We start from the raw sequence: 55,121 nt of genomic DNA on the forward strand, positions 1-55,121 counted from the left end.
CCACCGTCGCCGCCGGCAACGGCTACGGCGACTGGAACCTGACCTGGAAGCAGTGGCTCGAGCACAGCACCACCGGACAGACCACGACCGCATGATCCCGCCGCACCGGCGGTACCTCACAGGCCCCGCGCCGTGAGAGGGAGCACGAGAAGGTGACCGAGGACGAGTTCGACCTCTTCTGCACGGGCCGCCGAGACCAGTGCGGCCGTCGGCACCGCCAAGGCCCGCCCGGCACGCGGCTGTTGGGCACTCGCAGCTCACCCGGTGAGCGAGGAACCCCACCCGACGGAGGAAGTCTGTGTCTGATCAGCCGCCACCGCGTCCGCTGACCGAGACGGAGCTGTCCGCCCGGCTTCGTGGCCTGGCCGCGCGCTGCGCGGCGCCGGCCCCGGCCACGGGGGCACAGGTGAGGAGCCGGGCGGCGCGCCGCCGCGGCGGCCGACGCGTTCTGCTCTGCACCGGCGCGCTGGCGGCGGCGGCCCTCACCGCCGTCACCTCCGGCGCCCTCGGCTCCTCCCCCGACGAGCCGGCCCCGATCAGGCCGGCCGTGGCCCCACCGGCCCGGTCCCCCTCGCCCGTCCAGCGGGTGACGGTCGACCTGGACGCCCACACACTGACCATCGGGGGCGAGCGGTTCCCCATCGCCGGGCCGGCGGACTTCTGCCCGCTCGGCGAGACGACGGTCGAGGTCACCGCCAAGTACCCCGTGGTGAAGGTCCACCCCGGCAAGATCGGCACCCACGCGGACTCCAGGCGGTGGGCGGTCACCTTCACCGACCGCGGTCACCACGAGCGGCTCCTGATGTTCGAGCTGGAACCGGCCGACCGCACCTCTCTCGGCAAGGACCAGATCCTGGGCTCGGTCGCCCTCGCCCCCAAAGCCGGGAAGCGGGTGTACGACGTCATCGAGCCCGGCGCACGTGTGGAGATCAGGGGCCGGCAGACCGCGAGCTCGGCCTCCGACTCGATATGCGTCGACCACCGGCCGGTCGTCGGCGACCGCTGACACCGGACCGGCGCCCGGACTCCCCGGCAGGGACGCGATCCCGCTCCTGAAGCGGGTGTCGGTCACGATCGCGGAAAGGACTCCACGACGGCCCCGGCACGACTGCGTCGGCGTTCACTGCACGCGTACCTCGGCCGGTGACGGCAGGGCTGCCGGCCTGGTGACCGGGGACGCGACGAGTGCGAAGGCCGCCTCCTCCCTCTCCTCGGGCAGCTGGATCCACGCCTGGTACGACTTGAAGAGCGCCGCGCTCCCCATCTCGTACAAGGGCGCGGCGGAGGTGCTGTTCCCGCCCTCCGGCAACCTCGCCGCCCGGGACGTGGTCAGGTTCGGGGACTTCCCCGGCACCGGGCCGCGCTCCGGATCACCCGGAGGCCGTCAACTCCCGTTCCAGAGCGCGCTCGTACGCGGTCAGGGGGACGTCGGGGCGCAGGCGTTCGGGATGGCGGGGCGGGGGGTCGGAGCGGCCGGGGTGCGGGTCCGCCGCCGGCACCCAGACGTACATGCGGCCGGCCGCCGTCAGGGTGCCGTAGATCGCCCTCAGGACGCGCAGCGCCCCCGTCGCCGTCATTCTCCCCATGAGGTCGCCGCGGCGAGTTGCGGGGCGGCGGTGGCGGTCTCGGCGCCGGTGCGCGGGTCGGCGCTCCACGTCCACAGGGCGGACAGCGCGACCGGGGAGGGGACGTGGCCCTCGGTCCACAGCCTGGCCGCCGCGGTGAGGACCGACTGGCGGTCGGCCTCCGCCGTACCGGGGCGGCCCGGGAGCAGCGGTACGGCGGCGCTGGCGCCCAGCCGTACCGCGCGGTGGCGGCGGGCGAAGGCGGTGAGGGTCTGCCGGGGGCCCGCCTCGACCAGCAGCATGTCGTCGGCGGCTAGCAGGGACTCCAGGGCCTGTTTGAAGTACACGGTGTCGGTGATCTGGCGGGCCCAGAAGCGGGGGCTCAGTGCCTCCTCGGGGCGCAGCAGCTCGCCCGTGTACCCGGAGTACAGCGGCAGCGTCGGCGGGCGCAGGGGGATGTCCCGGTAGGCGGCCTCCACGGCCTGTGACGCGGGGGCCATCGCCGGGGAGTGGAAGGGGCTGGTCGCCGGTACGGTGACCACGGTGAGGCCGTCCGCCCGCAGCGCCTGGGCGATCTCGGCCAGGGGTTCGGCGGAACCCGCCAGCATGGTCTGCTGGTTGGCGTTGACCGCGGCGATCGCCACGTCGTCGCGGAGGTAGGGGCGCAGGCGGTGTTCTTCCGCGGCGACCGCGAGCATGCCGCCCGCCGGGATCTTCACCGCCTCGCGGACGCGTTCCATGACCATGGCGACGGCGTCGGGGAGGGCGACGGCACCGGCGATGGTCGCGGCGACGAGTTCACCCGCGCTGTGGCCCAGCACCGCGGTGGGGCGCACCCCCCAGCCGATCACCATGCGGCCGAGCGCGTAGTCGACCGCGAACAGCAGCGGCTGGGCGCGGCGTACGTCGTCGACGGGGATCAGCGGGCGGCCGTCGGTGAGCCAGTCCGCGCGGACCCGCGGGCCCTCGTCGCCCATGTGGGACAGGGCCGCGTCGAAGGCGGCGGTGAACACCGGCTCCCGCCCGTACAGGCCGGCCGCCATGGCGGTGTGCTGGGAGCCCTGGCCCGGGAAGAGCAGGGCGACGGGCCGGGGCCTGCCCGCGGTGACCGCCTTCGCCTTGTGCACCGCGGCGGCGGACAGCGCGGCGACGGTGACGGCGGCGGCGCGCACCGGTCCGGGCTCGGTGCCGCACGGCACCACGGTGGGCAGCGCGGGGAACGCCTCGTGGTGCAGGCCCGAGAGCAGGGGCAGCAGTTCGCCGCGCACCCGCTGCTCGTCCCGCTCGTCCCGGCCCGACCACAGCAGCAGCCGGTGCCGACCGGGGTCGGTGGCCCGGTGCCCGTGGGTGAGGGTCGTCAGCTCCGGCGCGGAGTCGGGATCGGCGGTGTCGGTCGGGTCGAGGATGCCGAGGACGGTGTCGCCGTCCGCGACCGCCTCCGCGGCGCGCTTGACCGCGTAGACCGTGATGGTCCCGGCCTCGGGCTCGTCGAACCCGGCGACGAGCGCGAAGTCCGCGGTGCCGTCGTGGAGTTCCTGATGGGCGAGGCGCAGGGCCCGGCCGGGCGCCGAGGCGGTCCGGACCGCGAAGCCCTCGTGTTCGGGGGTGAGGGCGGGGTCCGGTGCGTGCGCACCGACGTAGACGACGGTGCGTACGGGCAGGTCGCGCGGGGAGCGTCCGAAGGCCCGCAGCACCGCGGAGACCGCGGCGGCCGACGCCGGCACGGGCGCCCTGTCCTCTGCCGCGGGGCCCGGACGGACCGTGAGCCTCCGGATCACCGCGCTGTCAGCCGTCAGCGGCATGGGGTACCTCCTCGTGGGCCGCGCACCGCGGCCGGTGGGGCAAGGATCGACAGGAACCAGGGGCGTGGGGGGCGGAGTCGGGCCGGGGGGAAGTCGGGTGGGGAAAGCAGTGCGGGCCGCCCCTTGCGGCGGGGGATCCGGAATCGGGACGGCCCGCACCGTCCGGCTCAGGCCTCGCTGCCCTGGCCGGAGTTGATGAGCTCGAGCAGAGCACGGGGCGTCTCGGCGTCGACGACCGCGTCGTCGGGAACGCTGATGCCGTAGGTGCGCTGGACCTCGCCTATGACCTGCAGCAGGGCGAGCGAGTCGTAGCCGAGTTCCAGGAAGGGGGTGTCGAGGACGTCGCCGTCCAGGTCGATGCCCTCCTCCTCGCCGGCGCTCTCGCGCAGCATCCGGGTCAGGTCGGCCAGGGTGACGGTGGTGCTCGTGGTGGTGGTCACGGTGGGTCCTCCGTTGGGTGATGGTTGTGGTGCCTGACTCAGGGTGGTGCGAGGGTTGGTCACGCCGCGCGGCGCACGACGAGGGCCGCGTTGAAGCCGCCGTGGCCGCGGGCGAGCACCAGTGCGTTGCGCAGGTCCGCCTCCCGGGGCGCCCCGGTGACGAGGTCGATCGGGTAGCCGGCGGCGGGGGCGTCGACGCCCGCGGTGTGCGGGATGACCCCGTCGCGCAGGGCGAGCAGGGCGGTGGCCGCGTCGAGGGCCGCGCCGCCGGCGAGCAGCCGCCCGGTCAGCGACTTGGGCGCGGTCACGGGTACGGCGTTCGGGCCGAACACCTGCGCCAGGGCATCGGCCTCGGCGCGGTCCAGCTCCGGTACACCGGCGGCGTCGGCGAAGACGACGTCGATGTCGGCGGGGGTGAGTCCGGCGTCGGTGAGGGCGGTGCGGGCGGCCCTGGCCAGGCCCGGCGGGCGCCCGGAGCCGGGGGCGGGGTCGAGCGTGGCGGCGTACCCGGCGATCTCGCCGTAGACGTGGGACGCGCCGCGCTCGCGGGCCGCCGCGAAGTCCTCGGCCACCAGGATGGCACCGCCCTCCCCCACCACGTATCCGCTCGCCTCGGCGGAGAAGGGCAGGAACGCGCGGGCCGGGTCCTGCTCGGTGCTCATCAGGCCGGTGGCCAGCTGCGGGACCCAGCCCCAGGGGCAGATGCCCGCGTCGACGCCGCCGGAGACGACCGCCTGGAATCCCTTGCGGACGTGGCGGCGGGCCTGGCCGATCGCGTCGATGCCGCCGGCCTGTTCGGTCAGCAGGACCCCGCTGGGGCCGCGCAGCTTGTGCCGGATGGAGATCTGGCCGGTGTTGACGGCGTAGAACCAGGCGAAGGACTGGTAGGCGCTGACGTGCTCCTTGCCCTTGCTCCACAGGTTCTGCAGCTCGCGCTGGCCGAACTCGACGGCGCCGCCGGACGCCGAGGTGACCGTGCCCATGCCGTACTCGGGCACCTCCCCGGTGTCGATACCGGCGTCCTCGAGGGCCCATTCCGCGGCGGCCAGGGCGAGGCGGGTCATGTGGTCGGTCTGCGGCATGAGCCGGCTCGGGATGTGCTCCTCGGCGACGAACCCCGGCACCTCGCCGGCCAGCCGGGACGGGTAGCGCGTGGCGTCGAACCGGGTGACCGGGCCGATGCCGGACTCGCCCGCCAGTGTCGCCTTCCAGTAGTCCTCGGTGCCCAGACCGTTGGGCGCGGCGATGCCGAGGCCGGTCACCACGGTCGTCGTGGTCATGCGATGCTCCTTTCCGGTCGCGCGAGGACCATCGCGCTCTGGAAGCCGCCGAAGCCGCTGCCCACGCTGAGAACGACGTCCGTCTGCTTCTCGCGGGCGGTCAACGGGATGTAGTCCAGGTCCAGTTCGGGGTCCGGCTCGTGCAGGTTCGCGGTGGGCGGCAGCACCCCGTGCTCCATGGCGAGGGCACAGGCGGCGATCTCCAGGGAGCCAATCGCGCCGAGCGAGTGCCCGATCATCGACTTGATGGAGCTGACCGGGGTCCGGTAGGCGTGGTCGCCCAGGCTGCGCTTGAACGCGCCCGTCTCGTGGCGGTCGTTCATCTTGGTGCCGGAGCCGTGCGCGTTGATGTAGTCGATCGCGGTCGGGTCGAGCCGGGCCTCGGTGAGGGCGGCGTCGATGGCCTCGGACATCTCGCGGCCGTCCGGCTTGAGACCGGTCATGTGGTACGCGTTGCAGCGCTGGGCGAAGCCCGCGATCTCGGCGTAGACGTGCGCACCGCGGGCGCGGGCGCTCTCCAGCTCCTCCAGGACCAGCACGGCCGCGCCCTCCCCGAGGACCAGGCCGCTGCGGGTCCGGTCGAAGGGGCGGCAGGCGCTCTCGGGGGTGTCGTTGCGCGGGGTGGTGGCGAGGATGGCGTCGAAGCACGCGGAGGTGATCGGGGAGATCGGGGCCTCGGTCGCGCCGGCGATCATGATGTCGCAGGTGCCCTCGCGGATCAGCTCCACCGCGTGGCCGAGCGAGTCCAGGCCCGAGGTGCAGCCGGTGGAGACCACGGCCGCCGGTCCCTCGGCGCCGGCCTCCCGGCCCACCTCGGCGGCCATCGAGCTGGGCACGAAGTGCCGGTAGAGCTGGGGAATCGCGTACTCGTGGTCGACGACCCACTCACGCCCGCCGTCACTGACCACCGCGTACTCGCGTTCCAGGCTGGTGGTGCAGCCGACCGCGCTGCCGAGCGAGGTGCCGATCCGGCCCGGGTCGAGGGCGGAGATGTCCAGGCCGCTGTCGGCGAGCGCCTCACGGGTGGAGACGACCGCGAACTGCGCGGCGCGGTCCAGCCGGCGGGCCTCCTGCTGGGAGAGGCCGGCGGCCAGCGGGTCGAAGTCGCACTCGGCGGCGACCCGGGAGCGGAACGGGGAGGGGTCGTAGAAGGAGATGGTGCGGGTGGCGGTACGGCCTGCGGTGAGCAGGTCCCAGTACTCCTTGACGCCGATCCCGCCAGGGGCCACGACGCCCAGTCCGGTGATGGCAACTCGACGCATCATCTACCTCGCCTTCGACGGGGCGGGGTGCTTCGCGCACTCCCTGCCGGATGGAACTGTGCGGGCCACTGTCGATCCCTTTCGTCCGGAGCACTGGCGGTGTCTCGGTGGCCGGGGCGCGCCATGGGTGGGTTCCCGCCCCGGCCGACCGGCCCGGACGGCCGCCCGCTCGTGGCGGGTCGCCGTATCCGGTAGACCCATGGAACGTGCAGGTCCTCGACAGCCGCTCGTGTCCGCGTGGACGCCGTGTTCGCCCAGGTCAGGTGGGGAGATTGCCATGCTTGCGCGCCGGCACTTCGGCCTTTTTGCCGCGCAGCATGGCCAGGGAGCGGATCAGCACGGAGCGGGTCTCGGCCGGGTCGATGACGTCGTCCACCAGGCCGCGTTCGGCGGCGTAGTAGGGGTGCATCAGCTCGGTCCTGTACTCCTTGATGCGCTGTGCGCGTACGGCGTCGGGGTCGTCGGAGGCGTTGATCTCCCGGCGGAAGATGACGTTCGCGGCGCCCTCGGCGCCCATCACGGCGATCTCGTTGGTCGGCCAGGCGAAGGACAGGTCGCAGCCGATGGAGCGGGAGTCCATGACGATGTAGGCGCCGCCGTAGGCCTTGCGCAGGACCACGGAGATGCGGGGCACGGTGGCGTTGCAGTAGGCGTACAGCAGTTTCGCGCCGTGCCGGATGATGCCGTTGTGCTCCTGGTCGACGCCCGGCAGGAAGCCCGGCACGTCGACCAGGGTGACCAGCGGGATGTTGAACGCGTCGCAGGTGGAGACGAAGCGGGCGGCCTTCTCGCTGGCGTGGATGTCGAGGACACCGGCGAGGACGGCGGGCTGGTTGGCGACGATGCCGACGGTGTGCCCGTCGAGGCGCGCGAGCGCGCACACCACGTTGCGCGCCCACGCCTCGTGGACCTCGAAGTACTCGCCGTCGTCGGCGATCTCCTCGATGACGGCGCGGATGTCGTACGAGCGTCCCGGCTCGGCCGGCACCAGGTCGCACAGGGTCTCCGTGCGCCGGTCCGCGGGGTCGTCGGCCGGTGCGGCGGGCGGCATCTCGCGGTTGTTGGACGGCAGCAGGGAGATGAGGAACCGTACGTCCTCCAGGCACTCGGTCTCGTCGTCGTGGGCGAAGTGGCACACGCCGGAGACGGTCGCGTGCGGCTCGGCGCCGCCCAGGCCGTTGTGGGTGATCCGCTCGCCGGTGACGGCCTGGACGACGTCGGGCCCGGTGATGAACATCTGGGCGGTCTCGCGCACCATGAACACGAAGTCGGTGAGTGCGGGCGAGTACGCGGCGCCGCCGGCGCACGGGCCGAGCATCACACTGATCTGCGGGATGACGCCGGAGGCCGCGACGTTGCGGCGGAAGATCCCGCCGTAGCCGGCGAGCGCGGTGACGCCTTCCTGGATGCGGGCGCCGGCCCCGTCGTTGAGGGACACCAGGGGTGCTCCGGCCGCCTCGGCCAGGTCCATCACCTTGTGCACCTTGGCGGCGTGGGCCTCGCCGAGCGCCCCGGCGAAGACCCGGAAGTCGTGGGCGTACGCGAAGACGGTGCGGCCGTGCACCAGGCCCCAGCCGATGACCACGCCGTCGCCGTGCGGCTTCCTGTCCTCCAGGCCGAATCCGGTGGCGCGGTGCCGGCGCAGCGGTTCGATCTCGGTGAAGGTGCCCTCGTCGAAGAGGACGGCCAGCCGCTCGTGGGCGGTGAGTTTGTTCTTCGCGTGCTGTCGCCGGGTGGCGTCGGGATCGGGGCCCCGACCCACTTCCTCTTTGATACGGCGCAGTTCGGCGGCGGCCCGACGCAGGTCGGGGGCGGTCGAGGTGACGGTGAGGTCGTCGAGGATCGTCATCGGCCGAACGTAGGCCGGGCACCTCGAACGCGGGTAGCGCTCCGCTGGGAGTGCCGCGACGGACGTGCCGCGCCGTGCCGTCGTGCGGCTGCGGGCCTCCCGGCCCCGCGCCCCTCGAAGGGGTGCTCAGCCGGCCGCGGAGAACGGCACCACGTCGAGTTCCGGGTCCGCGGAGAGGATCGACTGGTGCAGACGCTGCAGCGGGGGCGACGGCTCCAGGCCGAGCTCCTCGACGAGCGAACCGCGCAGCCGCTGGTAGGCCTCCAGGGCCCGCCAGGCGTTGTTCGAGCGGTGCAGCGCGGTCATCAGATGGGCGCAGAAGTTCTCGTGCATGGGGTGCTTGGCCACCAGGACACGCAGCTCGGGCACGATCTCGGCGTGCCGTCCGAGGTACAGGTCGGCCTCGACGCGCCGCTCCAGCGCCGCCATCCGGTCCTCTTCGAGCCGCAGGGTCTCCAGTTCGAGGACGCCGCCCACGCGTACGTCCACCAGGGCGGGTCCCTGCCACAGCGCCAGGGCCCTGCGCAGGAGTTCGGCGGCGGTCCGGTAGTCGCCGGCCTCGTGGGCGTCACGGCCGGAGGCGCACAGCTGCTCGAACTCCTGGACGTCGATCTGTCCCGGCTGCACTTCGAGCAGGTAGCCCCCGTGCTGGGTGACGAGGATGTCCTTGGGCTGCCGGGTCGGGTCGCCCTCCAGGGCGGCCGCGATCCTGCGCCTGATCTGGAGGATGTAGGTCTGCAGCGTGGTGGCGGCGCTGCGCGGTATGTGCTCGCCCCAGATCTCCTCCATCAGCGTCGGTACGGTCACCACGCGTCCGGTCTGGAGGGCGAGCAGGGCGAGAATCTGCCGTGGCTTGGCGGCTGTCGGCACCACCGAGACGCCGTTGAGCTCAGCCGTGAGTTGACCCAGTACCTTGATGTCCATGTGATCACTCTCCCGTGTCGCACGGGCGGTGCCCGCCCCCGTCTCGCGCGGGCAATGCCGTCGGCCGCGGGCCGCGGTCGTCGCCTCCCGAGCATGGCTAGAGCCTGGCAGCAGCCGGGGTCCAGCCACAGTGCGCGGGTCATGAACAGACCTATGAAAATGTCATACCGCGATGGTGACGCCGGCACTGTGCGCCCCCGAACCGGGCCCCCCAGAATTCGGTGGCACGGGATACGCCGAACGAATGTCCCGATTCGCAGCGCCTTCAACTACTCAGGACTCTGGGGGTTTCCATGAGCACGTTGACCATGCCCGTCCCGGCCCGTACGGGCGAAACGCCGTCGCAGAACCACGGCATCGCGCTTCTCACCGCCCGCGCCGGACTCGAACCGGAGCTGGCCGCCCGTTACCTGGCCGACCCGGTGTCGGTGCTCGCGGAGTTCGGGGTGGTGGCGGCGGAGCCGGTGTACCTGGCGGAGGGCGGCCGGGAGACGCTGGTGATCGAGGATCTGGACCCGGTGGGCACCTCCGTGACCCTCGGCAGCTGGTTCAGCCCCCTGTACCTGGGCGAGCACTGCGACACACGGTCGGAATGAGCGGCTCCCGCATGGTGCCTCCCGCGCCACGGCAGGTGGGGTTCAAGCCCCACCTGCGCGTCGAGGTCGTCGGCGGCGAGGCCGTGTATCTGCTGTCGGAGTGCGGCACGACCGCCCTGCACGGCCCGCACGTCGAAGCCCTCGCCCCGCTGCTCGACGGCACCCGGACCCTGGAGGCCGTCCTTCAGGAGGCCGCGGCCGTGGTGGACGCCGCGGCGGCGGGCCGGACGATCGCCGCGCTCGCCGAGGCCGAGCTCATCGGCTACCGCGCCCCGTCGGCCGACTCGGCCGCCGAGGCCTACTGGGAACTGGCGGGTCTGAGCAGCGCGGGCGCCCAAGCGGCGCTGCGCAGCACGCCGGTGCAGGTCCTCGTGCTGGGCCGCACGGACGCCGGTCCCATCCGCCGGGAGTGCCTGGCCTCCGGCCTCACCCTGGCCGACGACGAGGCGTCCGCCGCGTTCACGCTGGTCGTGTGCGACGACTATCTCGACCCGGCACTGGCCGACGTGGACGCGCGGCACCGCGCCGCGGGCCGGCCCTGGCTGCTCGCCAAACCGTGTGGCGTCGAGGCCTGGGTGGGCCCGGTGTTCGGGGTCCCCGACCGGGCCTGCTGGTCGTGCCTCGCCCACCGGCTGCGCGGGCATCGCGCCACCCAGGGGCCGGTGCAGCGGGTGCTCGGGCTGCCCGGCCCGGTGCCGCTTCCGCGGGCGTATCTGGCGTCCGTACGCGCGCTGGGGTGGCAGACCGTGGTCCTGGAGACGATGAAGTGGATCGCCGGGATGCGCCATGCGGAGCAGGCCGCCCTGTGCACCCTGGACACGCGCACCCTGCGTACCCGCCACCATGCGGTGGCCAGGCGCCCCCAGTGTCCCGCCTGCGGTGATCCCGGACTGGTCGCGGCGACCGTGCGGCGCCCGGTGGACTTCGCCCCGCGCCTGAAGTCGGCCACGGCCGGCGGCGGCCACCGGGCCCTGTCGCCGGAGTCCGTGCTCGCCCGCTACCGTCACCTCGTCGATCCGCTCACGGGTGTGGTCCCCGAGGTACGGCCCGCGCCCGGCACCCCCGACGGTCTGCACCGCTATGTGTCCGGGCGCAACCCCGCCCTGTGCGCCGACTCGCTCGCCGCGCTGCGCAGTGGGCTGCGCAGTCACAGCGGCGGGAAGGGCACCACACCCATCGAGGCCGAGGTCGGTGCCCTGTGCGAGGCGCTGGAGCGCTACAGCGCGACCCGCCACGGGGACGAGCCGGTCGTCGTCGACACCCTCGCCGGGCTCGGGGACAGCGCGCTGCACCCCAACTCGTGCCAGTTGTACGCCGACCGGCAGTTCGCGGAGCGGGACCGCTGGAACCGCTCGGCCACGGCGTTCCAGCAGGTTCCGCCGCCGTTCGATCCGCACGCACCCACGGAATGGACCCCGGTGTGGTCGGTGACCGCGGGCACCCGGCGGCTGCTGCCCACCTCGATGCTCTACTTCGGGGCCGCTCCCGGCAGGCGGCCGTCGGCGCCGTGGGCGGACTCCAACGGCAACGCGGCCGGCAGCAGCCTGGAGGACGCGACGCTCCAGGGCTTCCTCGAAGTGGTCGAGCGCGACGCGGTGGCCCTGTGGTGGTACAACCGCACCCGGCAGCCCGGCGTCGACCTGGACGCCTTCGACGACCCCTGGCTCGGTGACGTCCGTGCCGCCTACGGCAGGTTGCGCCGTGATCTGTGGGTGCTGGACCTGACCGCGGACTTCGGCGTCCCCGTCATGGCCGCCGTCTCCTGCCGCGACGACGGGACGGCCCAGCGGATCAGCTTCGGGTTCGGTGCCCATTTCGACCCGCGTACGGCACTGCGCCGCGCGGTGACCGAGATGGCGCAGTTGCTCCCGCCGCCGCACGTGGAAGCGGAAGCGGACGGCGGGTTCGCGTCCGTCCACCCCGAGCTGGCCTCCTGGTGGTCAGGGGCGACTACCCGGAATCAGCCATATCTCATGCCGGATCCGGCCGAGTCACCGCGTACACCCGCAAGTTACGTGTACGAACCACAAATTGACCTGCTCGCTGACCTCACAGCGGCTGAGCGCCTGGTGAGAGGCCATGGCATGGAGCTGCTCGTCCTTGATCAGACCCGGCCTGACGTGCGGCTTCCCGTAGTGAAGGTGATCGTTCCGGGGATGCGTCACTTCTGGGCCAGGTTCGCGCCGGGACGACTCCACGACGTCCCCGTGACGCTCGGCCGCATCGGGCGCGCGACGCGCTACGACGACCTCAACCCGGTTCCCCTGTTCGTGTGAATCCGGCGGATTAAGGCCATCGGAGGGCCCGAATCAGCCGTGACCCATACCATGCCTTGCACCATGTCCCCGGGCGAGGAGGTAGCGATGCCGGACGCTTTCCGGAGAGCGGAAACTCCCAAGGATGCCGAGAGTTCCGCGCCGGCATCGGCCCACCCGGCGATGGCTCCCCGCCTGGCCCGCGCGATCACGGTCGTCGTCCTGTCCTGCTACTGCTCCGTCGTCATCATCAACGTCCTGTCCTTCAGCAAGGCGAGCCCCGCCAGACTGGCGGCCTGCGTCGGCGTCGTCCTGCTGGAGTTCGGTGTGCAACTCACCCTCACCTCGGCGTCCGCACGGAGCTGGAGCCTGCGCCGACGCCTCGTCACGCTCGCGGCGCAGGTGGTCCTGACCTATCTGCCGGCGGCCTGGTTCGGCCTCAACTGGGGCAGCATGCAGGGACCCCTCGCCGGGACGATCCTGCTGCTGCTCCCCAACCGCGTCGCCTGGCCCGCGTTCGGCCTCGTCGTCGCCAGCTCCCCGGTGTATCCGCTGCTCAAGGGCGAAGCCGTTCTCTACGGCTGCTATGTCGTCATCTCCGTGATCCTCGCGGGCTTCGTCATCTACGGCCTCACCCGCCTCACCGACCTCGTCCAGCAACTGCACGAGACGCGCGAGCAGTTGGCCCGCATGGCCGTGGTCCAGGAACGCCTGCGCTTCGCCCGGGACCTGCACGACCTGCTCGGCTACAGCCTCTCCACGATCACGCTCAAGGGCGAGCTCGTCAGCCGGCTCATCACCGTCCGACCGGAGCAGGCCGCCGAGGAGACCACGTCCATGCTGCTCGTCGCACGCCAGGCCCTCGCCGACGTACGTCTCGTCTCGCGCGGGTACCGGGACATGTCGCTGTGCGAGGAGGCGGAGTCGGCGGCGAAGGTCCTCATGTCGGCCGAGGTCCGCGTGGAGGCCGACGTACGGGTCGAGCGGCTGCACCCGGTGGTCGACACGGTCCTCGCGACCACCCTGCGGGAGGGAGTCACCAACATCCTCCGCCACAGCAAGGCCGAGATATGTACCATCAAGGCCACCCGCGAGACGGAAACGGTTCTGCTGACGTTGGTTAACGACGGGGTCACGAACGGGGGGAATTCTGGCACCCTGTCCGGGGGCGGAAGCGGTCTGGGCAACCTTCGCACACGGCTCACCGAGATCGGCGGGGAGATGACGGCCGGCGTGGACCGGGACGGTCTGTTCCGGCTCGAGGCAAGGGCGCCGCTCCAGCCGCACCAGGGGGAAGCCGGCCCGGTCGCGACCGCCGCCGCGTCCGGCGCCGGGAGAGCCATGGCCTGATCGGGTCCTGAGGGGGGCCCGGGCAGACGAGAGACACCGCTACCTGGGGGAGGTAACAGGTGCTGTCCATCAACATCCTTCTCGCCGAGGATGTGCACATGATTCGCGGCGCTCTGATCGCACTGCTGCAGCTCGAACCCGATCTGCGGGTCGTCGCCTCCGTCGAACGGGGCGACACGATCGTCAGCACCGCGCTCGACGTCCGGCCCGACGTCGCGGTGATCGATGTCGACCTGCCGGGGATGGACGGCCTGACGGCCGCCGCCGAACTGCATGAGCAGCTCCCCAGCTGCCGCTCCCTGATCCTCACCAGCCTCGGCAAGCCCGGCACCCTGCGCCGCGCCATGTCGGCCCATGTCTCCGGCTTCCTCCTGAAGGACTCCCCTCCGGACCAACTCGCCTGCGCGGTGCGCTCCGTGGCCCGCGGCGGGCGGGTCGTGGATCCCCAACTCGCCCTGACCGCCTGGGACTACCCCGACAATCCGCTGTCCCGCCGGGAGATGGAGGTGCTACGGCTGGCGGCCCGGGGGGCCGACGCCGCCGAGATCGCCGGCTGCCTCTACCTCACCAATGGCACCGTCCGTAACTACCTCACCTCGATCGTCGGCAAGCTGGGCGCCCGCAACCGTGTCGACGCCATACGCATCGCCGAAGACGCCGGCTGGATTCCCTGAGCCCGCCGGGGCGGGGACCGGCCGGGGCCCGGCGCCGAGCAGCGCGTCGAGCAGCCCCTCGTCGAGGGTCGTACCCACCGACACGTCCGCCAGCTCCCCGAACCCGGTGTCGAGGACCGCCACGCTCATCACATGGTGGCCGCCGACGGCGAAGGTGCCGAACGTCCATCCGTCGTCCCCGGTGGCCGTGCCGTCAGGGCACACCAGGCGGGCGCCGGACGCGCCGTGCAGCGCGAAGCCGAACTCGGTGAAGCGGAACCGCAGTCCCTGGCCCAGTGCCTTGCTGTAGGCCTCCTTCAGGGTCCACAGCCGCACCATCGTGTCGTTGCGGACGCTGTCGCCGCCCCGGTCGAGGTGGTGTTTCTCGAAGGGCGTGCAGGCCTGCGCCTCGGACCCGGTGTGCGCGAGGCGGCGGTCGGCGCGCTCCACGTCGACCCCGATACGGCCCCGGCGGGTGACGCCGACGACCATCGTCTCGTCGGTGTGGCTGAGGCTGATGTCGATCTGGTCCAGGCCGCGCACGTAGGGGCGCCCGCCCGGCAGGTACGCCAGGTCCACCAGCTGCGGGAGCGTCTGGACGGCCGCCGCGGCGGTGTAGCGCAGAAACAGCCGGGAGGCGAGGAAGCGCTCCCGCATGGCGGCCCTGCCGAGCTTCTGGTAGCGGGCCCAGTCACGGCCGAGGAGCAGGCGCAGCTCGTCCGCGTCGGCGTCCGGCCGCCAGCCGGGCATCCTGCCGTACACCAGGACACTGCCGGAGCGCACGAGTTCGTCGTGGACCCTCTCCCACGGACTGTCCGGGCTCGGCGCGGACAGCGGCCGGCTGATCGTCGTCACCGCCTCACGCCCCGGCCAGCGCCGCCGCCAGCGGACCCGCGTCGAGGGCGGAGATCACCCCGGCCAGGTCCACCGCGTCGCTCTCCGGGCCCCGGCACACCGCGAGGCACGTCGGCCCGTCGGTGCCGCCCATCCGGCGCAGGAACGGGGTGAGCACCACCCGGGGGCCGATCTCCACGACGTGGGTGGGGGTCTGCTGGGCGAGCATCGCGCGGGCGGCGTCGGCGAACCGGACCGGGGCGGTGATCTGCTGGCTCCAGTACGGCCCGTACAGCGGCTCGGTGGTGAGCCTGCCGAACACGGTGGAGTAGAACGGCACGCGGGGCGCGCCGCCGGCGATCCGGCGGGCCACCGCGTCGAACCTCGGCACCATGGGGGCCATCAGCGGCGAGTGGAAGGGGTGGGTCACCGTCAGATGGCGGCAGGCGATGCCCCGGCCCTCCAGCTGCTCCTGGATCCGTTCGAGTCCGGCGCGATCACCGGAGAGGACGGTGGCCTTGGCGGCGTTGATGGCGCTGATGCCGACGCCGGGCTCGGCCGCGACCAGTTCGGCCGCCTCGAACGGGGCGGCGCAGGTGGCCATCATGCCGCCGTCGGAGGGCAGGTACTGCATGAAGGCGCCGCGCAGCGCGACCAGTCTGGCGGCGTCGGGCAGCGACAGGGCGCCCGCGACGGCGGCGGCCGCGAACTCGCCGATGCCGTGGCCCAGAACCGTGACGGGGGTCACGCCCTCGTCGTGGAGGGTCCGGGCGAGGGCGTACTCGACGGCGAACAGCGCCGGCTGCGTGAAGGCGGTCTGATGGATGCGCGGGTCGTTGCCGAGGATCAGCTCGACCACCGACGTCCCGGTGTAGGGCAGCAGCTCGGCGGCGACCTCGTCGAGATGGGCGCGGTAGCCGGTGCACTCCCGGTACAGGCCGGAGGTCATGCCCGGGTGCTGGGAGCCCTGGCCGGTGAACACCAGGGCCGCCCGGACCAGGCCGCCGCCCGCCGGACGAGGATCGCGGTGAGCCATGTGGCGGGCCAGCTCGCGCACGGTGGGGTACGTCGCGATGTCGGTGGGGTCGATCAGCGGGCCGAACTCCTCCTCGATGTCGCCGTAGAGGCTGAGCGTGGCCACCGAGTCGAGCCCGTACTCGTGGAAGGGCGTGTTCTCGTCCACCGGCACACCCAGGTAGTAGGTGAGCCGCTCGGTGAGCCATTCGCGGTGTGCGGCGTCGAACGCGGCGTCCTGTGCGTCGTCGTGCGCGTCGTGGTGCTGCGGTTCGGGCATGGTCGGTGCTCCATCTCGGGCTCGGGTGGGTGACCTCCGCCGACGGCATGCGGCTCCGGGGAAGTCCGGGGTGCGTTTCCCACGTCGTTCGGTGCGTGCTCTCGTTCGGGCTATCCCGGGGTCGCGCGGGCCAGCGCGGAGCCGTACAGGTCGTAGCTGCGGCGGCCGTGCAGGCGGTCCAGGGCCTCCGTGAGGACGCGCTGCTCGCAGGCGGAGGGCCGGTCGGGTACGGACAGACCCAGCCGGCGGCCCAGGCGGTGAAGCACCGCCGAGGGCCAGGCCGGGTCGGCCAGGAACGCGTCGGTACCGGTCTTCGCCTGCTCGCGCCAGGTCCCCAGACAGCACGCCGCCGCCAGGACCAGGGTGTAGCGGTCGGCGAGCGCGAAGGTGCGCGGGCTGGCCAGTGCCGTGCGGTCCCCGGGATCGATCTCACCGAACGCCTTGGCGAGGTCCCGTAGTTCGTCGGTGAGGGCCCTGGCCAGGGTGCATAGCAGGGGCCAGTCCCCGCGGCCGGGCGCGTTCAGGTCGGCCGACTCCAGCCAGTCGGTGCAGGCCACCAGGGTCGCGGCCAGCGGGTCGCTGTCGCCGAGCAGGGACAGCCCCGGCAGGTCCAGCGGCGGCAGGTCCTCGTCCGGCCGGAACAGCGCGGCGGGTGCCTGGTCCTCGGCGAACCAGCAGTGCCGGGCGAAGTGCGGCAGCTGCGGCAGGATGCTGACCTGGCGGCCCGCGCTGCCGGCGTGGCCCAGCGAGGTGACGGGCAGGTCCCGCAGCTGCTTCTGGAACATCCCGTACGTCCCGCTCACCGCGAAGCTCTCCTCGCCGAGCACCGCCGCCATCTCGTCCATCGTCTCGGCGGCGAACCGCGGCGCGAGATAGGCCGCCGACGCCGCGTACGCGCTCATCTGCCGCGGCAGCAGATGCAGCGACCGGGTGGCGACCAGGGCGAGGCAGTCGATGAGCAGCAGGTCGAGGAAGGCCCCGGTGAGCACGTCGCGCACATGCCGCACATCGAGCGAGGAACGGCCGTCGTCGCGGCGCCGGGTGGCGAAGGCGGCCACGGTGCGCAGGGCGGTGTCGACGCCGGCGAGCACGATCGACGGGATGAGGCCGCGGATCATCAGGGAGGACCGCAGGGACAGTTCGTAGCCGTCGCCGATGCGGCCGAGTACGGCGCTGTCGGGCACGGTGCAGCCGTTGAACGCCAGGCCCCCGAACTCGGCGCTGCGCATGCCGGTGGTGGCGTGCCGGTCGAGGTCGGTGATCCGGTCGGCGGGCAGGGCGGCGCGGTCGAGCACCAGGACCGAGTGGCTGCGGCCACCGCTCGGGGCGTTCGAGGTGCGGGCGAAGACCACCAGGCCCCGCGAGCGGGCCGCGTTGGCGATCGCGGTCTTGCTGCCGTTCACCGACAGGCCTGAGGCGACGGGCCGGGCGGTCAGCTCGTCGCGGACGAAGTCGTTGCCGTGCGCCACCTCGTGCCGGGCGACGGCCACCCGCTCGCCGTCCAGCAGCAGCCGGGCGACGAAGCGGCGCTGCGCCTCACTGCCCGCGGTCCATACGGGTACGGCGGCGAAGAAGCAGCTGAGGCCGTAGCCGAAGCCGAGGGAGGCGTCGCGGCGGAACAGGGGGCGCAGGAGCCGGCCGAGGACGTCCATGCGGCGCAGCCTGCCGCCGAGGTCCTCCGGAACGAACTCGGCGTTCAGGGCGAAGTCGTCCAGTACCTGTTCCGCGCCGGGGAGTTGCTCGCCCGCGGCGTCGGCCTTCAGCAGGGCCGCGGCGCCCAGGGGGTTTCCGGGGTCGTCCAGGGGGCCGAAGGCTGCTTCCAGAGCGTCGATCCGGGTGCGCTCCGCGGAGGATGCCGCGACGGGCTGTCCGGCGACTGCGGGCTGCCCGGCGGCTGCGGACTCCTGGGGGCCCCTTGGGCGCGTCATCGGTGTCCCCTCCGTACCAGCCGCTCCACCTCCGGGTCGACCCACTCGTGCAGTGCCGCCAGTTCGCCGTTGAGGAACAGGCGGCGCATCGCGGCCCGCTCCACCTTGCCGCTGGTGGTGCGGCGCACCGTGCCGGGGCGTACCAGGAGGACGCCGCCGGCCCGGACGTCGTACTGCTCGCCGAGGGTGCGCTGCACGGAGGTGGCGAGTTCGGCCAGGTCGACTCCGTAGCGGCTGCGGGCGCGCAACTCCTGTACGACGACGAGGCGTTCGCGCTCCGCGGGCACCCCGAAGGCGGTGCCGGAGCCGAACAGGGCGCTGACCTCGCGCACGGAACGCTCCAGGTCCTGCGGGTACAGGTTGCGGCCCGCCACCACGATCATGTCCTTGATCCGGCCGGTCACGTACAGCTGCCCGTCGACGAGGGCGCCGAGGTCCCCGGTGCGCAGATAGCCGCGCTCACCGTCCTTGATCCGGCCGTCGAAGATCCCGGCGCTCTGCGCGGGAACGCCCCAGTAGCCGCGCGCGACGGCCGCGCCGCGCACCCATATCTCCCCGACGCGGCCGTCGTCGAGCGCCTCGTGGCTGTCCGGGTCGACGATGCGCACCTCGGCGGAGGCGGGCCGGCCGCAGGAGACGGTCTCCCGCGGCGGGCCGTCGGCGGCGAGCGGCCCCGGCAGGGGGCGGGTGCCGAACGCGGAGGTGTTCCGGTCGCCCGCGACGAGCAGGGTCGCCTCCGCGAGGCCGTAGCAGGGGGTGAGCGCCTCGGGCCGCAGTCCGGCGGGGGCGAAGCGTTCGGCGAAGGCCCGCATGGTGGCGGCGGTCACGGGTTCGCCGCCGTTGACGGCGACGCGCCAGCCGGACAGGTCGAGCCCGGCGAGCTGGCTGTCGTTGACCCGGCGCACGCACAGCTCGTACGCGGAGTCGGGGGCGCCGCTGACGGTGAGGCCGTACCGCGAGATCGTCTCCAGCCAGTTCGCCGGGCGCTTGACGAAGGCGACCGGGGAGAGCAGGACGGCGGTCCCGCCGAGCCAGAGGGCATGCAGCAGCTGACCGACCAGGCCCATGTCGTGGTGGAGCGGCAGCCAGCCGCCGATCCTGCTGCCCGGCGTGGTGCCGAGCGCCGCACTGATCGCCTCGTGGCCCGCGAGCAGCGCCCGGTGTGTGACGACGACGCCGCGCGGTTCGCGGGTGGAGCCCGAGGTGTACTGCACGAACGCGACGTCGTCCGGTCCTCGGGGAACCGTCTGGAACGGCTCGCCGTCGGCGTCGTCCGCGGCGTCGGTCGGGATGCAGGTGATCCGTCCGTAGCCGGTACGGGCCAGCAGCTGCGTCACCTCGGGAGCCTCGGCGAGGGAGGTGAGCACACCGGCCGCCGCGGCGTCCTTGACGATGCCCGCGATCCGCTCGTCGTGCCGGCCCGCGGTGCCCGGCGGCGCGGCGGGCACCGCGGCCACGCCCGCGTACAGGCAGGCGAGGAAGCTGATGGTGAACTGCCGGCGCGAGCGGTGCAGGATCAGCATGCGCTCACCGGGCGCCACGTAACGCCGGATCCGGGCGGCGACGGCGCCGGCCGCCCGGTCGAGTTCGGCGTAGCCGACCGGGTCCGGCCGCAGTGCGCCGTCCCGCTCACGAAGCAGGATCAGCGCCTCGCGGGCGGGCGCCTCGGCAACCCTGCTGCGCACGATGTCGGTGAACGTCCGGTGACCGGTCAACGCCTCCCCCTTCGCTGTCGCGCGTTCCCTCGGGCACATGGCGGGCCGGGTCATCGGCCGGGCCCGTCCGGCACCGGGCGGTAGTCGCCGCCCTTGACGGTCCAGTTCGCGTACGCCGCGAGGGCGGTGGGCTCCGGTTGCCGCGCACGGCGCACCAGGGCCAGCAACACGGCGGTGACCGCGGCCAGTTCCTCCGCGTCGGGCCGCCCGCGCACCACGGTGATGTGCCTCTCGTTCGACATGGCACCAGCGTGCCGCCTCGCCCTTGAAAAGCCCTCGCGGCCGGAACGCGGGAAAGCCGAGGACCGGATGTCCTCGGCTCTCGTCCCGCTGGGGCACGGCCGGTGGATGCTCTTCCGGGGCGCCGGTCAGTCGATGACGCGCTCGTACGCCACGTGCCGGGTCCGCTCGACGACCAGATCCGCGGCGTTGCCCAGCGTGTCGACGGCGGCCTTGACCGGTGCGTTGTCGAAGGCCCGCGCCAGCGCGTCGCCGTCCTCCCACCACAGGACGCCCGTGTACACGGCGGGGCGGACGATGGAGCGCAGCAGATCGCTGCCCCCGAAGCCGCCCGTCGCGGTCAGTTCCTCGACGAGTTCGGCGAAGCTCCGCTCGAAGGCGCGCCAGTCTCCGCGCACCCGGGCCCGCACCAGGGCCACGCTGCGGGTCCCGGCCTGAGCGTTGCCCCGCAGCATCCGGCCGGCGCTGACCGCCTGGTCGAACTCCGTCTCGACGAGCGGTTCGAGGCGCTCGACGTGCCCCAGGAACGTCTCGTCGTGCACGGTGTCCAGGAAGGCCTGCAGGGTGCGCCAGTGCCCGAGGTGCACGTAGACGTGCGGCCGGTCGACGAGCTGCATGGTCACCAGGAACTCGAAGTCCGCGCGGCTGCGCAGGAACTGGGAGTGTTCGCGGAACATCCGCTCGAACTTGTCGGTGTCGCCTTTGACCTCGAACCGGTTGATGACCGTGACGGGCCCCGCGAGTTCACGTCCCGGCATGCACGTCCTCCGCGAATTTCTTGGCATGACGCAAGGTGGTCGAGCTGTTGGTGCCCAGCGCCTTGCGGACCAGGGCCCTGGCCTCGGCGAGGGTGGCGTCGGGGCCGAGCGCGCTGCGGACCCCTTCCGGGTCGAGGACGACCGTGTGCCAGGAGGTGACGGTGAGGGTGCCGTCGTCACCGGCGGGCTCGATGGTCCAGCGGCCCGTGTGCACGCGCATCGCGACGGGCACCCGCAGCTGCTTGTACACGATCTGCCGACGGTCCTCGAAGCAGACCCGTACCGAGGTGGTGTTGTGCAGGGAGCCGTCCGGGCTGCGGGTGTCCATGTCCATGTGCTGGATGCCGGGCTCTTCCTCCGTGAGGCCGAGCCGGGCCACATGCGGCAGCCGCTCGGGCCACAGCTCGGCGCGGTTCAGGAACCCGTACACGTCGCCGGCCGCCCCGGCCACGGTCACCGAGTCGCTGAAGGTGAACTGCAACTCCCTCGCGGACGCGCCGAGTTCGGCGGCGTTCTTCAGCGCGGCGAGCTCGGCGACGCTGTTGCGGTCGACGGCGCGCTCGATCAGCCGCTCCGCCTCGGGGTCGTCGCCGACGGCACGGTAGTCGTGCAGCAGCACCACCCGGGCCGTGCCGTCGTCGACCTCCTCGATGCGCCAGGTGCCGCCCATCGAGGCGACGGGGGCCGCCGAGACCACCTGCCGGAAGGTGATGACGCGGGCCCGCGGGTCGAGGGTGCGGCGCGAGGTCCAGGTGCGTACCTGCTCGTTGGCCATCGCCCAGATGCGCAGCAGCTGCTCGCCCGTGCCCGGCGCGTCCGGCGTGTCCGCTTCGAGCACCTCGACGTGCACGGTGGGCCCGAACACCTGGGGCCAGGCGGAGACGTCGGCCACCAGCGCGTAGACGGCGTCGGGCGGTGCGGCCACGGTGATGGAGTGCTCTGTGACGTGCGGGCCCTGGACGGGGCGCTCGGTGTCCGGTGTCTCGCTCGCAACGGTCGTCGCCACGGCGGTCCTTCCTTGGGTCGTGCCGTCGGGGACGGCGGTCAGCAGATTGACACAGGTGCCCTGGAGTACGCCTCGACCCTGGGTGGAGACCGGCCGGGGCAGGGCCGTGCTCAGTCGGCCCAGCCGGGTCGCCGGGTGATCTCCACCACGGCACATCCCCAGCTGTAGCCGGCACCGACACTGATCAGCACACAGCGGTCGCCGGGCCGGGCCTTCCCGGACACCACCAGGTGGTCGAGCCCGGCGAACTGGTCACCGGCCCCGAGATGGCCCACCGTGCGGCTGAACTCCCACGGCGTGCGGGCCTGTTCGATACCGAATGGCTTGTAGTAGATGGCCTGCAGCCGGCGGTGGCCGAAGTGCGGCAGCACCACCCAGCGGGCCTCGGCCAGCTCCATCCCGGCGTCGGCGAGCGCCTCCTTGACCACGGTCTGCTGGCCGTTGTGCGCGCGGGTGATGGCGTACGACATGCCCGTCCGGCCGATGAAGGAGCGTTTGGCCTCCTCGAAGTCGACCGGCATCCGATGGCTGAAGGGCGCCCGGGTGAAGGGATCGTCACCGCGGTGCATCGGTTCGAGTTCCGGATCGGCGTGCAGCGCGAGGGAGACGAGCCGGGCGAAGCCGCCGCGCCGGGAGAGCACGAGGGCCGCGGCGCCGTCGGCGTAGGGCGTGCCGGGGTCGGTCCGCCAGCGGTCGATGCCCGGCGTGCAGAACCGGTCGGCACTGGTGAGCAGCGCGTCGCCGTGGCCGTGGCCCGCCGTGAGGTAGGCGGCGGCGAGGTCCATCGCGGCGAGCCCGCCGTTGGACATCTGCCGGATCTCCAGAGCGGGGCAGTGGTTGCCGAGCGCCTCGCGCTGGATGTACGAGGCGACGGGCCACAGGTCCTGTCCCTGGTGATACGTGTCCGCGTGCAGCAGCAGATCCACGTCGGCGGGGTCGCTGCCCGCGCGGGCCAGCGCGGTCCGCGCGGCGTGGGCCGCCATCTGCGCGGCGGACTCGTCCGGCGAGTACGCCACCGAGACGGCGCCGGTGGCCGCGGCGAGGTTCGCCGGACAGTCGCCCGCCGCCACGGCGTCGTCGATGCTCAGCCGGGACGGGAGACGCACCGAGGTCGCCCGTAGGTAGAGGTCTTCCACGCGCACAGCCGCTCTCCTGGGGGTTCGAAGGGATCCTGTGCTCTCAGTCGGCCGGTGCGGCCAGCAGCTCCGGGGCCGCCTCGCCCCGGGCCCGGCCGGATCCGCCGGACAGGACGTGGTGGACTCCGTCGAGCAGGGCGTGCAGCGCGGCCGGCGTGGCATGCGCGGCCACGCCGACGGTGCCCCAGTCGCGCTCGCCGTCCCGGAACGTGAGGAGCACCCGCACCAGGCTCGGCTGACCGTTCGCGCCGGCCAGTTCCCGTGTGCGGTGGGTGTGCAGCCGCAGCCCGGCCACCTCGGGGAAGAAGGGGTCCAGTGCCTGGTGCAGGGCGGCGTCCAGGGCGTGCACCGGTTCCCTGCCCTGGCCGGTCGCGGTCAGCGGCACCCCGTCGGCGCGCAGCCGCACCGTGGCCCGCGCGCCGCCGCTGTTCCCGTCGAGCGTCACCTGCCACGACTCGACGTCGAAGGGCGGCAGGTACGGATGTTCGTCCAGCTCCTCGCGCAGCAGCAGCGCGAAGGAGGCGTCGGCGGACTCGAAGGTGTAGCCGCGGCTCTCCAGCTCCTTGACCCGGGCCGCGGCGCGGCCCACCGCCGCGGAACCGGCGTCGGCCTCGTAGCCCAGCTCGCGGGCCTTCAGCTCGATGGAGGACCGGCCGCCCATGTCGGAGACGAGGACGCGCATGGTGTTGCCGACGCGGGCCGGGTCGATGTGCTGGTACAGGCCGGGGTCCACCCGCAGCGCGGAGGCGTGCAGGCCCGCCTTGTGCGTGAAGGCGGCCGCGCCGACGTACGGGGCGGCATGCGCGCCGGGGAGGCCGGTGATCTGGGCGACGGCCCGCCCGGTCGGCTCCAGGTCGGTGAGCCGCTCCAGCGGGATCACCTCCAGGCCCCGCTTGAGGACGAGGTTGGCGATGACGGTGAGCAGGTTCGCGTTGCCGCAGCGTTCGCCGTAGCCGTGGACGGTGCCCTGGGCGTGCCGGGCGCCCGCGTCGACGGCGGCCATGGTGTTGGCGACGGCGCAGCCGGTGTCGTCGTGGCAGTGGATGCCGACGGCGGCGCCGGTCATGGCGCCGGTGTCGGCGACGACGGCCTTCACCTCGTCGGGCAGCGAGCCGCCGTTGGTGTCGCACAGCACGACGGTCTCGGCGCCGGCCTCCATCGCCGTGCGCACCACTTCCAGGGCGTACTCGCGGTTGGCGAGGTAGCCGTCGAAGTAGTGCTCGGCGTCCAGGAAGACCCGGCGTCCGGCGAGCACCAGGTGCTGCACGGTGGACCGGATCATGGCCAGGTTCTCGGCGAGCGTGGTGCGCAGGGCGGCCTCCACGTGCCCCGGGTGGCTCTTGGCGACGAGGGTCACCGCGGGGGTCTCCGCCTCCAGCAGGGCCCGCACCTGCGGGTCCTGCGAGACCGCGACGCCGGGCCTGCGGGTGGCGCCGAAAGCCGTCAACAGGGCGGCGCGCAGGTCGAGTTCGGTGCGGGCCCGGCGGAAGAACTCGGTGTCCTTGGGAACCGCGCCGGGCCAGCCGCCTTCGATGAACCCCACGCCGAGGGCGTCCAGGCTGCGCGCAATGGCGAGCTTGTCGTCGACGGTGAGGGCGAGCCCCTCCATCTGCGTCCCGTCGCGCAGGGTCGTGTCGTAGAGCTGAAAGCTGCGCTCCGCCATCGCCCCTCCTAACTGTCGGCCTGCGGCGCCGGTCGGCCGCTGCTGGTCCCCTCAGATTCCGGCCGTCGCCTCGAAGCCGCCCGGAGCGCGGCTCGAACCCGGCCCGGGCCCCCGCGGCATGCGTCAGGGGCCGGGCGGCTGGTGTGCCGCTCGGCCCCTGACCTGGGCAATCGCAGACGGAGGCGCCGCCGCGGGAGAAGGTGGCGGCCTCGGGCTCCGCGGCCGGCTCCTCCTCGGGCAGCCGCTCGGGCAGCGCGCACGGCGTCGGGTGGCCGGGCGGGGCGATGGTGGACTCGCACCCCGCCCGGTTCGCGGGGCGACCGCGGTCAGCGAAGGTCCGCCTGCACCTTGCCGAAGCGCGGGGCCGGTGCGCTGGGGCCGCTTCCACGCGCCCGGTGATGGGGGTGCGCCGCGGCTTCCTCGACGTCGAGGACCGGTGTCACGCACGCCTCCGTCTCCTCGAAGTCGCGGGCCCAGTCGTCCCGGTCGCGGGTGAGGAAGCGGCGGGCGAGGACCCGGCGCAGGGAGGGCCAGTTGACGGGGTCGCCGCGGTCCGGCAGCCGCTCGGGGTCGAGCTCCAGACCACGCAGCAGCGCCCGGTAGAACCGCTCCTCCAGCGCGCCCACGGCGACGTACTTGCCGTCCGCGCACGCGTAGCAGGAGTAGAAGGGCGCCCCGCCGTCCAGCAGGTTGACGCCGCGCTCGTGCCGCCACTGCCCGGCCCGGGCCATCGCGGTCAGCATGCCGAGCATCGCGCCGGCGCCGTCCACGATCGCCGCGTCCACGATCTGCCCACGGCCCGAGGTCCCCCGCTCGTACAGGGCGGCCAGCACCCCGGCGACCAGGAACATCGCACCGCCCGCGAAGTCGCCGAGCAGGTTCACCGGTGGCACCGGCGGTCCGCCCGCCTCGCCGATGGCGTGCAACGCGCCGGTCAGGGCGAGGTAGTTGATGTCGTGCCCGGGGGTGGTGGCGAGCGGCCCGTGCTGGCCCCAGCCGGTCATCCGGCCGTAGACCAGGCGGGGATTGCGCCCGAGGCAGACGTCGGGGCCGACGCCGAGCCGCTCGGCCACGCCCGGCCGGAACCCCTCCACCAGGACGTCCGACTGCTCGACCTGGCGCAGCAGCCAGTCCACGTCCCCCGGGTCCTTGAGATCCAGCTCCATCGTGCGGCGCCCCCGGTCCAGTTCGCCGTGCCAGTCCGCGAACGACCGGGCGCCGTCGGCCCGGTCGATCCGCACCACGTCGGCCCCCAGGTCAGCGAAGATCATGCAGGCGAACGGTGCGGGGCCGATCGCCGCCAGCTCCACGACCCGCAGGCCGTGCAGTGGTCCTGTATCTGTCGCCATCTGCGGCTCCTCCTCCGTCGGAGCCGGAACGCTGCGGGGAGCTCCTTGGGTGTCGGTGGAGCGCGGATCGTGGGGCGCCGGTGGCTGCGGACACACGGGACCCGCAGCTCTGCGCGGACTCGACCACGGCCCAAGAAGGTCCCGGTCTACTGGCCCCTCGGACCCGGCCAGACGGCACTTTCCGTACGCATTCACCCACGGCGAAAGGAACCACTGTGACCACCAGCGCCACCGAGGCGGACGCACCGGCCGAGGCACAGACCTTCCCGTACGCGCGCACCTGCCCCTTCACACCGCCCACCGAGTACGCGGAGATGGTGGACAAGGACGTCTCCCAGGTCACCCTGACCGGGTCGGGCCTGCGCATATGGACGATCACCGGCTATCAGACCATCCGTGAGCTGCTCACCGATCCGCGGGTGAGCGCCTCGCGCAGGCACGACAACTTCCCGTTCTATTTCATCGCCCCGCCCGAGTACCGCACCGAGACGTCCTTCATCGGCTACGACGGCAAGGAGCACAGCTCCACCCGGCGCAAGGCGGCGCTGACGTTCACCAACCGGCAGGTGCAGCGTCTTCGGCCGCGGATCGAGGAGATCGTCGACGAGCACCTCGACAAGCTCCTGGCGCTGAAGCCGCCGGCCGACTTCCACCGGGTGTTCTCCCTCGCCGTTCCGATGACGGTGATCTGTGAGCTGCTCGGCATCCCGCAGGACCAGCACGACTTCTTCATCAAGCACGGCACGGCGCTGCTCGGCGGGCACAGCTCCACCGAGGAGCGGCAGGCGGCGATCGTCGAAGTCAACGCCTATGTGAAGGAGTTGATCCAGCTCAAGCGGCGCGAGCCGGGCGAGGACCTGCTCAGCCGGGCGATGGCCGACTACGAGGAGTCCGGCGAGGCCTACACGGACCGGGATCTCTTCAACATGGTGCGGCTGCTGATGAACGGCGGCCACGAGACCACCGCCAGCCAGATCTCGCTGGGCACCGCCGCTCTCCTGGAGCACCCCGACCAGCTGCAGCTCCTCCTGGACGACCCCTCGTTGGTGAAGTCGGCCGTCGAGGAGCTGGTGCGCTACGCCACCATCGGTGACACGGCCGTGCCGCGCGTCGCCCTCGAGGACATCGAGATCGGCGGCCAGGTCATCCGCAAGGGGGACGGCATCCTGTGCCTGGGGCTCGCCGCCAACCGCGACCCCGAGGTCTTCCCCGAGCCGCAGAGGCTCGACATCACCCGCGGCAGCCGCAAGCACCTGGGCTTCGGGCACGGCGTGCACCACTGCATCGGCGCGGACCTCGCCCGGCTGGAACTGCAGGTCGTGTGGAGCAAGCTGTTCCAGCGGATTCCCACCCTCCGGCTGGCCAAGCCGTTCCTGGAGATCCCGCGCAAGGAGGGCGCCGTGATCTACGGGCTGTGGGAGCTGCCGGTCGTCTGGTGACGCCCGGGAACCGGGGTTGCCCGGTGTGGCAGCTGGTGGGTCGGGTGGTCCGGCGATGGGCGTACCGGGCCCGGCGCATCAGGCTGCGCCCGGGGACGACGGCCCGTGGCGGGAGGGAGGCGGAACCCGGCACGGCTTCGATGACGCGGAAGGGGCCCCGGTACCGATCGGTACCGGGGCCCCTCTGTGCTGTCCGCACTCGGTCCGCTGCCCCTTCTCAGGAGGCCGGCGTCCCGGCACGAGAGCGCCGGCCCGGCACCGCGAGCGCGGCGAGCAGGCCGGCGGCCGCGAACACCGCGGCTCCGTCGAGGGCGAGGCCGTAACCGGAGGCGAGCGCGTGGGCGGAGGCCGCCGCGCCCTGCCCGGACGCCGCGTCGATGCGGTGCGCGGAGAGGGCCGCGAGGGTCACCAGACCCAGTGCGCTGCCCAGCTGGCGCGTGGTGTTGAGCAGTCCGGAGGCGAGCCCCGCCTGATGGGCGGGCAAGTCGGCGGTGGCCGCGTTCGTCGTCGCGTTGAGCACCGCGCCCATGCCGAAGCCGAGCAGTACGACGGGGCCGAGCACATCGGTGACGAAGCCGGCGCCCGCGTCGGCCCGCGCCAGCCACAGCAGGCCGAGGCAGGACGTCGTCAGGCCCGTGAGCAGCACGGGACGCGCACCGGTGCGCGGGATCAGCGAGGACACGCCCCAGCCGCCGAGCGCGATGCCCGCCGTCAGCGGCAGATAGCTCAGCCCTGTGCGCACCGGGCTGTAGCCGAGCACTTGTTGCAGCAGGAGCGTGAAGAAGTAGAAGGTGCTGAAGAGCGCCGCGATGCCGAAGAAGGCGACCAGGTTGGCGGCGGCGACCGCACGGATGCGGAAGATGCCGAGCGGCACCAGCGGATGGCGTGCGAACCGCGTCTGGATGAGCAGGAACAGGGCGAGCAGCACCGTGCCCGCGACGAGCGGCACGAGGACCGGGACGGAGCCCCAGCCGTGTGCATGCGTCTCGGCGACGGCCCAGACCACCGCCATCAGGCCGAGCGTGACGGTGAGCGCACCGGGCGCGTCCAGGCCGGGGCGCGGTCCGCGGCGGGCCGGTCCCGAGGGCACCACGGACGCCGCGGTGGCCAGCAGGACGACGCCGATGGGCACGTTGACCAGGAGGATCCAGCGCCAGGACAGCCACTCGGTGATGACACCGCCGGCCAGCACCCCGATCGCGCCCGCCGCCCCCGACACCCCGCTCCACCAGCCGAACGCCTTGGCGCGCGCCTCGGCCCCGGTGAACGTGGTGCTGAGCACGGTCAGCGTCGCGGGCGCCATGACGGCGGCGCCCAGCCCCTGGAAGGCCCGGGCCATGATCAGGGTCGCCGGGCCGTCCGCCGCGCCTCCGACGGCGCTGGCGAGGGTGAACAGGGCGGCCCCGGCCAGGAGGATCCTGCGCTGCCCGAACAGGTCGGCGAGCCGGCCGCCGAGCAGCAGGAACCCACAGACGACGACGGTGTACGCGTTGTTGACCAGCTGCAGGTTGTGCCGGTCGAAGCGCAGGTCGGCGGCGATGGCGGGCAGCGCCACATTGACCACCGAGGCGTCCAGGACGTTCATGAACTGGCCCAGGCAGCAGACGGCGAGGACAAGGCCGAGCCGGTGGGGGACGGCGGTGGGCGGCGCGGCGCCCTGCACGGTGGAAGCAGTCATGCCGCCACGCTGCGCCGCAGCGATCGACCGGAGATCGCAGCGCGGTCGAGCCGCGCGGAGCTGCCTGAGGACCGCTCAAGGGCGCCTCCAGACCGGGTGGTCACAGTCCTCTTCCGTACGCGGGCGAGGCCGGATTCCGTACCCCCCGCAGGGTGGTACGACATTCCACGAGGAGAGCGCCATGGCCAAGATCACCTTCAAGCACCCGAACGGCACCACCACCGTCGTCGATGCCCAGGCACCCAACACGGTCATGCGGGTGGCGAAGCTGAACAACATCGACGGCATCGAGGCCCAGTGCGGCGGCTCCGCACAGTGCGGGACCTGCCACGTCTATGTGGACGACGACAGCGCCGTGCCCCTGCCGCCGATGGACTCCGTGGAGGACGACGTCCTGTACGGAACGGCGTGCCCGCGCCGGGAGTCGAGCCGCCTGAGCTGCCAGCTGCCGGTCACCGAAGCCCTCGACGGGCTCCTGGTGCATCTGCCCGAGGCGCAGAGCTGATGGCCGCCCGCGGAGTCGTCGTCATCGGCGCGGGACAGGGCGGCCTCGACACGGCCGCCGCGCTGCGCGCCAAGGGGTACAGCGGCCCGGTCACCCTGGTCGGCGACGAGCCCGTGCCGCCCTACCACCGGCCGCCCCTGTCCAAGGGTTTCCTGACCGGCGCCACCGCGCGCGAGGACCTGTCCCTGCGCCCCGAGTCGTTCTTCGAGGAGCAGGGCATCTCCCGCGTGTCCGGTGACCGCGCGGAACGACTCGAACTCGACGGTCAGGAAGTCGAGTTGGCGTCGGGGGAACTCCTCGCCTACGACAAGCTGGTCCTCGCCACCGGTGCCAGGGCCCGTGTCCTGCCCCTGCCCGGTGCGGACCTGGGCGGAGTACTCACGCTCCGGGGCCTCGCCGACGCCGAGACGCTGCGGGGGCATCTCGACGGGCCGCCGCGCCATGTCTGTGTGATCGGCGCCGGGTTCGTCGGTCTCGAACTGGCCGCCACCGCCACCACGTTGGGGCACCGGGTGACGGTGGTCGAGGTCCAGTCACGCCCCCTCGCCCGCGCGCTCACCCCGCAGATGTCGGCGTGGCTCGCCGGGCGGCACCGGGAACGCGGGGTGCGCCTCCTGCTCGGCCAGGAGGTGGCCGCCCTGCACGGCGGCGCCGACGGCCACGTCGAGGTCATGGAACTGCGCGACGGCCGGAGGCTGCCCGCCGACCTGGTGGTCGTGGGCGCCGGCGCCCTGCCGAACACCCGGCTCGCCGCCGACGCGGGCCTCCTCGTCGGCGACGGCGTCATCGTCGACCGGTGGCTGCGGACGAGCGACAGGGCCGTCTACGCGATCGGCGACTGCGCCCGCTTCCCCGACCCCGGGTCGGGGCGTCACATCCGCCTCGAGTCGGTGCAGAACGCGTCCGACCAGGCCCGGTACGTGGCCGCCGCGATCTGCGGCGAGAGCGCACCGTACACCGCGGTCCCCTGGTTCTGGTCCGAGCAGTACGAGCTGCGGCTGCAGATGGCCGGGCTGACCGCGGGCCACGACGAGACAGTCACCGTCGGCGATCCCGACGGGGCCCGTTTCTCGGTGCTCTGCTTCCTCCAGGGCCGGCTGGTCGGCGTCGAGTCGGTCGGCCGGCCGGCCGATCACGGCATCGCGCGGCGGCTGCTCGCCACGGGCACGGGGCCCTCCCCCGCCGAGGCACGCAGCCCCGGGTTCGACCTGAAGGCGTTTGTCACCGGGCCGCGTCCGAACGGCTCGGCGCCGGCACACGTGCCGGGCCAGGACCGGCTGTCCACACCCGCCTGACACGGAAAGTGCCTTTCGGCCGGGTCGGCAAGACGCTCTGGGCGTCTCGCCGACCCGGCCGAAAGGCACTGCACATGACGGCTGCGGGCTAACGACTGCAGTATGCCGGCGGGGTGGCGGTCCCACGGACGGCTACGACATGGGCGGTCACAGCCCCCTGCTTGTTGCCGCTCAGGTCGTAGATGGTCGAGACTCCGGAGCTGTCGAACCGGTCGCCGACCTGGGCGGCGTACTGATTGATGTAGACCCAGCCGGTCTGTGTGCCGTGGCCGTCGGACAGGGGTTCCTTGATCCGGTAGTTGAACGCGTTCACCCCGGTCGGCACCCAGGTGCCCAGGCTCGTGCCGCCGTCGCTGATCAGGCAGGCCCTCCCACTGCGGGTGAAGAACATCTGGACGTAGTCCGTGGCGCCCGGCCGGGTCACTGTGGCTTCCCAACTACCCACGGGAGTAGTGACCTTGGTCTCCGCGCCGTGCGCCGACGCGGGCAGCGCGATCAGTGCAGTCATGGCGGCCGCCGTAGCGGCTATCGGCAGTTTCTTCATGGGGGAAGAATGACCGAAATACCTCTAGCCCTACTTGAGAACCAATGCATCGCTCCCCGCGGTGCCGACGGGGCTCGACCCCAGCTGTAGCGCGGTTCCCTAGCCTCGACGTCCGTGCAGCCGTTCCGCTTCGACCAGGAGGTTCTCGTATGACTGCGGACGTCACACCGTTCCGGATCGAGGTGCCGGAGAGCGAATTGAGTGATCTGCGCCGGCGCCTCGCGGAGACCCGCTGGCCGGATGCCGAAACGGTCGACGACTGGTCACAGGGCCCCACACTCGCCTATATGAAGGAGCTGTGCTCGTACTGGCAGCACCACTACGACTGGCGGGCGACCGAGGCGAGGCTGAACTCCCTGCCCCAGTACCGCACCACGATCGACGGCCTCGCAGTGCACTTTCTGCACGTGCGCTCGCCGCATCCGGACGCCACGCCGCTGCTGCTCACCCACGGGTGGCCCAGCAGTGTCGTCGAGTACCTCGACATCATCGACCTGCTCATCGACCCGCCGGACCCGGCCGACGCCTTCCACGTGGTCTGCCCGTCCCTGCCCGGCCACGGCTTCAGCGACAGGCCCGACGGCACCGGCTGGTCCGTGGCCCGGACCGCGTCGGCCTGGGCCGCCCTGATGGCCCGGCTCGGCTACACCCGCTACGGCGCCCACGGCGGGGACTGGGGCTCGTGGATCAGCGCGGCCCTCGGCAGCACCGACCCGGCACACCTCTCCGGGATCCATCTGACGATGCCGCTGGCGCAGGCACCCCAGAGGGAGGTGGAGTTGGATGCGCGCGACCAGGCGGCCATGGCCCGGATGAAGAGCTTCGGTGAGAGCCGCTCGGGATACGCGGTGATCCAGTCCACCCGGCCGCAGGCCATCGGCTACGCGCTGAGCGACTCCCCCAGCGGCCAACTCGGCTGGATCGTCGACCGGTTCTGGAGCTGGGCGGACCACGACGGCGACCTCGAGAAGGCCGTGTCACGTGACCGTCTGCTCGACACGGTGATGATGTACTGGCTGACCCGGACCGCCACGTCGTCCGGCCGACTGTTCTGGGAGAGCTTCGGCAAGGAACCCATGAACCCGACTTCGGTGCCCACGGGATGCTCGGTCTTCCCCAAGGACGCCTGGCTCCCCCGGGCCTGGGCGCGGGAGCGCTTCACGGACCTGCGCCACTGGCGGGACCTCGACAGCGGCGGTCACTTCCCGGCCCTGGAGAAGCCGGCCGTTCTCGCGGACGAACTACGCACGTTCTTCCGCCTCGTGCGCTGAGGAGCCACATGCCCACACGATCCACAGCAAGAGCAGGCGAGACGCTGAGCCGGGAGGCTCTGAACCGGGCCTTCCTGGACCGGCAGATGCTGTTACGCCGCGGGACCCGGTCCGTGCCGGAGGCGATCGAGCACCTCGTGGGCCTGCAGGCGCAGGCCCCGACACCGCCCTACTACGGCCTGTGGACCCGGCTGGCGGACTTCCGTCAGGACGAGCTGGCCGCCCTGCTCACCAGCCGGGACGCGGTCCGCATCGCCCTGATGCGGGGGACCGTGCATCTGGTCACCGCCCGCGACTGCCTGGCGATCCGTCCCTGGGTGCAGCCCTTCATGGAGCGCTCCTTGCGCACCACCTTCGGCAAGGAGCTGGGCGACGTCGACTTCGGTGAACTCGCCGCCGCGGGCCGCGAACTCGTCGAGGAGGAGCCGCGTACCACCACGGAACTCGGCAAGCTCCTCCAGGAGAGGTGGCCCGACCGCGCGCCCTCCACCCTCGTCAACGCGGTCCGTGCGCTGCTGCCGCTGGTCCAGGTCCCGCCTCGGGGAATCTGGGGGGCGAGCGGGCAGACCACCTATGCCACCGCCCAGATGTGGCTGGGTGCGCCGCTGGAGCCCGAGTCCGCTCCGGACCGCCAGGTCCTGCGCTACCTCGCGGCCTTCGGCCCGGCTTCGGTCAAGGACATCCAGGCGTGGTCGGGCCTGACCCGGTTGCGTGAGGTGACCGAGCGGCTCCGGCCCCGTCTGGTGACCTTCCGGGACTCCTCGGGTGCGGAGCTGTTCGACCTGCCCGAGGCCCCTCGCCCGGATCCGGACACGCCGGCCCCCGTGCGGTACCTGGCCCCGTACGACAACGCGATCCTCTCGCACGCCGACCGCACGCGGATCATCAGTGACCAGGACCGCAGGGCGATCGCGACGAAGAACGCCGTCATTCCCGGCACCATCCTGGTGGACGGGTTCGTCCACGGGGTCTGGCGGGTCGAGCAGGAGCGCTCGGCCGCCACGCTGCACGTGCAGCCCTTCAGGCCGCTGCCGGCGGCCCGGCGTGCGGAGCTCGAGGAGGAGGGCGCACGGCTTCTCACCTTCGCCGCAGACGGCGCCGAGAGCCACGACGTGCGGGTGGCTGCCGCCATGTGAGGCTGACGAAGCCACGTGCGCGGACGGGACGTGGGAACGAGAAGGGGCCGCGGGGACATCACTCCCCCGCGGCCCCTTCCCGACGACGGTCCACCGTCACCTGCGGGCCTTCGGAGCCGCGAGCGCGATGAGCATGCTCGCCGCCAGGACCCCGGCGGTGACCAGGAAGGCCAGCTCGTAGCCGCTGGAGAGGGCATGGGCGCGCGCCGTGGCGTCCGCGGGATTGACGCTCTTCATCGCCTTCGCGGTGTGGGAGTTGGCGACGGCCACGAGAATCGCGAGGCCGACGGCACTGCCCAGCGTCTGGTTGGTGTTGAGCAGACCGGAGGCGAGCCCCTGCTGGCTGTCGGGCACCTCCGCGGTCGCCGCGTTGGCCGTGCCGGTGATGAGCAGGCCGAGGCCGATGCCGAAGACGACGGTCGGGCCCAGCAGGTCAGCGGTGAAGGTGGCCGTCTCGTCCGCCTGGCCCAGCCACAGCAGGCCTGCCGCCGCCAGCGCCAGGCCGACGAGGAGCACCGGGCGGGGCCCGGTCTTGGCCACCACGGCCGAGCAGCCGCCGGCACCGACGAAGGTCGCCAGGGAAACCGGCAGATAGGCGACGCCGGTGTGCAGGGCGCTGTACCCCAGGACGATCTGGAGCTGCAGCGTCATGAAGTAGAAGGTGCTGAGCATGGCCGCGCCGGACACGAACGCCACGGCGTTCGCCACGCTGACCGAACGGCTCCGGAAGATGCTCAGCGGCATGATCGGCTGCTCGGCCAGCTTCGCCTGGTCCACCAGGAAGAAGGCGAGGAGCACCGCACCGGCGGTCAGGGCCGTCACGATCCGGGGCGCCCCCCAGCCGTACCGCTCGCCTTCGGCGATGCCGTAGACGAGGACCGCGAGGCCCAGGGTCACCGACAGCGCGCCGGCGATGTCCAGCCGGCGGCGGGCGTCCGGGTCACGTGACTCGACGACCGCCGAGGCCACCATGTACATGAGGACCGCGCCCAGGGGGATGTTGACCAGGAGCACCCAGCGCCAGGACAGCCATTCGACGATGACGCCACCGGCGAGGACGCCGATCGCACCGCCGCTGCCCGCCGCGGCACCCCACAGTCCGAACGCCTTGGCGCGCTCCTTGGGTTCGACGAACGTGGTGCTCAGAACGGAGAGCGTGGCGGGGGCGATGATCGCGGCACCGACGCCTTGCGCGGCGCGGGCCGCGATCAGCCACGCCGAGTCGACCGCGAGCCCGCCCAGGAGGCTGGCCACGGTGAACAGCGCGATACCGGTCAGGAAGAGCCGCCGGCGGCCGAAGAGGTCAGCCATGCGTCCGGCGAGGAGGAGCAGCCCGGCGAACGGGATCATGAACGCGTTGAGCACCCACTGCAGGCTGTTCTGGTCGAACGACAGGTCGTGCTGGACCGCCGGCAGGGCGACGTTCATGATCGAGCCGTCGAGTACGACGACGAGCTGGCTGAGGCAGCAGGCGGCCAGGACCAGACCCGGCCTGGCCGGGCGGACCCGGTCCGCGCGCGTGAGCCCGGAGGGCTGGATCGCTTCAGTTTCCATGAGGGGCGTTCCTCGTTCCGTCGGGGGCGATGTCGGGGCGGGGCTCCCCGGGGCAGGTGACGCGCTCGGGCGGCAGAACCCCGTTCATGAGGTAGTCGTTGACGAGACGGTCCACGTGCTCGTTGCCGGAGAGGCCGTAGATCTCGTGAGCGCCGGAGTCGACCACGGTGATCAGGTGGTGCCCCAGGCGCTCCGCCATGGCGAGACCGCCGGGATGGTGGTCCAGGGGGTCACCGTCGGCCTGGACGATGAGGCCCGTGGGGTAACCGGCACGCTGGACGCGGGTGGCCGGCTCCGGCGGATCCACGGTCCGGAAGGTGCCCACCCACGGCTGGGCGCGCATCACCCCGAATCCGTAGGGGCAGCGTTCCCGGAGGTCCCGCATGTCCCGGTAGTAGATCTCCAGGTCCGTCGGCCACAGCGTCTCGCAGGTCACCGCTTCGAGCACGGCTTCCCGGAGTTCCCCCGCCGCGTGTCCGGGCCGCCATTTGACCTGGCCGCCGAGCAGGGTCCGCACCCGGTCCGTGTCCCCCGCCTCGGCAGCCGCGGCCAACTGCGCCACCAGGTCGCCGAGTTCGGCCCACTTCGGGCGAACGGGGCTGAGGTTGCCGATCGCACCGTCGAAGGAGGTGCGCGCCGCGGTGCTGCCCGACATCGCGGCGAGCGCGGCGGCCGTCTTCTCGACGCTCTCCAGGACCAGGGCGGGGGTGGTGCCCAGGGCGAAGCGTTCGTGCCGCTCGGCGGTCCAGTCCGCCCACTTGTCGACGTTCTCCCGCACCGCGTCGGCCTGCGACTTGAACTGCCGGCGCCAGTCCCAGTCCGGGTGCACGCAGGAATCGAGCACACTGCGGTCCAGACGGTCGCCGAACATGGTGCCGTAGACGGCTCCGAGGAGCGTGCCGTAGGCCCAGCCGACGAAGCTGATCTGCTGTTCGCCGAGGACCTCACGGATCAGGTCCATGTCGCGGGCGTTGTTGCGGGTGGTGATGTGGCGGCGCAGTGCGCCGCCGGCCCGCACACAGCCCTGGTCGCGCTCCCGCATGTCGGCGGTGATGGCGGCGAACGCGGAGTCCGGCGGCCGGGAGTCGAACGCGGTGGTCGTCGGGCTGTTCTCCCCCTCGATGCGGGTGGAGGCGCCGGTACCGCGCGGGTCGAAGCCGACGAGGTCGTAGATCTCGTGCAGTGGGCTCCGGCCGAGGCGGGCCGGCAGGAGCCGTCCGAGGCCGCCGTCCCCGCCCGGGCCGCCGTTGAGGGACAGGAGCGTTCCCCGCCGCCGGCCGGGGTCGCTCGCCCGGAGCCGGCTGATCGCGAGGGAAATGCGCGGGCCGGCCGGATCGGCGTAGTCGAGGGGGGCCTCGATGTATGCGAATTCAAGGCCGTCGTCCGAAGGACTCGGAGACCAATCGGGCTGCTGCGTGAAGAAGGTGCGCAGCCCTCGCGTTTCCAGTGTCATGTACGACATGCTCGGTCGGCTTCCTCGAGGGGAGCTGGAACCTGCCCGGAGGGAGTTCAGGCCTCCGGGCAGGCCGCGTCATCAGCTCTCGGAGAGCTTCACCACGACGTTCCCCTGGTACTTTCCGCCCAGCAGGTTGAGGAGGCCGGCGGGGGCCTCGGACAGCCCGCCCTTGATGGTCGTCTGCGGCAGGACGAACTTCCCTTCCTTGAGCCACTGGCTGAAGTGCTGGTGCCAGGCCCAGATCTGCTCGGGCGTGTGGTACGTGGCGTACGGCCGCAGGACGATCTGCCGGACGATCGCCGTCATGATGTCCAGGCGCGGGAACGCGCCCTCGCTGTCGCCGACCTGTCCGGACAGCGCTCCGCACAGCGCGAAGCGGGCGTCCTGTGCCGCGACCTGGACGGCGGCCTCGAACTGCTCGCCGCCGACCGTGTCGAAGAAGACGTTGATGCCGTCGGGAGCCAGCTCCCGCAGGCGGTCCACCACCGGACCGTCGTGGTAGTCGAAGGCCGCGTCGTAGCCGAGCTCGTTGACCAGGTACTCGACCTTGGCCTTGCTCCCGGCGCTGCCGATCACACGCTTCGCGCCGCGGCACTTGGCGATCTGGCCGGCCAGCGAACCGACGCCCCCGGCCGCACCGGACACGTAGACCACGTCCGACTCGCCGACCTCGGCGATGTCCACGATGCCGTGGTAGGCGGTCGGGCCCTGCGTCAGGTAGTACTCCGGTGCGGGGTACAGGGTGGGGTCGGCCTTGTAGTACTGGCCGGCGGGCCCGACGGAGTACTCGGCCCATCCGTCCATGTTCTGCACGAGGTCGCCGACCGCGAGGTCGGGACTGTTCGACTGCACGACGGTGCCGATGCCGCCGCCCCACAGGCGCTGACCGACCTGGTAGGGGGGCATCGGGAGATCAGGGCTGGGGGTCATCAGATCCTGCATGACCGCGGTCAGCTGCATGAAGTCGTTGCGGACGACGACCTCTCCGTCGCCCGGCTCAGCAAGGTCCGCCTCCACGACGTCGAAGTGGTCCAGCGTGAGCGGGCCCTCCAGATGCTTGGCGAGGCGGACTTCCAGGCTCTTCGCTGGAATCTTGGGGGTGATCATGCCGATCTCCTTCTTGGGGGTCGGGGTCCAGCATCCTCCTGCGGCCTCGAGCCGTACTCGAGAACAAGGGGGCCCGTGTGCTCCACCTCTGCTGCACAGCGGTTCGAGTTCGCGGCCGCACGCTGTGCGCGTCCGGACCGGAACGAGGAGGTAACCCGACCATGAAGGCGCAGTTCCACATACGGGAAGAGGTGACCGCCTGATGAGCGTTCTGGTGACGGGCGGCGCGGGATTCATCGGTTCGCACTACGTACGCACCCTGCTCGCCGGCGGCTACCCCGGCCGGGACGGTGCCGAGGTCACGGTCCTCGACAAGCTCACCTACGCGGGCAACCTGGCCAACCTGCCGACAGGACATCCACGGCTCACCTTCGTCCGCGGTGACGTCTGCGACCTCCCGCTGCTGCTCAAGGTACTGCCCGGACACGACGAGGTGGTGCACTTCGCCGCCGAGTCGCATGTGGACCGCTCACTCGACGCGGCCGCGGACTTCGTCCGCACCAATGTGCTCGGCACCCAGACCCTCCTCGAGGCGTGCGTGCGCACCGGCGTGCGGCGGGTCGTCCACGTGTCCACCGACGAGGTGTACGGGACCATCGACGAAGGAGCGTGGACGGAGGAGTGGCCCCTGGCCCCCAACTCGCCCTACGCCGCGTCGAAGGCGGGCGCGGACCTGATCGCGCGGTCCTACGCACGCACCCACGGGCTCGACGTCCGCATCACCCGCTGCTCCAACAACTACGGCCCGTACCAGCACGTCGAGAAACTGATCCCACGTTTCGTCACCGGTCTGCTCAGCGGGGAGAGCGTTCCGCTGTACGGCGACGGCGGCAACGTCCGCGAATGGCTGCACGTCCACGACCACTGCCGGGCCGTCCAGCTCGTGCTGGACAAGGGCAGGCCCGGAGAGATCTACAACATCGGCAGCGGCGACGCACTCACGAACCGCCAGATGGCCGACCGGTTGCTCACGCTCATCGGCGCCGAGCCGGACCTGGTGCGCCGGGTCACCGACCGCAAGGGCCATGACCTGCGGTACGCGCTCGACGACACCAAGATCCGCGAGGAGTTGGGGTACGAGCCCACGGTCCCGTTCGCCCAGGGCCTCGCGGAGAACGTCGCCTGGTACCGGGACAACCCGGGCTGGTGGAAGCCCCTGCGGGAGACCGGTTCGGCAACCTGACTACAGCCGGATTCCAGAGCCCGCCGAGGACCGTCCCCGAAGCTGCTGCGCGACAGCCCGCCGCGTGGCAGCACGACCGAGGAGGACACACGATGGCACAGGACAAGCCGGACGGCCCGATCACCTTCGTCAACCAGTTCACGCTCACCGGGGCGCCGGAGGCGTTCGAGAAGACGTTCAGCGACACCGCGGAGTTCTTCCGGAAACAGCCCGGGCTGCTGACCTACACACTCCACCAGCACGTGGACGACCCGAACAAGTACGTCAACATCGCGCGGTGGACCGATGCCCAGGCGCTGCGGACGGCCGTCCGGCACCCGGACTTTCCCGCCCACGTCGCCGCGCTGCGCGCGAACGCGACGAGCGTGTCCAACACCTACGTGGAGCGATTCGGGTACACCGCCTGAGACCGTCCGCCGTCGTCGGCCAGAGCGAGGAGGCGGGGAGCCGATCGGCTCCCCGCCTCCTCGTGTGCCGTGCCGTCCGGCGATGGTCACCAGCCGGCCTTGACGGTCCGCACGATGTGCGCCCGGTCCTCGTCCGACACCCACCAGCCGACCGGCAGGGCGATCTGGCGCCCGGCGACGCTGTCGAGCCCGGGCAGGACCGCCCGGTAGTCCCGGGTGGCGCCGTAGAGGTCGTTGCGCTCGTGGACCTCGCTCGTGGCGATTCCGGCCTCTTTCATGCGCAGGACGAAGGCGTCGCGGTCGTCCACCTTGACGGAGTAGTACCAGAACGACGGATCGCGGTCGGGGGCCCGCTCGGTCAGCTCCAGACCGTCCACTGCGGCCAGTTCGGCGTCGTAGAACGCCGCGTTCTCGCGGTGCCGTGCGACGAGGTCGTCGACGATCTCGAGGTTCGCCAGGCCGATGGCCGCGTTGATGTCGTTCATGTTGAACTTGAAGCCGTACTCGGGGATGTCGTTCTTGAACCGGGCCGCACCGCCGTCGCGGTCGATGCCGTACCAGCGCAGCAGGCGGGCCCGGGCCAGCAGGTCGTCGTCGGGCAGCACGATCAGTCCGCCGTCACCGGTCGTGAGGTGCTTGATCGCCTGGAAACTGTAGACGCCGATGTTGCCGTGCCCGCCGAGCGGGACGCCCTTGTAGGTGGCGCCCCACGCGTCGGCACAGTCCTCGATGACCCGGGGCCGGACGCCGTGGACGCGTTCGGCCTGGTCGAGGATGCGGGCCAGGCGGTCCAGGTCGACGGGGTAGCCGCCCCAGTGGACCAGGACGATCGCCCGGGTCGCGGGCGTGATCTTCCTGGCCAGGTCGTCGAGGTCCAGGTTCAGGGTCGCCGGGTCGGTGTCCACCCACCGGATGCGCATCCCGTTCGCCATGATCGGCCAGTTGGTCGCCGTGCAGGTCAGTGCGGTGGCCAGGACCTCGCCGTTGCGGCCCGACTCCGTCGCGACCAGATGCAGTGCCAGATGCAGCCCGGACGTGGCGCTGTTGACGGTCAGGATCCGGGGGTTGTCCAGCCGGCCGGCCAGAGCGCGCTCGAACTCGTCGACCTTCGCGCCCTGACCGATGTAGCCGCTGTCCAGAACCTTGCCGACCAGCGCCGACGCCTTCTCGGACATCGCCACTCTGAAAAGGGGGATCATGCCGTGCGCCCGGCCTACTTGTATTCGCCGTCGGTCTCGACGAAGCGCTTGCGCACGAGCCAGGACCCGTCGACGCGGACCAGCTCGTCGTCGCAGAGGGTGTGGTGGCGGAAGTGCACCTCGCCGCTCAGCAGCGTGCGGTCGGGGGTCACGTAGACCATGACGTAGCTCTGCGCACGGTAGGTGTTCTCGCCGATCTGCTCGACGGTCAGCTGCCCGAGCCAGTGCCGCAGGACGAGGCCCTCGTGCTTGGCGGTCTGCAGCTCGATCGCCTTGGTGAGTATCTCCCGGCCGACCAGGGGCTCGGGCATGTCGGCGGCCTGGAAGACGCCGTCCGGCGTGAAGGTGTTCGCCCACTGCTTGCCGTCACCGCGGTCGAGGATCTTGAGCTGCACCGCGTAGAACTGCTGGATCTCCAGGTACAGGTCGCCCGGGACGAGCTCGGTGCTCAGGTCGTGCGTGTTCATGGTTTTCTCCCGTCGAGTCGGCCGGTCACTTCGACACGGCGTCGAGGTGACCGAGGATCGTGTCGGCCGCGCGCGGCGCACCGCCGGCCTTCTGCATGTGCCGGCGCATCTCGCGCAGGTTCGCCTGCACGGTCTCGTCGGCGGCGACCGCCAGGACGGCCTCCCGGATGGTCTCGGCGGTGACGTCCTCGGGGGCCAGGACCCGGCCGAGGCCCAGCTCGCCCGTCCGCGCGGCGATCATCTCCGAGTCGCCGTTGTGCGGTACGGACACCAGGGGCACCCCCGCGTACAGGGCGTTCATGGTGTTGCCCGCGCCGCCGTGACACACGAACGCACCGGCGTGCTCGAGCACCGCCTGCAGGGTCAGCCAGGCGTGGATCTCCGCGTTGGGGGGCAGTTCGCCCACCGCCTCCAGGTCCACACCGGGGCCCGCGGCGATCACCACGTGCCACGGCAGCCCGTCGAACGCCTTGGCGCACATCGCGAAGAACTCGGGCTGGGTGTTGAAGGTCGTACCCAGGGAGATCAGCACCACGGGGTGGTCGGTGGACGGCCGCCAGGTGCCCTGCAGGTCGCTGTCCCGCAGCGGGATTCCGACGAACGTGTACCGGTCCTCGGGGAAGGAGTCGGCGTCGGACTGGAACTCGCGCGGCATGAAGGAGATGTTGCGGGGCGCGTCCTCCATCAGCTCGTCCAGCGGGACGTCCTGCAGCCCGTGTTCGTCGGCGAACGCACGCAGCTCGCGTGTCAGCTCGCCGAACATCCCCTCGGCGGCGCCCTGCGCCTCGGAGAAGTACTGGTGGGACGCCAGGACGGGGTACAGCTGGATACCCGGTACGCCGAGCTTCCGCGCCATGACGCGGCCCAGGAACTGCATCGAGATGTCGTAGACGAGGCAGTCCGGCAGATCGTCACCGAAGTGGGCCTCCAGCGACGGCGCCGTGGCGGCCGCCTCCCGGACCGCGCCGAGCAGGACGCGGGCCAGCCAGTCCTCCGCGCCGGTCGGCGCGATCGTCCGCGGGTCGAGAGTCGTGGTGTAGGGGATGACCTCGGCGCCCGTCGAGGCGATGCGCTCGGCGAAGCCGTCGGCGGCCAGGTAGCTGACCTTGTGGCCGCGCTTGACCAGCTCCTCGACCACGCCCAGCGTCGGCGTGACATGACCGGCGGCGGGGATGTTCAGGAAGGCGATGTGCCTCTTCATGGGTACTCCTGTTCCTGATGTCGTCGACTCACTCGGGGATGACCGCCGCGTCATCCGCGCGGACCGATCGGTGTCCTGGCGCTGAGGTCCGCGTAATCGGGCAGCACGCCGAGGGCCTCCGTCTCCGCCAGCGTCGGTGCGGTCCGGTCCTTGTCGGACAGGACGACGTCGTCCATAGCGGGCCACGGCAGGGCGAGTTGCGGGTCCAACGGGTTGATCGAGATCGCCTTCCCGGGGGTGTAGACGTTGTCGCACAGGTACGTGACCACCGCGGTGTCGCTGACCGCCGCGAACCCGTGGCCGAGCCCCTCGGGGATGTACACGGCGTGCCGCTGCTCGTCGTCCAGCGGGATCGCGAGGGACGCGCCGTAGGTGGGCGAGCCGACGCGGACGTCGACGACGACGTCGACGATCGCGCCGCTCACGCACGTCACGTACTTCGCCTCACCCGGCGGGGCCGCCGTGAGGTGGATTCCGCGGATCGTGCCGCGTCGTGACACCGAGCAGTTGACCTGGGCCACGTCCATCGGACGGCCGGTCGCCGCGGACAGCCGGTGGCCGACGAACAGCTCCAGGAACGTACCGCGCGGGTCGCCGAACATCCGCGGCCTGACGAGGTGGACGCCCTCGATGCCGAGCTCTTCGAAGTTCATCAGGTCTCCTTGTCACCCGAGGGCGCCGGCGCCGACCGGGACCGGCAGCCGGATCTCTTCGGCGGTGTCGAGCAGCCCGATCAGGTACGCCCCGTAGCCGCTGGACAGGAGCGGTTGCGCGAGCTCGCGGAGCCGGTCGTTGCTGATGAGCCCGTTGCGCCAGGCCGCCTCCTCCACGCAGCCGATCTTCAGTCCCTGCCGCTCCTCGACCACCCGGACGAACTCCGACGCCTGCACCAGGGAGGCGAAGGTCCCGGTGTCGAGCCACGAGGTGCCGCGGTCGAGCATGGTGAAGGTGAGCTCGCCGCGGCGCAGGTACGCCTGGTTCACCCCGGTGATCTCCAACTCGCCGCGGGCACTGGGTCGCAGGGACCTGGCGATGTCGACGACGCGGTTGTCGTAGAAGTAGAGCCCCGGGACCACGTATCGCGATTTCGGTCGCGCGGGTTTCTCCTCGAGGGAGAGGACGCGCCCTTCGCGGTCGAATTCCAGGACACCGAAGTCACTCGGGTTCGCCACCGGGTAGGCGAAGACGTGACCGCCGCGCGGGGAGGAGTGCGCCTTCAGCTTCTCCCCGAGGCCGACGCCGTGGAAGATGTTGTCGCCGAGGACGAGCGCCACCGGCTCGTCACCGATGAAGTCCGCGCCGATCAGGAACGCCTGCGCGATGCCTCCGGGCCTGGGCTGCGTCGCGTACTGGATCCGCAGACCCAGATGCGCGCCGTCACCCAGCAGCCGTTCGAAGGAGTTCCGGTCGGACGGCGTCGTGATGACGAGGATCTCCCGCACGCCCGCCAGCACCAGAGTGGACAGAGGGTAGTAAATCATCGGCTTGTCGAACACCGGCATGAGCTGTTTCGACACAGCCTGGGTGATCGGCCACAGGCGGGAGCCGGTCCCGCCGGCCAGGATGATTCCTCGCATGCCCCGGAAGCTAGGACCGGCGGCTGGAGGGCCGATCGAGGCCGGGTGGGGACCCTCCCGCCCGCGTGGTCAACGGGCCGGAGGCGGCACGAAGGCGGCACGGGGCCCACCGCGGCGGGACGTCCGGGCGGCGGGCCGCCGTCTCGTACGCAGAGCCAACGGCTGTGGGCGGCGGGCATGTCACGCCGCACCCGCGGCGGACCGGACGGCTGCCGGGCCCCGCCGACCCGGCCGGTGGTACGCCCGCGCAGCCGGCGGGCGCGCCGCAGACGAGAGCCGCCATGGCCTGGAACGGCACATGGCGGCTGGGGTCTTCGGGCCGGGAGCTGCGCCCCGTCAGCAGCTGTCCGGCGGATTCAGCGATTCCTCATACGCCTCGCGCGACCGCGTCCGCGAAGCGCTCCAGGGTCTCCCCGGGGCTCGGCCCGTCCAGGGCGCGGAAGATCCGCTCGGCGCCCTCGCCGTGCCGGTGCAGCTTGACGTGGGCGAGGGAGACCCTGGTGTGCCCGGCGTCGACGGGCTCGAAGTCGACCTCGATCTCGCTGGCCCGCTCGTCGTCGGTGATGGACTGCCAGTCGCCGTCGATCCGCCAGGTCATGACGAGCCTGCGGCCCGGCTCCCACTCGAGGATCCTTCCCCAGGCGATCTCGGTGCCGGCCACGTCCCACTCGTAGTAGCGCCCGCCCACTGCGGGCTCGAAGGCGAGCCCGGCCCGCTCCTTCTTGACCAGCACGTGGGAGGGCGGCCACCAGTCGGCCGGCCGCTCGGTGAACACGCGGAAGCAGTCCGCTGCGCTGGCCTCGACGGTCACCGACTTGCGTACGTCGGGGATGGTCTGCGTCTGTTCGGGCACGGGTCCTCCTCGTCAGCGGCTGCGGGTCCGCCCACGCTGGCGTGCGGCACTCGACAGGCGCCGGACCCCTGGTAGTGGCGCGATAGGGGGTCCCCGTGATGCCGTCCCGCGGCGGCCGGCCCCGCGCCCGTCAGCGGGGCGCGGCCCGTACCCGCTCTGGTCGGAGGCGAGCCGCGTCCTAGGCCCCCCGGTCACCGTCGTCCCGTCCGGGCCCCACGACCTCTTGGGAGAGCACGATGACAGAAGCGGGACGACGGGTTGCCTTCGTCACCGGCGCGACCAGCGGGATCGGCCTCGCCGTGACCGAGCTGCTGGCCCGGCGGGGCGCGGCGGTGTTCGGGGTGGCGCGCGGCGAGGAGAGCGTGCGTACGGTGGTGAAGCGGCTGCGTGAGGAGGGCCTGGAGGTCTCCGGCACGGTCTGCGACGTCACCTCCAGTGAGCAGGTGAAGGCCGCCGTCGAGGCGGCGGTGGCCGCGTACGGGCGGATCGACATCCTCGTCAACAACGCGGGCCGGGGCGGCGGCGGGGTCACCGCCGAGCTGCCGGACGCGCTGTGGCTCGACGTGATCGACACGAACCTCAACGGCACCTTCCGGGTGACCCGCGAGGTGCTGAGCACCGGCCGGATGCGGGACGGCGACTGGGGCCGCATCGTCAACATCGCCTCCACCGGCGGCAAGCAGGGCGTGGAGCTGGCCGCCCCGTACTCCGCGTCCAAGCACGGCGTGGTCGGCTTCACCAAGGCCGTGGGCAAGGAGCTGGCCCAGACCGGCATCACGGTCAACGCGGTGTGCCCCGGCTACGTCGAGACGCCGATGGCCCAGCGGGTCCGGCAGGGCTACGCCGACCACTACGGCGTCAGCGAGCAGGACATCCAGGAGAAGTTCAACGCGAAGATCCCGCTGGGCCGCTACTCCACCCCCGAGGAGGTGGCCGGCCTGGTCGGCTATCTCGCCTCGGACACCGCCGCCTCCATCACCGCGCAGGCGCTCAACGTCTGCGGGGGCCTGGGCAACTACTGATCCCCACCGACCGAGAGACGGAGTCTCCACGATGACCGACACCGGTGGCACGCTGCTCGCCGCGTCCACGAACAAGCCACAGGAGTTCCGCCGCCCGGACCACCCGGCGGGCCGGGCCGCGACGGACCGGGGCAGGGCCGCATGAGCGCTCCGGTCCAGGCGGCGCCGTCGCTGGAGCAGGTGGCGGACGGGGTGTACGCGTATGTGCAGCCCGGCGGCGGATGGTGTGTGAACAACGCGGGGCTGGTGGTCGGCGAGGACTGCGCGGTCCTCGTCGACACGGCGGCCACCGAGGCCCGTACCCGGCGGCTGCGCGAGGCCGTCGAGCGGGCCGTGCCGGGCGGGGTGGACTTCGTGGTCAACACCCACTTCCACGGTGACCACACCTTCGGCAACGGCCAGTTCACCCCCCGGGCGCAGGTCGTCGCCCATGCCGGGACCCGGGCGGACAGCGCGGAGGCGGGGCTGCACCTGCGCGGACTGTGGCCGCAGGTGGAGTGGGGCGAGACACCGCTCACCCTGCCGTCGCTCACCTTCCAGGACACGCTGACGCTGCACACGGGCGGCGCACGGGCCGAGCTGCTCCATGTGGGCCCCGCGCACACCGCGAACGACGTGGTCGTGTGGGTGCCCGAGCGGGCGGTGCTGTTCACCGGGGACGTCGTGTGGTCAGGGGTCACCCCGTACGTCCTGATGGGCTCGGTCAGCGGTTCGCTGGAGGCTCTGCGCCGGCTGCGCGCGCTGGGTCCGCGCACGGTGGTCCCGGGGCACGGACCGGTCGGCGGACCGGAGTTGCTGGACTTCACGGAGGCGTATCTGCGGCTGCTGGGCAGCCTGGCCGCGGACGGCCTGCGGGCCGGCCTGACTCCGCTCGAGGCCGCGGAGCGCGCCGACCTCGGCGAGTTCGCCGCCCTGGTCGACGCCGAGCGGCTGGTGGGCAATCTGCACCGGGCCTACGCCGAACAGCGGGGCCTGGCCCCGGGCGCCCGGCTCGACGTGGTGGCGTCCTTCAAGGAGATGGTCGCCTTCCACGGCGGCCTGCCCGCCTGCCACGCCTGAACCACCCGGACAGCGCCACGGGGATGCGCCGGACGATGTACGACCGTCCGGCGCATCCCCGTCTGTCGTTCCCGCTCAAGGCCTCAGCCGGCGTGCACGGGCGGCTCCACGGGGGTGTCGCGGTGGATCACCCGGCGCCTGGTGTACAGGACCCCGCCCCGGCGCACCAGCTCGTCCTCGACGGTGAAGGTCGGCTCGAAGGCGACGTTGCCCTCGCGGTCGGTCTGGGTGACGAGCGAGTAGTACGACACGTGCAGGGTGTCCTCGTCGACCGGGTCGGCCTCGATCAGCACGTGGTCGAACCAGTGCCGTACCGCGATGTCGCGGTAGCGGGGCAGGGCGGCCCGCATCCCCGCGAGCATCTCCTCCCGCCCGCGCTGCACGGCCCCGCCCGCGTGCACGACCTCCCCGTCCTCGGTGAAGGTGGCGGCGAACCCCTCGATGTCCAGCGCGTCGACCCGGCGCATCTGCCATGCGTAGAACGTCCGGACCTCGGCGTAGACCTCCCCGGAGACCTGCGCGTACGTATTCCTGACCGCCTGGGACACGGCGTCTCCCCTCAGTGACAACGGCCACCCGGCTCCGGGGGCCCGACTACCCCCACGCTGCCCGGTCCCGCTCCAGGCCCGCTGGAGGCCCGGTCAGCCGGGCGACAGGCCCGAGGAGGGGGGCGCCCGGGTTTCTTTACGTTTCCCTGACGCCCCGGCCGCATCCGCCGGCCCCCGCCGTGGTGTCCTCCCCGTTGTCCTGTACCGGACGAAGAACGCGTCGGAGATGGGAGTGCCATGGAAGGCACCGTCGTCGCAGTGGTCGTCGTAGTGCTGCTCCTGCTGCTCGTGCTGAAGAGCGGGATGCGGGTCGTCAACCAGGTGGAGCGCGGGGTGGTGTTCCGCTGGGGGAAGGCGCTGCCGGCCCACCGGCAGCCCGGCGTCACCTTCCTCATCCCGTTCGCCGACCGGATGCGCAAGGTGAACGTGCAGATCGTGACGATGCCGGTGCCCACGCAGGAGGGCATCACCCGGGACAACGTGTCGGTGAAGGTCGACGCCGTCGTCTACTTCCGGGTCACCGACCCGGTGCGCGCGGCCATCGAGGTCCAGGACTACGTCTTCGCGGTCGGCCAGGTCGCCCAGTCCTCGCTGCGCTCCATCATCGGCAAGAGCGACCTCGACGACCTCCTCTCCGACCGGGAGCGGCTGCACGAGGGACTGGCCCTGATGATCGACAGCCCGGCCGCCGGCTGGGGCATCCACATCGACCGAGTCGAGATCAAGGACGTCCAGCTGCCGGAGTCGCTGAAGCGGTCCATGTCCCGCCAGGCCGAGGCCGAGCGGGAGCGGCGGGCCCGGGTCATCACCGCCGACGGCGAGTTCCAGGCGGCCCAGCAGCTCGCCAACGCCTCCAGGATCATGTCCGACACCCCCGAGGCCATGCAGCTGCGTCTGCTCCAGACCGTCGTGGAGGTGGCCGCCGAGAAGAACTCGACCCTCGTCATGCCCTTCCCCGTCGAACTGCTCCGCTACTTCGACCGGGCCGTGCAGAAGATCGACGCCGACCTCAACGTGCCTCGGCAGACTCCGACTCCGGCTCCGGCTCCGGCTCCGGCTCCGGCACAGGAGACCGACGACCGGCCGTAGCCAGCGCCAGCGTCACACCCACCGAGCCCGCCGCCATCACCGTCATCCCCACGGCGGGCGAGGTGACCTGCGCCACCGCCCCGGCCAGCGCCGCGCTCACCCCCTGCAGGGTCAGCATCCCGGCCGAGTGCAACCCCAGCGCCTGACCCGCCAGTTCGCCCGGCGTCAGCGCCATCAGCCGCTCCTGCTGGACCAGACTCGCACCGAACCCGGCGGAGGCGACCGCCGCGCACACCATCGCCACGGGCAGCGGCGGATACGCCCAGAACAGCAGGTACGGCGCGGCGAGCAGCAGCAGGAGCGGGGTCGCCAGCCGGCGCCGTACTGCGGGCGGCAGCAGCCGTCCGACCGTCACGTCCCCCGCGAACATGCCGAACGCACCGCAGGCGAACAGCGTGCCGGCGGCGTGCGGCGCGTACGACACGTACAGCGACTCGCAGCCGACGACCATTCCGTTGGGCAGCCACAGGCCCAGGTAGGTGAGCCGGCGCGGGCGGGACGACCACAGCAGGGCGTTGGTGCGCCAGGTGGCCGAGGCGGAGGGACGGCCCGCGGCCCGGGGCGGCCGGGCGGTCAGCCCGAGCCGCAGCACCAGCGCGGCCGTCAGATAAAGGGCCGCGGCCGACAGCAGACACACGCGCGGGGAGAGCGCGGTGAGCAGGGCACCGCCGGTGGCGAACCCGGCGACCTGCATGAGCCCGCTCATCATGTGGAACAGCGAACGCCCCGGCAGATAACCGTCCTTGCCGAGGACCTCGTTCAGCAGCCCCCAGCGCACCCCGCCGCCGAGCGAGGCCACGAGCCCCAGCGCCAGCACGACGCCGAAGACCGCGCCGACCGGCAGCCCGGGCAGCGCCTGCACCGCCGTCCCGGCCGCGAAGACAAGCGCGATCGCGGCGAGCGCCGTACGCGGGGGCAGCCGGTCGGCGCCGGACAGCAGGAGGGTGGCGCCGAGCACCTGGGCGAGCGAGGGACCGAACATGCTCACCGCCGACAGCAGCGGCGAGCCGGTCGCCCGGTACACGAGCGTGGCCAGGGCCAGCCCCCCGACGGTCTGCGCGGCGGTCTGCGCCGCCGAGCCGAGGAGGAGGGGGCTGAACTCCGGGGTGCGGAACAGGGATCGGTAACCGGGCATGCCCCGGAGTCTCGGGCGGCGCGCACGCGGCTCGTTATTGTTTCGACACAGCGCGAAAGGCCGTACGGCCGTGAGGGGGTGCCGGGATGGGCTGGTGGCAGCTCAACGCGGACACGCTCGCCCACAGCCGGTTCGTCATCTCGCCGCTCGCCGAGACCTTCGCCTGCCTGAAGCTGCTGCACGCGGGGGACGCCGCGCATCCCGGGGAGCAGCGGTGGCTGCGCAACCACCTGCCGGCCTACCGGGCGCGGCTGCGGGCCGACCCGGTGACGGCACGGCTGGTACGGGCAGGCCTCGGCCGTAACTGGATCGCCGACTTCCTGACGCCGACGCCCCGGGACGGCGAGCGGTTCCCCGACGAGGTGGCCCGCGTGCGCGCGGCCCCGCCCGACGCGGCCCGCGCCCATCTGCGCACCGCGCTCGCCGGCCCGCTCCCCGCCGAGCTGGACCGCGACGACCTGCCCGAGCGGGCGGCCGTACTCCTGGAGTGGGTGTGGCAGGAGACGGTACGGCCCTCCTGGGAGCGGCGGCGCCGGGTGCTGGAGGCGGACGTGGTCGCCCGGACCGCGCAGGTGAGCCGGGGTGGCTGGGTGAGCGTGCTCGACGCCCTGCGCCCCGGACGCACCCGGTGGCTCGGCGGGAACCGGCTCCAGATCAACCTCCACGAGTACCCGCCCCGTGAGATCTCCGGCGCCGAGCTGGTCTTCGTGCCGGTGACCGTCCAGCGGGCGGGCTGGGTGGCCTGGGAGGACGGGGTGCGCTACGCGGCGGTCTACCCGTGCTCCGGCGCCCTCGCCGACAGCGGGACCACAACCGCCCCGTCCGCCCTGGCCGCGCTCCTCGGCGCGGCCAGGGCCGAGGTCCTGACCCTCCTCGCCTCCCCCATGAGCACCACCCACCTGACGGCGGTGACCGGCCAGACCCTGGGCTCGGTGGGCCGCCATCTGAAGGTGCTGCGCGATGCGGGCCTGCTGGAGCGGCGTCGGGCTGGGCGGTCGGTGCTGTACGCGAGGACGACGGCCGGGGATGCCCTGGTGGAGGCACCAAAGCGGGTGCCGGCGGCGGAACGGCCCTGAGGGGCGCGGAGAACTGCGCGGCCAGCCCCCGCCGGCCCGCAGCCGAAAGACGGCCCGTGACGGTCCCACCCCGCGGAACGCCTAGCATCCAGGGATGACAAACGTACTGAACGTCGAGATCGGCGCCCTGCGGGGCGGCCCCGCCGACCTCGCCCAATACGCCGGCAAGGCGATCCTCATCGTGAACGTGGCCTCCAAGTGCGGGCTCACCCCCCAGTACACCGGCCTGGAGAAGCTGCAGGAACGCTACGCCGCACGCGGCTTCACCGTGCTCGGCGTGCCCTGCAACCAGTTCCTCGGGCAGGAGCCCGGCACCGCCGAGGAGATCGCCGAGTTCTGCTCGGCGACGTACGGCGTGACCTTCCCGCTCACCGAGAAGGCAGAGGTGAACGGCGAGGGAAGGCACCCGCTGTACGAGCGGCTCGTCGGCTTCGCGGACGCGGAGGGGCACAGCGGCGACATCCGCTGGAACTTCGAGAAGTTCCTGATCGGCCGGGACGGCCAGGTCGTCGCCCGCTTCTCGCCACAGACCGAGCCGGAGTCGGACGCGGTCGTCACGGCCATCGAGGCCCAGCTCGCCTGAGCCGGCTTGACCTTGTCCCTGGGGCAGGGCCGAACGTCCCTGTCACCGGGCGGAGAGAGCCGCCCGGTGACGGAGGATGGCATCGTGGACGACGACCTGCTCACCATCGGCGCGTTCGCCGCGCGGGCCCGGCTGTCGGCCAAGGCGCTGCGCCTGTACGACCGGCTCGGTCTGCTGGCCCCCGCGCACGTCGACGAGGCGACCGGCTACCGCTACTACCGCGCCGACCAGGCCGAACGCGCCCGGCTCGTGGCCCTGCTGCGGCAGCTGGACATGCCGCTCGCCCGGATCGCCGAGGTGCTCGGGGCCGGGGGCACCGAGGCCGCCGGCCGGCTCGCCGCCTACTGGGCGGACGTGGAGGCCCGGGTGGCCGGGCAGCGGACGCTCGCCGAGTACCTCCGTGGACGGCTGTCGGGGAGGAGCTCCGAGATGTACGAGAAGTTCGTGATCGAGACCGTGGACGTGCCGGCGCAGGTGGTGATCACCGAGTCACGGCACACCCTGGCCGACGAGCTGCCGACGTGGATCGGCGCGTCGTTCGGGCGGCTGGAGGCGGCGGCGCGGGAGTGCGGCGGCATGACCGGGGCGCCGTTCGTGGTCTACCACTCCGAGGTGTCGATGGAGAGCGACGGCCCGGCCGAGTCCTGTGTGCCGGTGGCGGACGAGGCGGCGGCGCGGGCGTGGGCCGCCGAGCGGGGACGGGCCTGGAAGACGACGGCACGGGTCGAGCCGGCGGCCCGGCTGGCCTACACGCGGATCACCAAGGCCCAGGTGGCCCACCCGCAGATCCTGGCCGCCTTCGAAGCGGTGGAGCAGTGGATGGCGGGCGAGGGCCTTCGGATGGCCGGGCCCTGCCGCGAGATCTACTTCGCGGACTGGGATGTGGCGGGCCCGCACGACCCGGTGTGCGACGTGGCGTTCCCGGTGCGGTGACCGGCCGGAGCCGCCGGGCGTGACCGAGCCCTCTCGGCAAGGACGGCGACTGGTCGAGAGGGCTCTTCTGGTGGTGCTTGTGAAGTTGTCTTCCTCGGGGAGGCTTTACTGACGAAGGTCAGGGAGGGCCCCCTAGGCCTTGACCGAGGCCACGAAGGCGTTCCACGCGCCGGCGGGGAAGGCCAGGGTCGGGCCCTCGAGGACCTTGGAGTCACGGACGGCGAGCTCGGCGGCGGCGTCGGTGGGCGACTTGACCTCGACGCAGGCGCCGTTGCCCGCGGAATAGGAGGACTTCATCCACGTCTCCGAAGCGCCCTGAATCAGTGCCATGTCCACTCCTGTTGCGAGTTGCGGTAGTGCGGTTCACGCCAACCTTGTCGTCTGATTGGCGTGATCGACGCTACCGGGCAACTGCCACTGCTGGAGCAGTCGTTCACTCAACCGGATGGCATATTCCAGTGGGCCTTCCACTGAAGCCCACCGACGGTGTACGATCCGGCGCCCTCCATGCCACCGGCTCATTCCGCGTACTGCTTGGCCACCTTCGCAATGTACTGCCGGGATTGCTCCACATTGAGGGACTGCGCCCGCAGATGTTCGTACATCACGGCGTACTTCTGCACGTCCTGGGCCTTCTCCAGGTACAGGTCGCTGGTGACGCCCTCCAGGTACACCACGCTGGAGTCGGCCGCGTCGGTGAACTCCAGGATCGCGTACTGGCCGTTGAGCCCCGGATGCGCGCCCACCTCGAACGGCAGCACCTGCACGGTGACGTGCGGCAGCTGGGACATCTCGATCAGATGCTCCAGCTGCTCGCGCATCACCAGCTTGCTGCCGACGACCCGGCGCAGCGCCGCCTCGTCGAGCACGACCCAGAGCCGGAGCGGGTTGTTCTCGGCGGTGATACGTTCCTGTCGGCGCATGCGCACCTGGACCCGCTTCTCGATCTCGGCAGTCGACGTCTCCGGCAGCGCGCCCTGCACCAGGGCCTCCGCGTAGGCAGGGGTCTGCAAGAGACCGGTCACCAGCTGGGGTTCGTACACCCGCAGCGACTCGGCGTCGGTCTCCAGCCCGATGTAGACGCTGTACGGGATGTCCCCGAAGGTGTGCCACCACCCCTGCTGCCGCGAATCCCGCGCCATCTCCATCAGCGAGTCGACGATCCGCTGATCCTCGACCTCGTACACGCCGCACAGATCACGCACATCGCGCTGGCTGATACTGCGCCGGCCGTTCTCCAGTCTGCTGATCTTCGACTGCGACACGAGCAGTCGCTCGGCCACCTCCTCGGCCGTCATGCCCTTGAGCTCACGGAGCCTGCGCAGCTCCTGGCCCAGCCGGCGCCGCCTGACGGTGGGATTGACATTGGACGCCACGGGACGTGCACCTCCGGCTGCCTGCCTGTTGCTTGACACTTTCCGTATCTGCTGCTGAGCAGACTGCCACCAAGGTGCTTTCTACCGCTGGCAAATGGTGGATATGCGGCGCGTACGCGTCAGTTCGCCACGGCTCGCCACCCGATGGGGTCCCCGGAAGCAGTCGAGCGGGGCGGCGAGACCGCGAAGGATCTCACCGCCCCGCTCGGACCAGCGGCTCCCGAACCGGGCTTGGGGGACCGGGGTACGGCTCAGTGGGCCACGGCACGTGCCATGGATCCATGGTGCGGCTGCATCGGAACCCCGCGTGCGGGTTCCGGCGCGGACCTGGCACCGGCCGCGCCCTGCCGACCGGTGGCGGCCGGTCCACGGCGTGGCTGCGCGGCAGCACCGTTCTGCACGTCCATGACGGCATGGGCGACAAGACCCCCCATGGGGTCATGCCGGATCAGGTCCCGCAGCCGGGACCGCGAGGACCTGCCCTCGTTCCCGGGATACAGATGCTTGCCGAGTCCGACGGCGTGTGCCAGGGCGGCGAGCGCCGCGGTCCGCGGGTCCGGCGGTACGCCGGTGCGGATCGCGGAGTCCAGCCGGCCTCGGATCTCCCGGCTGATCTCGTTGTCCGTCGCCTGATAGCGAGTCGTCGGCAGCACCCCGCACATCTGACCGGCCACGGCATGCACCATGCCGCAGCGCTCCAGATGCGAGAGGTAGGTCTGACGGAGCCCCAGCCGGGGCCCGCCGATCCAGTGAACAGCCCGCACGGGAGCGCCACGCCGTCGCAGCAACTCCAACGCGCAGTCCAAAGTCGGATCTCCAGTCGGCCGTGGCACCACCACGGCGATACGATCCCCGTCTGGGGCTATCCGTCCGGCCAGCGCCAGCTCCACTAGCTGTGCTCCGGCCAGACCGAGGTCGAGCGACTGCGGCTGCGCAGTGGTACCCGTGGCCGGGTCCAGTGCGAGCAACAGAAGCTCCTCCGGAAGTGTTCTGCGGCTCCTGCCCATCCATGCCTCCCCGCGTGGATGAATGACAGGGTGACCCCTCTCACATTGGTCTGTCGAGGGTGCGTGACCGGTTCGTGAGGGAACCGGTAGGTATGTCGTTCTCGTCTACCGCAGGGGCCAAGCCCCCACACAGGACACTGGTACATGGTTCGGACAGGGCGCGCGCGTGGGCGTGCGGCGCATGGAGGAGGCATCGGTGGCGGGCGAGTCCCCCGACAGGTCGAAGCAGCGTCAGTCGTCGGTAGAACCGACGTCGGGGACCGCGGGCCCGGTTCCCGAGGCCCGCGATCCGCGCCTCGCGGTCTCCCGCGAAAAGGATTCCTCCTCCGGCCGCGTGGACACCGCGACGACGATCCTGTCGGTACGAGAAACCCCTGAGGAGGACACCGCCCTCCGCGACGCGGTCTCGGCATGGGTACGTGCCGCGGACAACCCCAAGCACAACTCGGCCGCCACGGACGCGCCCAAGGCCGAGCGGAACGAGGCCGACGACGACACCGAGAAGGCCGACGCGAAGGCAGA

The 55,121-nt window shown here is 72.0% G+C and carries 52 protein-coding genes and 1 pseudogene (1 of these 53 running past the window's edge); 19 read left to right on the top strand and 34 right to left on the bottom strand.

Translation table 11 applies throughout. The annotated features are described in order from the left end of the window. Positions 1-298: 298 nt before the first annotated feature. Positions 299-1,006, top strand: a complete 708-nt coding sequence (locus ACZ7GZ_RS21580; RefSeq protein ID WP_471026427.1) for a hypothetical protein — start codon at positions 299-301, stop codon at positions 1,004-1,006. A 114-nt stretch (positions 1,007-1,120) separates the two neighbouring features. On the opposite strand, the gene ACZ7GZ_RS21585 is transcribed toward ACZ7GZ_RS21580, so the two are convergent. The 8 genes from ACZ7GZ_RS21585 to ACZ7GZ_RS21620 form a co-directional block, all read right to left on the bottom strand. Next, positions 1,121-1,354: a hypothetical protein gene (locus tag ACZ7GZ_RS21585; protein WP_471026428.1), complete on the bottom strand. Its 234-nt coding sequence runs from the start codon at positions 1,352-1,354 to the stop codon at positions 1,121-1,123. A gap of 16 nt (positions 1,355-1,370) precedes the next feature. Then, entirely contained in the window at positions 1,371-1,577 is a 207-nt protein-coding gene (locus ACZ7GZ_RS21590; protein WP_471026430.1) for a DUF6059 family protein, read from the bottom strand. Beyond that, positions 1,574-3,367, bottom strand: coding sequence for an acyltransferase domain-containing protein (locus ACZ7GZ_RS21595; RefSeq protein WP_471026432.1), 1,794 nt, complete (start codon positions 3,365-3,367; stop codon positions 1,574-1,576). The genes ACZ7GZ_RS21590 and ACZ7GZ_RS21595 overlap by 4 nt, the downstream gene beginning before the upstream one ends. Before the next feature lie 167 nt (positions 3,368-3,534). Then, positions 3,535-3,759: an acyl carrier protein gene (locus ACZ7GZ_RS21600; RefSeq protein WP_051926997.1), complete on the bottom strand. Its 225-nt coding sequence runs from the start codon at positions 3,757-3,759 to the stop codon at positions 3,535-3,537. Positions 3,760-3,866: 107 nt separating this feature from the next. After that, positions 3,867-5,087, bottom strand: coding sequence for a ketosynthase chain-length factor (locus ACZ7GZ_RS21605; protein WP_471026435.1), 1,221 nt, complete (start codon positions 5,085-5,087; stop codon positions 3,867-3,869). Continuing rightward, a complete protein-coding gene (locus tag ACZ7GZ_RS21610) occupies positions 5,084-6,349 on the bottom strand; it encodes a beta-ketoacyl-[acyl-carrier-protein] synthase family protein (protein WP_471026703.1) in 1,266 nt (421 codons plus the stop codon). Before ACZ7GZ_RS21610 ends, ACZ7GZ_RS21605 begins: the two co-directional genes overlap by 4 nt. Positions 6,350-6,608: 259 nt before the next feature. Beyond that, positions 6,609-8,198 (bottom strand): acyl-CoA carboxylase subunit beta, encoded by a 1,590-nt coding sequence (locus ACZ7GZ_RS21615; RefSeq protein WP_471026437.1) that lies wholly within the window; start codon positions 8,196-8,198, stop codon positions 6,609-6,611. A gap of 126 nt (positions 8,199-8,324) precedes the next feature. Continuing rightward, complete coding sequence (locus ACZ7GZ_RS21620) at positions 8,325-9,122, bottom strand: AfsR/SARP family transcriptional regulator (RefSeq protein WP_471026439.1); 798 nt, start codon at positions 9,120-9,122, stop codon at positions 8,325-8,327. Between the two features lie 293 nt (positions 9,123-9,415). On the opposite strand from ACZ7GZ_RS21620, the gene ACZ7GZ_RS21625 reads away from it, so the two are divergent. From ACZ7GZ_RS21625 to ACZ7GZ_RS21640, 4 genes are all read left to right on the top strand, one after another. Continuing rightward, the gene (locus ACZ7GZ_RS21625) at positions 9,416-9,718 is read left to right on the top strand and encodes a hypothetical protein (protein WP_471026441.1); all 303 of its coding nucleotides are present in this window, start codon (positions 9,416-9,418) and stop codon (positions 9,716-9,718) included. A gap of 11 nt (positions 9,719-9,729) precedes the next feature. Beyond that, the gene (locus ACZ7GZ_RS21630; RefSeq protein WP_471026442.1) at positions 9,730-11,994 is read left to right on the top strand and encodes a TOMM precursor leader peptide-binding protein; all 2,265 of its coding nucleotides are present in this window, start codon (positions 9,730-9,732) and stop codon (positions 11,992-11,994) included. A gap of 87 nt (positions 11,995-12,081) precedes the next feature. Next, a complete protein-coding gene (locus ACZ7GZ_RS21635; protein ID WP_471026445.1) occupies positions 12,082-13,323 on the top strand; it encodes a sensor histidine kinase in 1,242 nt (413 codons plus the stop codon). Positions 13,324-13,385: 62 nt separating this feature from the next. After that, positions 13,386-13,997, top strand: coding sequence for a response regulator transcription factor (locus tag ACZ7GZ_RS21640; protein WP_471026705.1), 612 nt, complete (start codon positions 13,386-13,388; stop codon positions 13,995-13,997). A 213-nt stretch (positions 13,998-14,210) separates the two neighbouring features. On the opposite strand, the pseudogene ACZ7GZ_RS21645 reads toward ACZ7GZ_RS21640, so the two are convergent. The 10 genes and pseudogenes from ACZ7GZ_RS21645 to ACZ7GZ_RS21690 all read right to left on the bottom strand — a co-directional run. Further along, positions 14,211-14,726: pseudogene (locus ACZ7GZ_RS21645) on the bottom strand (4'-phosphopantetheinyl transferase family protein); the annotation flags it as partial. Between the two features lie 109 nt (positions 14,727-14,835). Then, the gene (locus ACZ7GZ_RS21650) at positions 14,836-16,104 is read right to left on the bottom strand and encodes an acyltransferase domain-containing protein (protein WP_471026447.1); all 1,269 of its coding nucleotides are present in this window, start codon (positions 16,102-16,104) and stop codon (positions 14,836-14,838) included. Positions 16,105-16,214: 110 nt separating this feature from the next. Next, entirely contained in the window at positions 16,215-18,032 is a 1,818-nt protein-coding gene (locus ACZ7GZ_RS21655; protein WP_471026449.1) for an acyl-CoA dehydrogenase family protein, read from the bottom strand. Continuing rightward, positions 18,029-19,747: a fatty acyl-AMP ligase gene (locus tag ACZ7GZ_RS21660; RefSeq protein WP_471026450.1), complete on the bottom strand. Its 1,719-nt coding sequence runs from the start codon at positions 19,745-19,747 to the stop codon at positions 18,029-18,031. The genes ACZ7GZ_RS21655 and ACZ7GZ_RS21660 overlap by 4 nt, the downstream gene beginning before the upstream one ends. 50 nt (positions 19,748-19,797) lie before the next feature. Next, positions 19,798-19,989 (bottom strand): acyl-CoA carboxylase subunit epsilon, encoded by a 192-nt coding sequence (locus ACZ7GZ_RS21665; protein ID WP_471026452.1) that lies wholly within the window; start codon positions 19,987-19,989, stop codon positions 19,798-19,800. Positions 19,990-20,115: 126 nt separating this feature from the next. After that, positions 20,116-20,745 (bottom strand): antibiotic biosynthesis monooxygenase family protein, encoded by a 630-nt coding sequence (locus tag ACZ7GZ_RS21670; protein ID WP_471026454.1) that lies wholly within the window; start codon positions 20,743-20,745, stop codon positions 20,116-20,118. Further along, positions 20,732-21,751 carry an aromatase/cyclase gene (locus ACZ7GZ_RS21675; protein WP_471026456.1) on the bottom strand — a complete coding sequence of 340 codons (1,020 nt, stop codon included), beginning with the start codon at positions 21,749-21,751 and terminating at the stop codon, positions 20,732-20,734. Before ACZ7GZ_RS21675 ends, ACZ7GZ_RS21670 begins: the two co-directional genes overlap by 14 nt. A 110-nt stretch (positions 21,752-21,861) precedes the next feature. Continuing rightward, complete coding sequence (locus ACZ7GZ_RS21680; protein ID WP_471026459.1) at positions 21,862-22,893, bottom strand: ketoacyl-ACP synthase III family protein; 1,032 nt, start codon at positions 22,891-22,893, stop codon at positions 21,862-21,864. A 37-nt stretch (positions 22,894-22,930) separates the two neighbouring features. Continuing rightward, the gene (gene cimA, locus ACZ7GZ_RS21685) at positions 22,931-24,550 is read right to left on the bottom strand and encodes a citramalate synthase (protein WP_471026461.1); all 1,620 of its coding nucleotides are present in this window, start codon (positions 24,548-24,550) and stop codon (positions 22,931-22,933) included. Positions 24,551-24,876: 326 nt separating this feature from the next. Then, a complete protein-coding gene (locus ACZ7GZ_RS21690; RefSeq protein ID WP_471026463.1) occupies positions 24,877-25,899 on the bottom strand; it encodes a CaiB/BaiF CoA transferase family protein in 1,023 nt (340 codons plus the stop codon). A 215-nt stretch (positions 25,900-26,114) separates the two neighbouring features. On the opposite strand from ACZ7GZ_RS21690, the gene ACZ7GZ_RS21695 reads away from it, so the two are divergent. Next, positions 26,115-27,338: a cytochrome P450 gene (locus tag ACZ7GZ_RS21695; RefSeq protein ID WP_471026465.1), complete on the top strand. Its 1,224-nt coding sequence runs from the start codon at positions 26,115-26,117 to the stop codon at positions 27,336-27,338. 217 nt (positions 27,339-27,555) lie between these two features. Here ACZ7GZ_RS21695 and ACZ7GZ_RS21700 read toward each other — a convergent pair whose 3' ends face one another. Further along, positions 27,556-29,016: an MFS transporter gene (locus ACZ7GZ_RS21700; RefSeq protein ID WP_471026467.1), complete on the bottom strand. Its 1,461-nt coding sequence runs from the start codon at positions 29,014-29,016 to the stop codon at positions 27,556-27,558. Between the two features lie 181 nt (positions 29,017-29,197). Here ACZ7GZ_RS21700 and ACZ7GZ_RS21705 point away from each other — a divergent pair, with 181 nt between their 5' ends. Both ACZ7GZ_RS21705 and ACZ7GZ_RS21710 read left to right on the top strand, forming a co-directional pair. Next, positions 29,198-29,521 carry a 2Fe-2S iron-sulfur cluster-binding protein gene (locus tag ACZ7GZ_RS21705; RefSeq protein WP_471026470.1) on the top strand — a complete coding sequence of 108 codons (324 nt, stop codon included), beginning with the start codon at positions 29,198-29,200 and terminating at the stop codon, positions 29,519-29,521. Then, positions 29,521-30,816 (top strand): NAD(P)/FAD-dependent oxidoreductase, encoded by a 1,296-nt coding sequence (locus tag ACZ7GZ_RS21710; protein WP_471026471.1) that lies wholly within the window; start codon positions 29,521-29,523, stop codon positions 30,814-30,816. Before ACZ7GZ_RS21705 ends, ACZ7GZ_RS21710 begins: the two co-directional genes overlap by 1 nt. An 88-nt stretch (positions 30,817-30,904) precedes the next feature. On the opposite strand, the gene ACZ7GZ_RS21715 is transcribed toward ACZ7GZ_RS21710, so the two are convergent. Continuing rightward, complete coding sequence (locus tag ACZ7GZ_RS21715; RefSeq protein ID WP_471026474.1) at positions 30,905-31,360, bottom strand: hypothetical protein; 456 nt, start codon at positions 31,358-31,360, stop codon at positions 30,905-30,907. Between the two features lie 149 nt (positions 31,361-31,509). Between ACZ7GZ_RS21715 and ACZ7GZ_RS21720 the strand changes: the two genes are divergently transcribed. Continuing rightward, positions 31,510-32,631: an epoxide hydrolase family protein gene (locus tag ACZ7GZ_RS21720; protein ID WP_471026475.1), complete on the top strand. Its 1,122-nt coding sequence runs from the start codon at positions 31,510-31,512 to the stop codon at positions 32,629-32,631. Between the two features lie 8 nt (positions 32,632-32,639). After that, positions 32,640-33,767 carry a winged helix DNA-binding domain-containing protein gene (locus ACZ7GZ_RS21725; RefSeq protein WP_471026478.1) on the top strand — a complete coding sequence of 376 codons (1,128 nt, stop codon included), beginning with the start codon at positions 32,640-32,642 and terminating at the stop codon, positions 33,765-33,767. Between the two features lie 96 nt (positions 33,768-33,863). Here ACZ7GZ_RS21725 and ACZ7GZ_RS21730 read toward each other — a convergent pair whose 3' ends face one another. From ACZ7GZ_RS21730 to ACZ7GZ_RS21740, 3 genes are all read right to left on the bottom strand, one after another. After that, the gene (locus ACZ7GZ_RS21730; protein WP_471026481.1) at positions 33,864-35,321 is read right to left on the bottom strand and encodes an MFS transporter; all 1,458 of its coding nucleotides are present in this window, start codon (positions 35,319-35,321) and stop codon (positions 33,864-33,866) included. After that, on the bottom strand, positions 35,311-36,774 hold the full coding sequence (locus ACZ7GZ_RS21735) for an alpha/beta fold hydrolase (protein ID WP_471026483.1): 1,464 nt from the start codon (positions 36,772-36,774) through the stop codon (positions 35,311-35,313). The genes ACZ7GZ_RS21730 and ACZ7GZ_RS21735 overlap by 11 nt, the downstream gene beginning before the upstream one ends. An 81-nt stretch (positions 36,775-36,855) precedes the next feature. After that, positions 36,856-37,884, bottom strand: coding sequence for a zinc-binding dehydrogenase (locus ACZ7GZ_RS21740; RefSeq protein WP_450794353.1), 1,029 nt, complete (start codon positions 37,882-37,884; stop codon positions 36,856-36,858). Between the two features lie 202 nt (positions 37,885-38,086). On the opposite strand from ACZ7GZ_RS21740, the gene rfbB reads away from it, so the two are divergent. Both rfbB and ACZ7GZ_RS21750 read left to right on the top strand, forming a co-directional pair. After that, a complete protein-coding gene (gene rfbB / locus ACZ7GZ_RS21745; protein ID WP_471026485.1) occupies positions 38,087-39,067 on the top strand; it encodes a dTDP-glucose 4,6-dehydratase in 981 nt (326 codons plus the stop codon). Between the two features lie 92 nt (positions 39,068-39,159). Continuing rightward, positions 39,160-39,474 (top strand): antibiotic biosynthesis monooxygenase family protein, encoded by a 315-nt coding sequence (locus ACZ7GZ_RS21750; protein ID WP_471026487.1) that lies wholly within the window; start codon positions 39,160-39,162, stop codon positions 39,472-39,474. An 86-nt stretch (positions 39,475-39,560) separates the two neighbouring features. On the opposite strand, the gene ACZ7GZ_RS21755 is transcribed toward ACZ7GZ_RS21750, so the two are convergent. The 6 genes from ACZ7GZ_RS21755 to ACZ7GZ_RS21780 all read right to left on the bottom strand — a co-directional run bounded on the left by ACZ7GZ_RS21755 (position 39,561) and on the right by ACZ7GZ_RS21780 (position 44,771). Next, positions 39,561-40,649 carry a DegT/DnrJ/EryC1/StrS family aminotransferase gene (locus tag ACZ7GZ_RS21755; RefSeq protein ID WP_471026488.1) on the bottom strand — a complete coding sequence of 363 codons (1,089 nt, stop codon included), beginning with the start codon at positions 40,647-40,649 and terminating at the stop codon, positions 39,561-39,563. Positions 40,650-40,687: 38 nt separating this feature from the next. Further along, positions 40,688-41,140, bottom strand: a complete 453-nt coding sequence (locus ACZ7GZ_RS21760) for a nuclear transport factor 2 family protein (protein ID WP_471026491.1) — start codon at positions 41,138-41,140, stop codon at positions 40,688-40,690. Between the two features lie 25 nt (positions 41,141-41,165). After that, positions 41,166-42,341, bottom strand: a complete 1,176-nt coding sequence (locus ACZ7GZ_RS21765) for a macrolide family glycosyltransferase (RefSeq protein WP_471026493.1) — start codon at positions 42,339-42,341, stop codon at positions 41,166-41,168. Positions 42,342-42,391: 50 nt separating this feature from the next. Continuing rightward, entirely contained in the window at positions 42,392-42,994 is a 603-nt protein-coding gene (locus ACZ7GZ_RS21770) for a dTDP-4-dehydrorhamnose 3,5-epimerase family protein (protein ID WP_471026495.1), read from the bottom strand. Positions 42,995-43,006: 12 nt separating this feature from the next. Next, positions 43,007-43,918, bottom strand: coding sequence for a glucose-1-phosphate thymidylyltransferase RfbA (rfbA, locus tag ACZ7GZ_RS21775; protein ID WP_471026498.1), 912 nt, complete (start codon positions 43,916-43,918; stop codon positions 43,007-43,009). Between the two features lie 367 nt (positions 43,919-44,285). Continuing rightward, positions 44,286-44,771, bottom strand: coding sequence for an SRPBCC family protein (locus ACZ7GZ_RS21780; RefSeq protein WP_471026499.1), 486 nt, complete (start codon positions 44,769-44,771; stop codon positions 44,286-44,288). A 236-nt stretch (positions 44,772-45,007) separates the two neighbouring features. Here ACZ7GZ_RS21780 and ACZ7GZ_RS21785 point away from each other — a divergent pair, with 236 nt between their 5' ends. Together ACZ7GZ_RS21785 and ACZ7GZ_RS21790 are read left to right on the top strand one after the other, a co-directional pair. Further along, positions 45,008-45,793: an SDR family NAD(P)-dependent oxidoreductase gene (locus ACZ7GZ_RS21785; protein ID WP_471026502.1), complete on the top strand. Its 786-nt coding sequence runs from the start codon at positions 45,008-45,010 to the stop codon at positions 45,791-45,793. Between the two features lie 141 nt (positions 45,794-45,934). Continuing rightward, positions 45,935-46,852 (top strand): MBL fold metallo-hydrolase, encoded by a 918-nt coding sequence (locus ACZ7GZ_RS21790; RefSeq protein WP_471026504.1) that lies wholly within the window; start codon positions 45,935-45,937, stop codon positions 46,850-46,852. Between the two features lie 83 nt (positions 46,853-46,935). On the opposite strand, the gene ACZ7GZ_RS21795 is transcribed toward ACZ7GZ_RS21790, so the two are convergent. Beyond that, positions 46,936-47,400: a nuclear transport factor 2 family protein gene (locus ACZ7GZ_RS21795; RefSeq protein ID WP_471026507.1), complete on the bottom strand. Its 465-nt coding sequence runs from the start codon at positions 47,398-47,400 to the stop codon at positions 46,936-46,938. 237 nt (positions 47,401-47,637) lie between these two features. On the opposite strand from ACZ7GZ_RS21795, the gene ACZ7GZ_RS21800 reads away from it, so the two are divergent. After that, positions 47,638-48,489 (top strand): slipin family protein, encoded by an 852-nt coding sequence (locus tag ACZ7GZ_RS21800; RefSeq protein WP_471026510.1) that lies wholly within the window; start codon positions 47,638-47,640, stop codon positions 48,487-48,489. Here the strand turns inward: ACZ7GZ_RS21800 and ACZ7GZ_RS21805 are convergent. Next, positions 48,410-49,624: an MFS transporter gene (locus ACZ7GZ_RS21805; RefSeq protein WP_471026513.1), complete on the bottom strand. Its 1,215-nt coding sequence runs from the start codon at positions 49,622-49,624 to the stop codon at positions 48,410-48,412. The two genes, ACZ7GZ_RS21800 and ACZ7GZ_RS21805, sit on opposite strands and share 80 nt — an antisense overlap. A gap of 86 nt (positions 49,625-49,710) precedes the next feature. On the opposite strand from ACZ7GZ_RS21805, the gene ACZ7GZ_RS21810 reads away from it, so the two are divergent. The 3 genes from ACZ7GZ_RS21810 to ACZ7GZ_RS21820 all read left to right on the top strand — a co-directional run bounded on the left by ACZ7GZ_RS21810 (position 49,711) and on the right by ACZ7GZ_RS21820 (position 52,216). Further along, positions 49,711-50,700 carry an ArsR/SmtB family transcription factor gene (locus tag ACZ7GZ_RS21810; RefSeq protein WP_471026515.1) on the top strand — a complete coding sequence of 330 codons (990 nt, stop codon included), beginning with the start codon at positions 49,711-49,713 and terminating at the stop codon, positions 50,698-50,700. A 94-nt stretch (positions 50,701-50,794) separates the two neighbouring features. After that, positions 50,795-51,283 carry a glutathione peroxidase gene (locus tag ACZ7GZ_RS21815; protein ID WP_471026517.1) on the top strand — a complete coding sequence of 163 codons (489 nt, stop codon included), beginning with the start codon at positions 50,795-50,797 and terminating at the stop codon, positions 51,281-51,283. Positions 51,284-51,349: 66 nt separating this feature from the next. Continuing rightward, a complete protein-coding gene (locus tag ACZ7GZ_RS21820; RefSeq protein WP_471026519.1) occupies positions 51,350-52,216 on the top strand; it encodes a MerR family transcriptional regulator in 867 nt (288 codons plus the stop codon). 132 nt (positions 52,217-52,348) lie between these two features. On the opposite strand, the gene ACZ7GZ_RS21825 is transcribed toward ACZ7GZ_RS21820, so the two are convergent. The 3 genes from ACZ7GZ_RS21825 to ACZ7GZ_RS21835 form a co-directional block, all read right to left on the bottom strand. Then, positions 52,349-52,546, bottom strand: a complete 198-nt coding sequence (locus ACZ7GZ_RS21825; protein ID WP_471026521.1) for a DUF397 domain-containing protein — start codon at positions 52,544-52,546, stop codon at positions 52,349-52,351. Between the two features lie 188 nt (positions 52,547-52,734). Further along, positions 52,735-53,592, bottom strand: a complete 858-nt coding sequence (locus tag ACZ7GZ_RS21830; RefSeq protein ID WP_450794333.1) for a helix-turn-helix domain-containing protein — start codon at positions 53,590-53,592, stop codon at positions 52,735-52,737. A gap of 251 nt (positions 53,593-53,843) precedes the next feature. Then, positions 53,844-54,599: a GOLPH3/VPS74 family protein gene (locus tag ACZ7GZ_RS21835; protein ID WP_471026524.1), complete on the bottom strand. Its 756-nt coding sequence runs from the start codon at positions 54,597-54,599 to the stop codon at positions 53,844-53,846. A gap of 181 nt (positions 54,600-54,780) precedes the next feature. Between ACZ7GZ_RS21835 and ACZ7GZ_RS21840 the strand changes: the two genes are divergently transcribed. Continuing rightward, on the top strand, positions 54,781-55,121 hold the beginning of the coding sequence (locus tag ACZ7GZ_RS21840) for a D-alanyl-D-alanine carboxypeptidase (protein WP_471026526.1). Its footprint extends 2,194 nt past the window's final position; only the first 341 of its 2,535 coding nucleotides appear in the window; it begins with the start codon at positions 54,781-54,783; its stop codon lies off the right edge, out of view.

The organism is Streptomyces sp. NPDC037288 (genome assembly GCF_055603265.1).

What these genes read in the sequence shown, in the direction of transcription:
- ACZ7GZ_RS21815 (WP_471026517.1), top strand. Translation starts at nt 50,795, where the DNA reads ATGACAAACGTACTGAACGTCGAGATCGGCGCCCTGCGGGGCGGCCCC.
- ACZ7GZ_RS21750 (WP_471026487.1), top strand. Translation starts at nt 39,160, where the DNA reads ATGGCACAGGACAAGCCGGACGGCCCGATCACCTTCGTCAACCAGTTC.
- ACZ7GZ_RS21600 (WP_051926997.1), bottom strand. Translation starts at nt 3,759, where the DNA reads ATGCTGCGCGAGAGCGCCGGCGAGGAGGAGGGCATCGACCTGGACGGC.
- rfbA (WP_471026498.1), bottom strand. Translation starts at nt 43,918, where the DNA reads ATGCGAGGAATCATCCTGGCCGGCGGGACCGGCTCCCGCCTGTGGCCG.
- ACZ7GZ_RS21800 (WP_471026510.1), top strand. Translation starts at nt 47,638, where the DNA reads ATGGAAGGCACCGTCGTCGCAGTGGTCGTCGTAGTGCTGCTCCTGCTG.
- ACZ7GZ_RS21790 (WP_471026504.1), top strand. Translation starts at nt 45,935, where the DNA reads ATGAGCGCTCCGGTCCAGGCGGCGCCGTCGCTGGAGCAGGTGGCGGAC.
- ACZ7GZ_RS21755 (WP_471026488.1), bottom strand. Translation starts at nt 40,649, where the DNA reads ATGTCCGAGAAGGCGTCGGCGCTGGTCGGCAAGGTTCTGGACAGCGGC.
- ACZ7GZ_RS21835 (WP_471026524.1), bottom strand. Translation starts at nt 54,599, where the DNA reads ATGGGCAGGAGCCGCAGAACACTTCCGGAGGAGCTTCTGTTGCTCGCA.
- ACZ7GZ_RS21635 (WP_471026445.1), top strand. Translation starts at nt 12,082, where the DNA reads ATGCCGGACGCTTTCCGGAGAGCGGAAACTCCCAAGGATGCCGAGAGT.
- ACZ7GZ_RS21595 (WP_471026432.1), bottom strand. Translation starts at nt 3,367, where the DNA reads ATGCCGCTGACGGCTGACAGCGCGGTGATCCGGAGGCTCACGGTCCGT.
- ACZ7GZ_RS21735 (WP_471026483.1), bottom strand. Translation starts at nt 36,774, where the DNA reads ATGACACTGGAAACGCGAGGGCTGCGCACCTTCTTCACGCAGCAGCCC.
- ACZ7GZ_RS21610 (WP_471026703.1), bottom strand. Translation starts at nt 6,349, where the DNA reads ATGCGTCGAGTTGCCATCACCGGACTGGGCGTCGTGGCCCCTGGCGGG.
- ACZ7GZ_RS21825 (WP_471026521.1), bottom strand. Translation starts at nt 52,546, where the DNA reads ATGGCACTGATTCAGGGCGCTTCGGAGACGTGGATGAAGTCCTCCTAT.
- ACZ7GZ_RS21730 (WP_471026481.1), bottom strand. Translation starts at nt 35,321, where the DNA reads ATGGAAACTGAAGCGATCCAGCCCTCCGGGCTCACGCGCGCGGACCGG.
- ACZ7GZ_RS21630 (WP_471026442.1), top strand. Translation starts at nt 9,730, where the DNA reads ATGGTGCCTCCCGCGCCACGGCAGGTGGGGTTCAAGCCCCACCTGCGC.
- ACZ7GZ_RS21785 (WP_471026502.1), top strand. Translation starts at nt 45,008, where the DNA reads ATGACAGAAGCGGGACGACGGGTTGCCTTCGTCACCGGCGCGACCAGC.
- ACZ7GZ_RS21615 (WP_471026437.1), bottom strand. Translation starts at nt 8,198, where the DNA reads ATGACGATCCTCGACGACCTCACCGTCACCTCGACCGCCCCCGACCTG.
- ACZ7GZ_RS21655 (WP_471026449.1), bottom strand. Translation starts at nt 18,032, where the DNA reads ATGACGCGCCCAAGGGGCCCCCAGGAGTCCGCAGCCGCCGGGCAGCCC.
- ACZ7GZ_RS21810 (WP_471026515.1), top strand. Translation starts at nt 49,711, where the DNA reads ATGGGCTGGTGGCAGCTCAACGCGGACACGCTCGCCCACAGCCGGTTC.
- ACZ7GZ_RS21670 (WP_471026454.1), bottom strand. Translation starts at nt 20,745, where the DNA reads ATGCCGGGACGTGAACTCGCGGGGCCCGTCACGGTCATCAACCGGTTC.
- cimA (WP_471026461.1), bottom strand. Translation starts at nt 24,550, where the DNA reads ATGGCGGAGCGCAGCTTTCAGCTCTACGACACGACCCTGCGCGACGGG.
- ACZ7GZ_RS21625 (WP_471026441.1), top strand. Translation starts at nt 9,416, where the DNA reads ATGAGCACGTTGACCATGCCCGTCCCGGCCCGTACGGGCGAAACGCCG.
- ACZ7GZ_RS21715 (WP_471026474.1), bottom strand. Translation starts at nt 31,360, where the DNA reads ATGAAGAAACTGCCGATAGCCGCTACGGCGGCCGCCATGACTGCACTG.
- rfbB (WP_471026485.1), top strand. Translation starts at nt 38,087, where the DNA reads ATGAGCGTTCTGGTGACGGGCGGCGCGGGATTCATCGGTTCGCACTAC.
- ACZ7GZ_RS21760 (WP_471026491.1), bottom strand. Translation starts at nt 41,140, where the DNA reads ATGAACACGCACGACCTGAGCACCGAGCTCGTCCCGGGCGACCTGTAC.
- ACZ7GZ_RS21805 (WP_471026513.1), bottom strand. Translation starts at nt 49,624, where the DNA reads ATGCCCGGTTACCGATCCCTGTTCCGCACCCCGGAGTTCAGCCCCCTC.
- ACZ7GZ_RS21665 (WP_471026452.1), bottom strand. Translation starts at nt 19,989, where the DNA reads ATGTCGAACGAGAGGCACATCACCGTGGTGCGCGGGCGGCCCGACGCG.
- ACZ7GZ_RS21705 (WP_471026470.1), top strand. Translation starts at nt 29,198, where the DNA reads ATGGCCAAGATCACCTTCAAGCACCCGAACGGCACCACCACCGTCGTC.
- ACZ7GZ_RS21605 (WP_471026435.1), bottom strand. Translation starts at nt 5,087, where the DNA reads ATGACCACGACGACCGTGGTGACCGGCCTCGGCATCGCCGCGCCCAAC.
- ACZ7GZ_RS21765 (WP_471026493.1), bottom strand. Translation starts at nt 42,341, where the DNA reads ATGAAGAGGCACATCGCCTTCCTGAACATCCCCGCCGCCGGTCATGTC.
- ACZ7GZ_RS21590 (WP_471026430.1), bottom strand. Translation starts at nt 1,577, where the DNA reads ATGACGGCGACGGGGGCGCTGCGCGTCCTGAGGGCGATCTACGGCACC.
- ACZ7GZ_RS21620 (WP_471026439.1), bottom strand. Translation starts at nt 9,122, where the DNA reads ATGGACATCAAGGTACTGGGTCAACTCACGGCTGAGCTCAACGGCGTC.
- ACZ7GZ_RS21710 (WP_471026471.1), top strand. Translation starts at nt 29,521, where the DNA reads ATGGCCGCCCGCGGAGTCGTCGTCATCGGCGCGGGACAGGGCGGCCTC.
- ACZ7GZ_RS21690 (WP_471026463.1), bottom strand. Translation starts at nt 25,899, where the DNA reads ATGGCGACAGATACAGGACCACTGCACGGCCTGCGGGTCGTGGAGCTG.
- ACZ7GZ_RS21740 (WP_450794353.1), bottom strand. Translation starts at nt 37,884, where the DNA reads ATGATCACCCCCAAGATTCCAGCGAAGAGCCTGGAAGTCCGCCTCGCC.
- ACZ7GZ_RS21650 (WP_471026447.1), bottom strand. Translation starts at nt 16,104, where the DNA reads ATGCCCGAACCGCAGCACCACGACGCGCACGACGACGCACAGGACGCC.
- ACZ7GZ_RS21725 (WP_471026478.1), top strand. Translation starts at nt 32,640, where the DNA reads ATGCCCACACGATCCACAGCAAGAGCAGGCGAGACGCTGAGCCGGGAG.
- ACZ7GZ_RS21720 (WP_471026475.1), top strand. Translation starts at nt 31,510, where the DNA reads ATGACTGCGGACGTCACACCGTTCCGGATCGAGGTGCCGGAGAGCGAA.
- ACZ7GZ_RS21770 (WP_471026495.1), bottom strand. Translation starts at nt 42,994, where the DNA reads ATGAACTTCGAAGAGCTCGGCATCGAGGGCGTCCACCTCGTCAGGCCG.
- ACZ7GZ_RS21700 (WP_471026467.1), bottom strand. Translation starts at nt 29,016, where the DNA reads ATGACTGCTTCCACCGTGCAGGGCGCCGCGCCGCCCACCGCCGTCCCC.